Source organism: Alsobacter sp. P4_H11 (assembly GCF_056400925.1).
Genome location: NZ_JBFUKI010000016.1, coordinates 1 through 55901, shown reverse-complemented (window position 1 = coordinate 55901; position 55901 = coordinate 1). Strand labels below are relative to the sequence as shown.

The window sequence follows — 55901 nt, the reverse complement described above, 5'->3', positions numbered from 1 at the left end:
CCCCGCACCACGCTGTCGAAGCGCTCGGGCGTGATGCCGACCTTCTGGGCCAGCGTGAGAGCTTCCGAGAACAGCGCCGCGTAGCCCATCGCGATGAAGTTGTTGAGCAGCTTCATGCGGTGGCCGTCGGCCGTGCCGCCGATGTGGATCACCCGGCCCGCCCAGGTGTCGAGCACCGGCTTCAGGCGAGCAAAGATCTCCGGAGTGGCGCCCACCATGGTGTCGAGCGTGCCCTCCCAGGCCTCCTTGGGGGTGCGCGACAGCGGCGCGTCCACCAGCGTGATCCCGTTGGCGGCGAGCTCGGCCGCGAGCGCTGCCGTGGAGGTCGGGTCCGACGTGGAGCAGTCCACCACCACCGAGCCGGCCTTCAGCCCGGCCGCGAGGCCATCCGGACCGCGGATCAGCCCCTCCACCTCGCGCGACCCCGTCACGCACAGGAAAACGATGTCCGACGCCGCGCCGATCTCGCGCGGGCTCTTCGCCTCCCGGGCGCCGCGCCCGATGAGGTCTTCCACAGGCTTGCGGTTGCGATGGCCCATCACGGTCAGGGGGTAGCCCTTCTCGACGATGTTCTTGGCCATGCCGTGGCCCATCAGCCCGACGCCGATGAAGCCGATCCGCTCGCGTTCCGTTGACACTGTGCGCTCTCCCGCGTCTTGTGATGGCCATGCGCCATCCGTTGGTGGCCCGCTCGCCGGGCCGCGATGGACGAGGGCGAACGGGCGGCGGCATCATGCTTGCCCGAGGGGGAAACGGGAAGTCCAAACGCATGAGCATCGACGAGGTCGTCGACCGTGCCGATCGCGGCCGCGTCACCCTCCAGGTGATCGCCGGCAAGCTCGACGTGTCCACCGCGACCGTCTCGCTCGCGCTGCGCGACAGCCCGGTCGTGGCGGACGCCACCAAGGCGCGCGTTCAGGCGCTCGCGCGCGAGCTCGGCTACATCTACAACCGCAGCGCCGCGAGCCTGCGCACCGCGCGCACCAACATGATCGCGGTCGGCTTCCACGACATCACCAACCCGTATTTCGCCGAGATGCTGGTGGCCGTGGAGGAGACTGCCGCCGAGGCCGGCCGCACCATCCTGCTCGGCACCTATGCGGAGAGCCTGGAGCGGCAGGAGCGGGTGCTCGGCACCCTGAAGGAATACCGCCCCGACGGCATGATCCTGTGCCCGGCCGGCGGCGCCACGGCCGAAAGCCTCAACCACCTCACGGCGGCGCGCATCCCGGTGGTGCAGATCTCGCGCGAGATCGACGGCGTCGGCCTCGACTTCGTCGGCTCGGACGACGAGATGGGCGCGGATCTGGCGATCGGCCACCTGGTCGACCTCGGCCACACCCGCATTGCGATGATCGGCGGCAACGACGCCATCTCGACCGGCCGCGCCCGCCATCGCGGCTACCGGGCCGCGCTGGAGCGGCGCGGGCTCCGCTTCGATCCCGCGCTGGTCTACATGGACTACGGCTCGCGCCAGACCGGCCTCGCCGGCATCCAGGCCGTGCTCGACCTCCCCGACCCGCCCACGGCGGCGTTCTGCTTCAACGACCTCACGGCCTTCGGGGCGCTGCTCGGCCTGCGCCACCGCATGCGCGAGGCCGGCGTCGACTTCTCCATCGTGGGTTGCGACGACGTGCAGGAAGCCGCGCAGTGGTACCCGGCCCTCACGACGGTGCGCAATCACCACGCCGAGATGGGCCGCCGCGCCGCCGAGCTGCTGATCGAGCGCATCGAGAATCCCGACCTGCCGCCCCGGCGCGTGCTGATCGCGCCGGAGCTGATCGTCCGCGCTTCCACGGTGAAGCGCTGAGGCGAGCGCCGGCGCTCTCCCGGTGGGTTCAGTGCGCGTGCAGCGCCTTGGCGAGTTCGTCGCGGCTCATGCGCGAGCGACCCGGAATGTCGCGCTTCCTGGCCTGCCCGTAGAGCTGCGCCTTGGTGGGCTCGCCCTTCGGCGCCGCGCGCTTCGCCGGGCCGTCATGGTGGCGATCCTTCGCGGTCTTCTTCGCGATGTCCTTGGGCTGCGCCGAGAACTGCTTGCCCTTGCGGCTGTCGGCGCGCTTCTTGGCCGTGGTGCGCTTGTACTCGGCGGCCGACAGGTGCTCGCGCGCCTTTTCGGGCAGGTAGCGCTCGCCGGTCTCGCCGCTCTTGTGGCCGGACTTGGTGCCCCACTTCTCCTCGGTCCATTCGGTCAGGTGGTTGTCGGCCGTTTTCTTGCCTTTGTAGCCGCCGCCCTCGTGCTTGTATTCCTGCACGGCCATCTGCGCCTTGCGGGCGGACCACTGGCCGGGCTTGCCGCCCTTGTCGCTCTTCTGGACGTGGGTCTTCACCTTCTCCCACAGCTTGGGATCCGACTTTTCGGCTGTCTTGCTCATCGCGCGTCTCCGGTTCGGTTTGCGACCTCAACGCCGATCCCGGTCTTTGTCGCAGCGCCGTGACGGTGTGCCGCATCCTGGGCGATTGAGAACGAAGCACGAACGCACTAGCTTGGAGAGCTGAACGGAAGGATGCCGCATGGACCTGAAGAGCAAGCTCGAGATCCTCGCCGACGCCGCCAAATACGACGCGTCCTGCGCGTCGAGCGGCGGTGCGAAGCGCGACTCGCTCGACCGCAAGGGCATCGGCTCCTCGGGCGGCAGCGGCATCTGCCACAGCTACACGCCGGACGGGCGCTGCGTCTCGCTGCTCAAGATCCTGCTCACCAACGCGTGCATCTACGACTGCCTCTACTGCATCAACCGGTCGTCCAGCCACGTGCGGCGCGCCCGCTTCAGCGTCGAGGAGGTCGTGAAGCTCACGCTTAACTTCTACAAGCGCAACTATATCGAGGGGCTGTTCCTGTCGTCCGGCATCATCAAGTCGCCGGACTACACCATGGAGGAGCTGATCCGCGTCGCCCGCACGCTGCGCGAGGAGCACGCCTTCCGGGGCTACATCCACCTGAAGCTGATCCCCAACGCCGACCCGCGCCTGCTGGAGGAAGCCGGCCGCTGGGCCGACCGCGTCAGCGTCAACATCGAGCTGCCCAAGGCCGACAGCCTCGAGAAGCTCGCGCCCCGCAAGGAGATCGGCGACATCCGCCGCTCCATGGGCCATCTCCGCGGCGTGATCGACGAACAGCCGCGCCACAAGGGGCGCACCTTTGCGCCCGCCGGCCAGTCGACCCAGATGATCGTGGGGGCGGACGACGCGAACGACGGCCATATCCTCACCACCAGCGCGGCGCTGTATGGCGGCTACAAGCTGAAGCGCGTCTACTACTCGGCCTTCAGCCCCATTCCGGACGCCAGCAAGGCCCTGCCGCTCAAGGCCGCGCCGCTGATCCGCGAGAACCGCCTCTACCAGGCGGACTGGCTGATGCGCTTCTACGGCTTCGACGTCGCCGAGATCGTGAGCGGCGGCGAGGCCGGCATGTTGTCGCTCGACATGGACCCCAAGCTCGCCTGGGCGCTGAAGCACCGCGAGCGCTTTCCGCTGGACGTGAACCTGGCGAGCCGCGAGGAGCTGCTGCGGGTGCCGGGCCTCGGCGTGCGCACGGTGGATCGCATCCTCTCGTCCCGCCGCGTCCGCTCGTTGCGCGGCGACGACCTGGCGCGGCTCAAGGTGCCGCTCCGCAAGGTCTCGCCCTTCATCGTGCTGCCGGACCACCGGCCGACCAAGCTGCTCGACCGCACCGACCTGCAGGCCTGGCTGAAGCCACCGACCGCGCAGCAGCTCGACCTGTTCGCCGCGTGATGAGCCTCACATTCATGAACTTAGTCTCTCGGTGCTCCGTCATCCCCGGCGGCGCGAAGCGCCGGGAAGGGGATCCAGGGCAGCCGCGCCTTTGCCCCTAGATCCCCTTCCCGACCTGCTCCGCAGGTCGCCGGGGATGACGGCTGGAGCTTCGGCGTTCGCTCGCCATCATTGCGGGCGGAGCGGAGCAACGCAGCTGACGCCGGGCGCCTGGATTGCTTCGTCGCTCCGCTCCTCGCAATGACGGCCAAGGCAGTTTCGAACCCCATGCCCCAGCCAAACCCCGACATCCACCGCGTCCAGCTTGCCGGCGATATCGATTTCGCCGGCTTCCGCGAGGCGGCTCGCCGCTTTCTGCGCGCCGGGATCCCGCCGACGCGCGTGGTGTGGGAGCCCGGCGAGCCCGGCCAGGACCTCTTTGGCGAGGTTGCTGCGCCGCCATTGCCCGAGGGGGAGCTGCGCGCCCCGCCGCGGGTGTCGCGGGCGTTTCTGGACACGGCGCAATCGGTCGCGCTGCATCGCGAGCCGGGGCGCTTCCGGCTGATCTACCAGCTGCTCTGGCGCCTGTGCGACGAGCCGCGCCTGATGTCGGTGGCGTCCGACCAGGACGTGATGCGCTTCCACGACCTCGCCAAGGCGGTGCGGCGCGACATCCACAAGATGCACGCCTTCCTGCGGTTCAGGGACATCTACAGCCCGGACGGCGAGGCCTACGTCGCCTGGTACGAGCCCGACAACCACATCGTCGAGGCGGCTTCGCCGTTTTTCGTGAAGCGCTTCGCCAGCCTGCGCTGGACCATCCTGACGCCGGAACGCTCCGCCCACTGGACCGGCGACGAGCTGCTGTTCGGCCCCGGCGCGAACCGGCGGCAGTCGCCGCAGGGCGACCCGCTCGAGGAGCTCTGGCGCTCCTACTACGCCAACATCTTCAACCCGGCCCGGCTGAACACCGAGGCGATGCGGGCCGAGATGCCCAAGCGCTTCTGGAAGAACCTGCCCGAGGCGGCGCTGATCCCCGACCTCGTGGCCGGCGCCGCGGCCCGCACCGCCGCGATGATCGAGGCGGCCCCCACCTTCCCGGTGCATCGGCGCGGCGCGGAGGTCCCGGAGCCCGCCGAGGCGGCGGCCGCGGACGCGCACGGGTTGCCCGCGATCGCGGCGGCCGCGAAAGCCTGCCGGGCCTGCCCGCTCTGGGAGCAGGCCACCCAGACGGTGCCGGGCGAAGGCCCCGAAACCGCGCGCCTGATGGTGGTCGGCGAGCAGCCGGGCGACCTGGAGGACATCGCAGGCCGGCCCTTCGTCGGCCCGGCGGGCCGCATCTTCGACCAGGCGCTCGCGCAGGCCGGCGTCGGCCGCGACGGCGCCTACGTCACCAATGCGGTGAAGCATTTCAAATTCGAGCCGCGCGGCAAGCGGCGCATCCACAAGCGTCCGGCCGCGGCCGAGATCCACGCCTGCCTGCCCTGGCTGGAGCGCGAGGTCGAGACCGTGGACCCGGAAGTGATCGTGATGCTGGGCGCCTCGGCCGCGCAGGCCGTGCTCGGCCGCGCCGTCGCGGTGACGCGCGAGCGCGGCCAGCCCTTCCGGCTGCCGGACGGGCGCTGGGGCGTCATCGCCACGCACCCGTCCTACATTCTGCGGCTGCAGACCGACCCCGAGAAGGAGGCCGCCTTCGCGGCCCTGGTCAGCGACCTGAAGACGGCCGCCGACCTGATCGGCCCGGCGCCGGGACCTGCCTGAAGGACGAAGCCTAAACCAGCTCCACCACGACGCGCCCGATGCGGTCGAGCTCGGCCTCGATCCGCGTCGGCGCGGTGAAGCGCTTGGGCGGCGAGATGCTGCCCGTGGTGACGAGCTGGCCGGCCTTGAGGCCGCCGAGCGTGTCCTCCTGGGCGTTGGCCCAGTTCACCAGCCAGCCGATCGGATCGCCGGCCGGGTGCCCGCCCGTCTTCTCGTGCTGCAGCTCGCCATTGGCCCAGTAGCGGCACACCAGCGTGGCGGGGTCGCCGATGGCGCTGAGCGGCTTGGCGTCGCCCGAGATGTAGGCGCCGTTGCCCATGTTGTCCGCGAGCCAGCGGTTGGGCTCCGCCTCCGGCGGCATTTCGCGGTAGCGGCTGGCCACCATCTCGACCCCCACCAGCGCGTCGCCGATTGCCGCGCCGATCTCCTCGCGGGTGTAGGGCTGCCCGGGGCGGGGTGGCAGGTCCTTGGTGAGGATGACTCCGAGCTCGATCTCCACCACGGCCCCGCCGGGCGGCAGCGCGTAGCGCGCGCCGTTGCCGAGAAGCACGTCCGAGAACATCGGGGCCGCCGTGGACACGGCGTCCGGCATCGCGACCTTCCAGCCGCCGACCTGGACGCCGAGCCCCTGCGCGACGGCGGCTTGCGTCGCGAACGCATCCTGGCGGCTGATCGACGGCAGCGAGCCGCTCACGATCGGGGCCTTGGTCCGGTACGAATCCAGCAGCGCGCCGGCAATGTCCTTGGTCATCGTCCACCCTCGACTTAATCGTTTGAACCTGCGAGAGATGGCACGAATTGCAGGCAGCGCCAAGCCGCCCGGCAAGCTGCCCCCCTCGCCTCGCGGCCATTGACGCGCGCCCGCGGCGAGCGAAATCTGAGCTCATCCCAGCCGCCCGCAGGAGGACCCGTCGTGACCGAAGCCCGCCAATCGGCTCTTCTCGCCATTCTGCGCCGCGCGCCCGTGGTGCCGGTCCTCACCATCGACGATCCGCACACGGCGGTTCCTTTGGCCCATGCATTGGTTGCCGGCGGCCTGCCCGCGCTGGAGATCACGCTGCGGACCGACGCCGCGCTGGAAGCCATGGAGCTGATCGCCCGCCATGTGCCGGACGCGGTCGTGGGCGCCGGCACGGTGCTGACGCCCTCGCAGGTGCGCGAGGCCGAGTCGGCCGGCGCAAGGTTCCTTGTCAGCCCCGGCTGTTCGCCGAAGCTGGCCGAAGCCGCCGCGCACGGCACGGCGCCGCTGCTGCCCGGCGCCTCCACGGCGAGCGAGGCCATGACGCTGGCCGAGATGGGCCACACCGTCATGAAGTTCTTTCCCGCCGAGCCGGCCGGGGGCGCGGCCTTCCTGAAGGCGCTCGGCGCGCCGCTGCCGCACATCCTGTTCTGCCCCACCGGCGGCATCGACGCCGAGAAGGCCAGGACCTATCTGGCGCTCCCCAACGTGGTATGCGTCGGCGGTTCCTGGATCGCCCCGGCCGCCGCCGTGAAGGCGGGCGACTGGGCCACGGTGACCCGCCTGTCGCGCGCCGCCGCCGAGTTGCGGGGCTGACGCGGAGCCGGCCGGAGGCTTCGCATGCTGTTCAACACCGTCGCGACCGGCCTCGACTGGCTGGGCATCATCGTGTTCGCGATCTCGGGCGCGCTGGTCGCGTCCCGCAAGCAGATGGACATTGTCGGCTTCGCGCTGCTGGGCGTCGCGACCGGCATCGGCGGCGGCTCCCTGCGCGACATGCTGCTCGGGTTGACGCCCGTGTTCTGGGTGCGCCAGCCCGAATATCTCCTCACCTGCGTGGCCGTGTCCTCGGTGGTGTTCTTCACCGCCCATCTCGCCCACTCGCGCTACCGCCTGCTGCTCTGGTTCGATGCGCTCGGCCTGGCGCTGTTCGCCGTCGCCGGGGCCGAGCGGGCGCTCGGGGCGGGCGTGGCCCCCACGGTCGCGGTCGCGATGGGGGTCGTCACCGCCACGTTCGGGGGCGTGATCCGCGACGTGCTCGGCGGCGAGATGCCGGTGGTGCTCAGCCGCGAGGTCTATGTGACGGCCGCGCTGGTGGGCGCGGGCGCTTTCGTGGCGAGCACGCATCTGGGCGTCAGCCGCGAAGTTGCGGTGGCGGTCGGTTTCACCGCCGGGTTCCTGGTGCGCGGCGCAGCGCTGCTGCGGGGTTGGACGCTGCCCCGCTACCGCGGCCGCGCCGGTCGGACGCTGGACGAGATCAAGCGCCTCGACTAAATACAGCATCGATATGTATTTTAAGATGAATTGACGTTATCGACTGTGGAACCTAGATATGGGTCGAGGCCATTGGCCGATCCCCGTTCCAGGACATCCCAAATGTCGAGCATCAGCTCCTTTGCACCTGCCCCGGCCGGGCCTGCGCCTGCCCGGCAGACATCCGCCGCGCCCGCCAATGTCGGCGCGGCCTGGGGCGCCGCCTTCGCGATCGTGGCGGGCGCGGCCACGATCGGCGCGGTGGTGAACCCCAAGCAGGCCGCGCTCTACGGCCTCGGCGCCCTCATGGGCCTGGTGCTCTACCACGCCGCGTTCGGCTTTACGTCCGCCTGGCGGGTGTTCATCTCCGACCGGCGCGGCGCGGGCTTGCGCGCCCAGATGATCATGCTGGCGGTCGCCACCACGCTGTTCTTCCCCGTGCTGGCGTCCGGCAGCCTGTTCGGCCAGCCCGTGCAGGGGCTCGTGTCGCCCGTGGGCGTGTCGGTGGTGTTCGGGGCGTTCCTGTTCGGCATCGGCATGCAAATGGGCGGCGGCTGCGCGTCCGGCACGCTCTACACGGTCGGCGGAGGCTCCACCCGCATGCTGATCACGCTGGCGGCTTTCATTGTCGGCTCCACGGTCGGGGCCGCGCACCTGCATTGGTGGGCCGCGCAGCCGAGCTTCGCGCCGGTCTCCCTCGTGAAGCTCTGGGGCCCGTGGGCGGCCCTGGCCGTGAACCTCGCGGTGTTCGCCGCCATCGCGGCGGCGACGATCTATTTCGAGCGCAAGCGTCATGGCGCGCTCGAGGCCGAGAAGCCCTCGCCCCGCCATGGCCTCGCCCGCCTGCTGCGCGGCCCCTGGCCGCTGGTCGCGGGCGGCGTCGCGCTGGCGCTGCTGAACTTCGCCACGCTGGCGCTGGCCGGCAAGCCGTGGGGCATCACCTCCGCATTCGCGCTGTGGGGCTCCAAGATCACGGCCTCGCTCGGCGTCGCCGACGTCGCGAGCTGGCCCTATTGGTCGAGCCCGGCCAACAAGGCCGCGCTGCAGAACAGCATCCTGAACGATGTCACGTCCGTGATGGACATCGGCATCGTGGTGGGCGCGCTGCTCGCCGCCGCGCTGGCCGGCCGCTATGCGCCGACCTGGCGCGTGCCGCTCCGCTCGGCCCTGGCCGCGATCCTGGGCGGCTTGCTGCTCGGCTACGGCGCGCGCCTGGCCTATGGGTGCAACATCGGCGCGTATTTCTCCGGCATCGCGTCCGGCAGCCTGCATGGCTGGGTGTGGATGGTCGCGGCCTTCGCCGGCAACGTCATCGGCACGCGCCTGCGGCCGTTGTTCGACCTTGAGGTCGAGCGCACGCCGCGCCTCACGGCCTGCTGAACCGCAAGCGGCGGCGCTGTTTCCCAGCGCCGCTGGACTGGAACATCGCGGCCGGTTCTTCACATTCGGCAAGCGCGTCCCCACTTGGATCGCAGATCACGAGAGGGGATGCAGCCATGTTCGACGCCAAGAAACTGCTGGACGCCATGATGTCCGCCAGCCAGTCCCCCGCGCAGGGCGGCTCCGGCCAGGGCGGGCTGGGAGGCCTGCTCGGCAATGTGCTCGGGCAGTTGCAGCAGGGTGGCGGGGGCCAAGGCCAGGGTGGCGGGGGAGCCGCGCAGGGCGGCATCGGCGGCCTCATCGGCTCGGTGCTCGGGCAGGCCACGCAGGGCCTCCAGGGCGCCGGCCAGCGAACCGGCGTGTCGCCCGCCATCAACGACATTCTCGGCCGCCTTTCGGGCGGACAGGCCGGCGCCGGCGCGGGCGGTGGCGACCTTCTCGGGCGCGCCAAGGACATGCTGGGCCAGAACCAGCTCGCCGGCGGCGCCGCCCTCGGCAGCCTCGCGGGCCTGTTCCTCGGCAGCAAGGCCGGGCGCGGGCTCGCGGTGGACGCCGCCAAGCTGGGCGGCCTTGCGCTGGTGGGCGGCCTCGCCTACCAGGCCTGGCAGAACTACCAGCAGGGCAAGCCGCTGGTGTCCCTGCCCCAGCAGGGCGGCCAGCCGCAGATCGCCGAGGCGCCGGCCGAGAGCGCCTTCGGAACCACGGGCGACGCCGGGCAGGACAACGCCACCGCGCTACTGCTGATCCGCGCCATGATCGCGGCCGCGTCCGCCGACGGCGTGGTCGACGACGCCGAGCGCGCGCACATCACCGGCAATCTCCAGCAGCTCGGGGCCGAGCCGGACGCCGCGCAGTTCCTGGACGCCGAGTTCGCCAGCCCGGCCACGGCCCTGAACCTCGCCGCCCAGGCCGGCAGCCCCGAAGTCGCCGCGCAGGTCTACGCGGCCGCGCGCCTCACCATCGATCCGGACCACGAGGCCGAGACGGCCTTCCTGCGAGACCTGGCCGGAGCGTTGGGGCTCGACACCCAGCTCGTCGCCAACATCGACGCGGCGGCCGAGAGCGCGAAGGTGCAGCCGACCGCGTGAAGCGCCGGAGCTTCCGAGCGCGTCCCCTCTCCCCCTCAAGGGGAGAGGGACAGGGTGAGGGCTGGTCGTGCAGGGCTCCTGAGCCACTGCGCGCGGCCCCGAGACCCTCACCCCGGCCCTCTCCCTGTTCCAGGGAGAGGGGGACCATCGCGCGGTGATTGATCGCCATCGCGAGCTCAGCTAACCAATCGGGATGCTCACCCTCCCCCGCACCGCCGTGCTGCTGCCGATCGACATGCAGCAGGCGTTCGACGACCCGGCGTTTCCGCCGCGCAGCAACCCGGATTGCGACCGCAACGGGTTGGCGCTGCTCGCCGCCTGGCGCGCGCGCGGGATGCCGATCATTCACGTGCGGCACGACTCCGTGGAAGCCGGCTCGAAGCTGCGCCCCGATGCGCCCGGCAACGCCTTTCGGCCCGGCTTCGGCCCGCAGGGCGACGAGGCGCTTGTGACCAAGAGCGTCAACGCCAGCTTCATCGGTACCGATCTCGACCTGCGCCTGCGCCGGCTCGGAGCGACGCATGTGGTCGCGTTCGGCATCACGACGGACCAGTGCGTCTCCACCACCGTGCGGGTGGGCGCCAACATGGGCTGGCGCATGATCGTGGCCGCCGACGGCTGCGCGTGCTTCGACATGCCGGGCCTCGACGGGGCCGTGATCCCGGCCGATACGGTGCAAGCGGTCCACCTCGCCACCCTGGCGGCGGAGTTTGCCACGGTTCACCGCACAAACGAGATCGTGGCCGTTCTCCCCTGAGTAGTCATCCCCGGCGACCTGCGCAGCAGGTCGGGATGGGGATTCAGGGGCAAAGGCGCGGCTGCCCTGGATCCCCTTCCCGGCGCTTCGCGCCGCCGGGGATGACGGAGAGATTGGGGCTCATCCCCACCTGCGTTGATGGCCCTACTGGCTCGGCCTAGTTCACCTTCTTGAGGAAGCTCGTCTTCAGCATCAGGCCCTTGATGTTGTCCACCCGGCACTCGATGTGCTCCGGGTCGTCGGTGAGGCGGATGCCCTTCACCTTGGTGCCCTGCTTGATGGTGGAGGACGTGCCCTTCACCTTCAGGTCCTTGATGACGTGCACGGTGTCGCCGTTCTGGAGCCGGGCGCCGTTGCAGTCCTTCACGATTATTTCGTCGTCGCTCATTGTTGCCCCCGCAAGCCTGAGTTGAGCCGCTATTCCGGCTGGAAATCGAACAGCGCCGTGTCCGGCGCGCTGGTGTTGTGCTTGGACGTGACGCCTCGGCCAAGCCAGAAGTCGTGCGCCCGGCCGGAGCGGAACTCCATCACGGGCTTTTGCCGCCAGCCCTTGTCGGAGGGCGCGCGCCACGCGACTTGCGACGAGTCCGCGTTCACGTCCGTCACATACATCGACCGCACCGCCGCGAAGGGCTTTCGCCTGACCGGGTTCTCGAGCGTCACCTCGACGGCGGTCGCCTGCTCGGTCAAGCTGGCGACGCGCACGCTCGCCTGGCCGCCCGCCGGGAAGGTGAGATCGAAGGTCTTGGACTTCGGCGTGAAGCGGATCGACTGGATCGCCACGAAGGGGCGTTCCTTCTCGTCGATCTGGCCGATCAGCACCGAGGTGCCATACGCCACCTCGTCCAGCCGCGCCGGCGGCAGCGGGCGCAGGCGCCAGTAGCCGTCCAGCGGATAGAGCACGAGGTGCTCGTACGGGCCGCGCGGCGTCTTGCTGAAGAGCTGCAGGAGATAGATCGCCTTCTCCTCGCGCTCCCCGACCCGCACCGGCACGTCGCCCTTGCGCCAGAACTCCGAGTGCCGGTAGCCGACGAGCTGCATCGCGTCGTCCTCGAACAGGACGATGCGCTCCACCTTGTCCTCAGGCCCGGGCGGCTGGTCCTTGATGGTGCAGTTCGTGAAGTCCGGCGCCCGGCTGTCCTGAACGATGGAACCGATGACAGCCGGCGCGCGGGCCTCGACGCGGAAGTGGCGCACCTTCGGGTTCTGGAAGGTGAGATAGACGTTGTCGTCCTCGGCGCAGAGCGTCGGGACGGACTTGTTGCGCACGTTCACGCTCAGCGGTTGCTGGGCCATCGCGGGAGCGGCGGTGAGCAGCGCGAGAGCGGCGAGAAGGACTGAGGCGGAAAGGCGCATGGCGGTCCGGAAAGCGGAGGTGAACGCGGGATGGCGGGGCCGGAACCCTCTCCCGCGAAGCGGGGGAGGGCAGGGAGGAGTGGTCGAGCGCCGCTGGTTTGGGAGCGCTTCACCGGCGCCCCCTCTGTCGGCTGGGCCGACATCTCCCGCGCTACGCGGGAGAGAGTTGCGCGCGCCTAGATCGGCTTGTTCTGCTCCAGAAACTCGCCCATCCGCACCAGCGCGCGCTGGATGTTCTCCGTCGAGTTGGCGTAGCTGAGCCGGATATAGCCCTCGCCATGCACGCCGAAGTCCGGGCCTCCAATGGTGGCGACGCCAGCCTTCTCGAGCAGCGCCGAGGCGAGCGGCTTGGCCTTCCAGCCCGTCTGGGCGATGTTCGGGAACGCGTAAAACGCGCCTTTCGGCGTCACGGCCGAGACGCCCGGCAAGGCGTTGAGCCCTTCCACCACCACGCGCCGGCGGCGGTCGAACTCGGCCACCATGTCGCGCACCGCGTCCTGCGGCCCGGTGAGCGCCGCCAGCCCGGCATACTGCGCCGAAGCGTTGACGCAGGAATAGGAGTTCACCGCGAGCTTGCGGGCCGCCTCGTAGAGCGGCTTCGGCCACACCGAGTAGCCCATGCGCCAGCCCGTCATCGCGTAGGTCTTGGACCAGCCGTCGAGCAGGATCAGCCGGTCGCGGATCTCCGGATAGGCGAGCAGCGTCTGGTGCTCCAGCCCGTCATAGGTCATCTGGGCGTAGATCTCGTCCGACATGATCGCGACGTCCGGGAACCGGGCGAGGCCGGCCACGAGCTTGTCGATCTCGGCCTTGGGGGTGACGCCGCCGGTCGGGTTGGCGGGCGAATTCAGGATCAGCAGGCGCGTACGCGGCGTGATCAACCCCAGCGTCTCCTCGGCCGAGAACGCGAAGCCGTTGCTCTCACGCATCGGCACCGGAACGGGCTTGGCGCCCGTGAACTCGATCATCGAGCGGTAGATCGGGAAGCCGGGGTCCGGATACAGGATCTCGGCGCCGGGCTCGCCGAACATCAGGATGGCCATGAACATCGTGACCTTGCCGCCCGGCACGATCAGCACCGAGTCCGGCGAGACATCGACGCCGAAGCGCTTGTGCAGGTCGGCCGACACGGCCTCGCGTAGCGGCTTGATGCCGGTCGCGGGCGTGTAGCCGTGATGCCCGTCGCGCAGCGCCTTGATGGCGGCCTCGACGATGTGCTCCGGGGTGCGGAAGTCCGGCTGGCCAATGCCGAGGTTGATGATGTCGCGCCCTTGCGCGGCGAGGTCGGTGGCCCGCGCCAGAACCGCGAAGGCGTTCTCCTCGCCGATGCGGCCAAAGGAGTCGGTGATGTGAAGGGTCATCGGCGTTGTCTCCCCCGGTGCGCATCTAGGCTGAGGCTTGCGCGTGCATGCATCACCGCGAGGCCAAGCGCAACAGTGCGCACACAGCCCCCCCGCTTCCGCCGCATGCATCGGGCGTTGATTTCCGTGCGCATTTGGGGCGATGCTGCCGCCGAAATCAAATCGGTTCGATCGGCGTCTGCAGTCGGTCAAACACGCGAAGTCATGGGAGAAGACGCGATGGCGGGCGACAATGGCCACAAGGGCAACGGCACGGGCGGCGCGCCGCTTTCGCAGGAGCCGCGCAACGGCGCGCATGCGCCCGCCAAGCACGACCAGTCCGTCACCACTGACGACGTGCCGGCCGAATCCGTGATGGAAGGCGCCAAGCGCCGCCTGCGCTCGCAGCTCTGGTTCGACAACCCCGAGAACCCGGGCATGACGGCGCTCTATCTCGAGCGCTACCTGAATTTCGGCCTGACTCGCGAAGAGCTGATGTCGGGCAAGCCGATCATCGGCATCGCGCAGACGGGCTCCGACCTATCGCCCTGCAATCGCCACCACCTCGATCTCGCCAAGCGCGTCCGCGAGGGCATCACGGCCGCGGGCGGCGTCGCCTTCGAGTTCCCGGTGCACCCGATCCAGGAAACCGGCAAGCGCCCAACCGCGTCGCTGGACCGCAACCTCGCCTATCTGGGCCTCGTCGAGATCCTCTACGGCTACCCGCTGGACGGCGTCGTGCTGACCACCGGCTGCGACAAGACCACCCCGGCCTGCATCATGGCGGCCGCCACCGTGAACATCCCGTCGATCGTATTGTCGGGCGGCCCGATGCTGAACGGCTGGTGGAAGGGGGAGCGCTCCGGCTCCGGCACCATCGTGTGGCAGTCGCGCGAGCGCCTCGCCACCGGCGAGATCGGCTACGAGGAGTTCATGGATATCGTGGCTTCGTCCGCCCCGTCGGTCGGCCACTGCAACACCATGGGCACCGCCTCCACGATGAACTCGCTGGCCGAGTCGCTCGGCATGAGCCTGCCGGGCTGCGCCGCCATCCCGGCGCCCTACCGCGAGCGCGGGCAGATTTCCTATGAGACCGGCAAGCGCATCGTCGACATGGTGTGGGAGGACCTGAAGCCCTCCGACATCCTCACCCGCGAGGCGTTCGAGAACACCATCGTGGTGAACTCGGCCATCGGCGGCTCCACCAATGCGCCCATCCACATCAACGCCATCGCGCGCCACATCGGCGTCGAACTCGACGTGTTCGACTGGCAGAAATACGGCCTGGAAGTGCCGCTGCTCGTGAACCTGCAGCCGGCCGGCTACTACCTGGGCGAGGAATACCACCGCGCCGGCGGCGTGCCGGCGGTCGTGAACGAGCTCATGAAGAAGGGCCTCATCCACGAAGGCGCCCTGACGGTGAACGGCAAGAGCATCGGCGACAATTGCCGCAACACCACCGTGCAGGACACGGACGTGATCTACCCGATCGAGAAGCCCATGCGGGTCAACGCCGGCTTCGTGGTGCTGAAGGGCAACCTCTTCGACAACGCCGTGATGAAGACCAGCGTGATCTCCGAGGAGTTCCGCAACCGCTACCTGTCCAACCCGAACGATCCCGAGGCCTTCGAGGGCCGCGCGATCGTGTTCGACGGGCCGGAGGACTATCATCACCGCATCGAGGACCCCTCGCTCGAGATCGACGAGAACTGCATGCTGTTCATGCGCGGCGCCGGCGCCATCGGTTATCCGGGCGCGGCCGAGGTCGTGAACATGCAGCCGCCGGCGGCGCTGATCAAAAAGGGCGTCCACGCCCTGCCGTGCATCGGCGATGGCCGGCAGTCCGGCACGTCGGGCTCGCCGTCTATCCTGAACGCCTCGCCCGAGGCGGCGGCGGGCGGCGGGCTCGCGATCCTGAAGACCGGCGACCGCGTCCGCATCGACCTGCGCAAGGGCACGGCCGACATCCTCATCTCGGCCGAGGAGCTGAACCAGCGCCGCGCCGAACTGCAGGCGCATGGCGGCTACAAGTCGCCGGCCAGCCAGACGCCCTGGCAGGAGATCCAGCGCGGCATGGTGGACCAGCTCGGCTCCGGCATGGTGCTGAAGCCGGCCGTGAAATACCAGAAGGTCGCCCAGAGCATGGGCGTCCCGCGGGATAACCACTAAGGCGTCATTGATCGCGTTCCCTCTCCCGCCTCGCGGGAGAGGGGCAGGGGTGAGGGTGTTTCCGCATCTGCGAATTCACCCAGACGCTTCCGCCGATGACGCATCCAGGCTCCCTGCCGCCCTCACCCCTGCCCCTCTCCCGCCTGCGGGAGAGGGAGAGATTGAGTCCATGCACCAGCCAGACTCCGTTCCAGCACCCGCCTCCGGCCTCCCGATCGGCCCCGAGGTGGACACCCATCCGGCGCCCCGCCCGGAGCGGCGCACGCTCGCGGGGCGCTTCGTCGATCTCGTCCCGCTCGATCCTGCGGCGCACACGCATTCGCTCTGGGCCGAGTCCCACGGCGCCGGCAAGGACGCCATCTGGCGGTACCTGTTCGAGCCGCCCTTCCCGGATTTCGACAGCTTCAAGGCGCACATCGAGCGCAAGGCCGCGTCCGAGGACCCGCTGTTCTTCGCCATCGTCGACAAGGCGACCGGCAAGGCGGTCGGCTACGAGACCCTGATGCGCATAGACACGGCCCACCGGGTGATCGAGGTCGGCAACATCATGTACGGGGCCAGCCTGCAAAGGACGCCCGGCGGCACCGAGGCGCAGTATTTGCTGGCCCGCTACGTCTTCGACGATCTCGGTTACCGCCGCTTCGAGTGGAAGTGCAACGCCCTGAACGCGCCGTCCCGCCGCGCCGCCGAGCGCTTCGGGTTCACTTTCGAGGGCGTGTTCCGGCAGCACATGATCGTGCAGGGCCGCAGCCGCGACACGGCGTGGTTCTCGATGCTCGACAGCGAGTGGCCCTCCCGCAAGGCGACTTTCGAGCGCTGGCTGGCGCCGGAAAACTTCGATGCCGACGGCCGGCAGCGCCAAAGCCTCGCTGCGCTGCGGGGAAGCGGCGCGTGAACGATCTCGTCGGCATGCGGCGCGGGACGCCGGACGATCTCGATGCGCTCGTCGCGCTGCAGCACGCCGCCTATGCGCCGAACCGGGCCTTGCTCGGCGTCGAGCCGATCCCGTTGCAGGCCGACTACGCGGCCGTGCTGCGCGACTGGGAAGTCTGGCTGGTCGACGGTCCGGATGGCCTCGCCGGCGCGCTCATCGTCGAGCCCCGCGCGGACGACCTGCTGATCTGGAGCGTGGCGGCCGACCCGAGCGCCCAACGCGGCGGAACCGGCGCCCGGATGCTCGCGGCCGCCGAGGAGCGCGCGCGCCAGCTCGGCCGCAAGACGATCCGCCTCTATACCGGCCAGGCGCTCACCCACAACGTGGCCTGGTACAGCCGCAAGGGCTACCGGGTCGAAGCCGTCGAGCAGATGCCCGACCGCGCCATCGTCCACATGGTCAAGACCGACTTCTGGAACTGAGGGAGAGAACGCAATGGCCAAGAGGCTGCAAGGCAAGGTCGCGGTCGTCACCGCCGCCGGACAGGGCATCGGGCGCGCGATCGCGGAGGCCTATGTGGCCGAAGGCGCCACCGTGTGGGCGACCGACCTCGACGTCGCCAAGCTGGACGGGCTCGCCCGCGCCAAACGCCGCAAGCTGGACGTGCTGTCGGACAAGCAGGTCGCCAACTTCGCCGAGAAGGTGGGCCCCATCGACATCCTGTGCAACGCCGCCGGCTACGTGCACCACGGCACCATCCTGGAATGCGACGACAAGGCCTGGGACTTCTCGTTCGACCTCAATGTCCGGTCCATGCACCGCCTGATCAAGGCCTTCCTCCCCGGCATGCTCGAGAAGGGCGCGGGCTCCATCGTCAACATCGCGTCCGGCGCCGGCTCGGTGCGCGGCATCCCGAACCGCTATGTCTACGGAACCACCAAGGCTGCCGTGATCGGCCTAACCAAGGCGGTCGCGGCGGACTTCATCCGCAAAGGTGTCCGCGCCAACGCGATCTGCCCGGGCACCATCGAAAGCCCCTCGCTCGACCAGCGCATCGAGACGCTCGCGAAGGAGACCAAGCAGCCGGTCGAGAAGGTCCGGCAGGCCTTCGTCGACCGCCAGCCGATCGGCCGGCTCGGCAAGCCCGAGGAGATCGCCGCCATGGCGGTTTATCTCGCGGGCGACGAGAGCTCCTACACGACGGGCCAGATCTTCCTGGTCGACGGCGGCTTCGCGCTTTAGCCGCCCTGCCGTCATTGCGAGCGGAGCGAAGCAGTGACGGGATAACTGGCGGCGATCTCTCCGCCGTCATCCCCGGCGGCGCGCAGCGCCGGGAAGGGGATCCAGGGGTGAGCGCGGCGGCTCTGGATCCCCTTCCCCTTCGCGGCTGCGCCGCTCCGGCCGGGGATGACGGCGAGATCGCGGATTTGATGATGACGGCCAGATGGCCGCGCAAAAGCACACGAACACGGGAGGAACCCCCATGCACATCCTCATCATCGGCGCGGCCGGCATGGTCGGGCGCAAGCTCACCGAGCGGCTGGTGCGCGACGGCAAGCTGGCCGGCAAACCCATCACCAAGGCGACCCTGCACGACGTGATCGAGCCCACGGCTCCGGCGAATGCGCCGTTCGCCGTGACCACGCTGGCGTCGGACTTCTCGATGCCGGGCGAGGCCGAGAAGCTGGTGGCCGGCAAGCCCGACATCGTGTTCCACCTCGCCGCCATCGTGTCCGGCGAGGCCGAGCAGGAGTTCGACAAGGGCTACCGCATCAACCTCACGGGCAGCTGGAACCTGTTCGAGGCCATCCGCCAGCTCAACATGGGCAGCGGCGGCGCCTACAAGCCGCGCGTGGTGTTCACCTCGTCGATCGCGGTGTTTGGCGCGCCGTTCCCGGACAAGATCACGGACGAGTTCTTCACCACGCCGCTCACCTCCTACGGGACGCAGAAGGCCGTCGGCGAATTGCTGCTGGCCGACTACACCCGCAAGGGGTTCCTGGACGGCGTCGGCATCCGCCTGCCCACCATCTGCGTGCGGCCCGGCAAGCCCAACAAGGCCGCGTCCGGCTTCTTCTCCAACATCATCCGCGAGCCGCTGGCCGGCCAGGAGGCGGTGCTGCCGGTCTCCGAGGACGTGCGCCACTGGCACGCCTCGCCGCGCTCGGCCGTGGGCTTCCTGGTGCACGCGGCCGAGATCGACGGCGAAAAGATCGGCCCGCGCCGCAACCTCAGCATGCCGGGCCTCTCCTGCACGGTCGGCGAGCAGATCGAGGCGCTGCGCCGCGTGGCGGGCGACAAGGTCGTGGCCAGGATCAAGCGCGAGCCCGACGCCGCCATCAACAAGATCGTGTCCGGCTGGGCGCGGGAGCTCGACCCGAGCCGGGCCGTGGCGCTCGGCTTCAAGGCCGAAAGCAGCTTCGACGAGATCATCCGCGTGCACATTGAGGATGAGCTGGGCGGCAAGATCGCCTGACATCAAGACGCTGGCGCGGCCCCCTCTCCCTGGAACAGGGAGAGGGCTGGGGTGAGGGCGGCGTCGCCAGGCTGCAGGGTGACGGTCGTGAGCTCCAGGCCGAAGGCCCTCACCCTGTCCCTCTCCCCGTGCCGGGGAGAGGGGACGCTCACGGCCTTACTGCTTCTTCAAGAACAGCTGCGCGCCGCTGGGTGGGTCTTTCTGCCAGCCGCCGTCCGGCATCACCGAGAAACCCTGCTCGTGGCCTTTCTTGGCGACGAGGTAGAGGCGGCCATTGCCGGTGTGCCACGCGATGGGCTCGAAGATCTTCAGGCCCGAGTCGATGCAGCCGCCCGAGAGTTGCGCGCCGTAGAGACCGGCCTTGCGGGCCGGCTTCATCGTGAGATCGATTGAGCAGAGCGGCTTGTTCTTTTCGCGCGCGACCCCGTAGAGGCCCGCGAGGCTCTGCGGCGTCACGTTGGGGGACACGGAGGCGGGCGGCGGAGGGGGCGGCGGCACGCCGGCGCCGGCCTTGGGCGCGGGCGTGGCGGCCGGGCCCGTGGCGGCGCGCGCCGGCTCGGCCGCGGGCGCACGCGCATTGCCGACCGGCTTCAGCGTCAGGCCGTCCGTCGACGCCACGTAGCCGGGGCCAGCGGCCTCACGCTCGAACGTCACCAGCACCTTCCCGGCCGAATCCACGATGGTGACGATGGAGCCGCTCAGGTTCCAGCCGGCCGCTTGCGCGAGCAGCGGCAGCGCCACCCGGCACGCCGGCGGCGAGCCGAGCTGGTAGCCATGGAGGCCGCTCTCGGACCCCAGATGCACCCGGCAGTTGCGCGCGGTCTTGGGATTGGACAATTCCCAGGTCCCGGACATCACCGCGACGCCGTTCGCCTGCGCGCTGGCGGTCGCCGGCAGCAAGAGCGACCCGCACGCCCCGAAGACTGCAAGCGCTAACGCCAGCAGCGCCCGGCGCTTCGCCGTCCCGTTCACAACCGCCGTCATCCGCATCCGCATCACTCCCAGCCGCGCCTCAGCCTCTCCCTGCCATGTACCCGTTAAACGGGTCGCGCTCAATCCGACAAGGATCGAGCGCGACAGGATCAGGCGTAAAACGGAGGCTGCGAGGCCTCAGCCCTTGGGCGGCCAGGGCGTCTCGGCCACGGGCGTGAGCGGGCCCTTGCCGGACAGGAACGACGTGATGTTGTCGACCACCAGCTGGCCCATGAGGCCGCGCGTGTGGTGCGAGGCGGAGCCGACATGCGGCAGCAGCACCACGTGGTCCATGGCGATCAGCTCGGCCGGGACGTGCGGCTCCTTCTCGAACACGTCGAGCCCGGCGCTGGCGATCACCTTGTTCTGCAGGGCGCTGATCAACGCGCCCTCGTCCACCACCGAGCCGCGGCCGATATTGATCAGCACGCCCTTCGGACCCAGGGCGCGCAGCACCTCGGCGTCGATGATGTGGAACGTGCTGTCGCCGCCCGGCGCCACGCTGATCAGGATGTCGCAGGCCTCCGCCATGCCGACCAGGGTCGGATAATAGGGGTAGGCCACGTCCTTCTGCTGCGAGCGGCCGTGATACACGATCTTCAGCCCGAACGCCTCGCAGCGCTTGGCGATGGCCTTGCCGATGCGCCCGAGCGCCAGGATGCCAACGGTCTTGCCCGCCAGCGTGTTGTGGGTGAGCGGATAGGCGCCCTGCTTCTCCCAATGCCCGGCGCGCAGGTAGCGCTCGGAGGCAGAGAGCTCGCGCACCGTCATCAGCAGCAGGCCGAGGCACGTGTCGGCCACTTCCTCGGTGAGCACGTCAGGCGTGTTGGTGACCACGATGCCGTGCTGGCCCGCCCAGGCGGCGTCCACCGAATCGTAGCCGACGCCGAAATTCGCCACGAGTTCGAGCTTGGGCAGCTTGGCCATCAGGCTCGCGTCGGTCTTGACGTGGCCGCCCGTCGCGACGGCCCGGATACGGGGTCCGACCTCGGCCAGCAAGGCGTCCCGGTCGGCCGCCTCGTGCAGCTTGTGGAGCGTGAAGCGGCTTTCCAGCTGCTCCATCACGAGCGGCATCATGCGGCCGGTGACCAGTACCTCGTTGCTCTTCACGACATCCTCCCGCGCCCCCTGCGGGGCGTTCTTCCCGGCCGATCCGCCGGGCTTGACCAAAGAAACGGCAGTTCACACCGGGCGTGAGATAAATTCAATCGATTGATGTGCAGTAAACAGCCCGTCCTTGATTTCCGTGCACCGCATGCAATGATGCCGCCGCGCGCGTTGCGGGGCAAGCCTCTACGGCTGCCCGCGGCGCAAACGAAGAAACGCTCGCCGACACGTTGGCTCAGTCCCGTGGCGAGACAGGGAGGACTATATGGCGTCCGTGGAAATCCGCGACGTGCGGAAGGCGTTCGGCTCGACCCAGGTCATTCATGGGGTAAACATCGAGATCGAGGACGGCGAGTTCGTGATTCTCGTTGGGCCGTCCGGCTGCGGCAAGTCGACCTTGCTGCGCATGATTGCCGGCCTCGAGAACATCAGCGGCGGCGAAGTTCGCATCGGCGACCGCGTCGTCAACGACGTCCCGCCGAAAGAGCGCGACATCGCGATGGTGTTCCAGAACTACGCGCTCTACCCGCACATGACGGTAGCCGACAACATGGCCTTCTCGATGAAGCTGCGGAATGCGCCCAAGCCCGAGATCGAGCAGCGCGTCAGCAAGGCGGCCGGCATTCTCGGCCTCGAGAAGCTGCTGGACCGCTATCCCCGGCAGCTCTCCGGCGGCCAGCGCCAGCGCGTCGCCATGGGCCGCGCCATCGTGCGCGACCCGCAGGTGTTCCTGTTCGACGAGCCGCTCTCCAACCTCGACGCCAAGCTGCGCGTGCAGATGCGCACCGAGATCAAGGAGCTGCACCAGCGGCTCAAGACCACCACCGTCTACGTGACGCATGACCAGATCGAAGCCATGACGATGGCCGACAAGATCGTCGTGATGCATGACGGCATCGTCGAGCAGATGGGCGCCCCGCTGGAGCTCTATGACCGCCCGGCCAACCTGTTCGTCGCCGGCTTCATCGGCTCGCCCTCCATGAACTTCGTAAAGGGCAAGATCCGCGCGGGCTCGCAGCCGAGCTTCGAGGCGGACACCGGCGGCGTCTACCCGCTGAACACGGCTCCGGCCGGCTCGGACGGCATGCCGGTCGTCTACGGCATCCGCCCCGAGCACTTCCAGCTCGCCGACAACGGCCTGCCGGCCGAGGTGGTCGTTGTGGAGCCGACCGGGTCCGAGACCCAGGTCGTCGCCAAGATCGGCACGCAGGAGCTGGTCTGCATCTTCCGCGAGCGCATCACCGCCAAGCCGGGCGAGACGATCCGGATCGCGCCGGATCCGAACCTCGTCCACGTGTTCGACGCCCAATCGGGCGCCCGGATCAGCTGATTTTCCGCCGCGCGCGCCGAGAGGTTCGCGCGGCGTTTTGCTTGAGGGCGACGGCGGAAAATCTCGCGCCGAGCCCAAAGACGCCGGGTCGCCGGCCAAACGGAAGACCGCACGAAGCGGCTCAAAAAAATCGCCAAAGGGAAGGAAAACCAATGTCCGCATTCAATCGCCGTTCGCTGATCAAGGGGGGCGCCGCGCTCGGCGCCATGGGGGCCGCCGGCCTCCTGGATTTCGCCAAGGCCTGGGCTCAGACCAACCAGTGGAAGCCGGAAGCCGGCGCCTCGCTGAACATGCTGCGCTGGAAGCGCTTCGTGGAGGCCGAGGACAAGCAGTTCATGGCCATGATCGAAGCCTTCACCAAGGCGACGGGCGTCAAGGTCAATATCTCCAACGAGAGCTTTGACGATATCCAGCCGAAGGCCTCCGTGGCGGCCAACACCGGCCAGGGCCCGGATCTCGTCTGGGGCCTCTTCTCGCTGCCGCAGCTCTTCCCGGCCAAGTGCCTGCCGGTCGAGGACGTCGCGGACTATCTCGGCAAGAAATACGGCGGCTGGGTGCCGGCCGCGCAGGCCTACGGCCAGTTCCAGGGCAAGTGGGTCGCCATCCCGGTGGCGTTCAACGGCGGCTACATCAACTACCGCATTTCGTCGATGAACAAGTCCGGCTTCAAGGAATTCCCCAAGGACACGGGCGGCTTCCTCGAGCTCTGCAAGGCCATGAAGGCCAACAACTTCCCGGTCGGCTTCGCCCTCGGCCACGCCACCGGAGACGGCAACTCCTGGTGCCATTGGGCGCTCTGGTCGCATGGCGGCTACCTGGTCGACAAGGACGACAAGGTCATCCTGAACTCGCCCGAGACCGCCAAGGCGCTCGAATACGTGAAGGCGCTCTACGACACCTTCACGCCCGGCACGGCCTCCTGGAACGACTCGTCCAACAACAAGGCCTTCCTTTCGGGGGACGTGCACCTCACCGGCAACGGCATCTCGATCTACGCCGCCGCCAACGCGCAGGGCATGAAGGCCATCGCGGAAGACATGAACCACGCGCAGTGGCCGATCGGGCCGGTCGGCAAGCCGACCGAGTTCCAGCTCGCCTTCCCGCTGCTGGCGTTCAACTTCACCAAGTACCCGCAGGCCTGCAAGGCCCTGATGGCCTACATGCTGGAGGCCGAGAACTACAATCCGTGGCTCGAGGCGGCGGCCGGCTACCTCACCCACCCGCTCAACGCCTATGACAACAACCCGGTCTGGACCAAGGACCCGAAGAACACCGTGTTCCGTGACGCCGCCAAGCGCACGCTCACGGCCGGCGGCGTCGGCTCCATCGGCGAAAAGGCCGCGGCCGCGCTAGCGGACTTCATCGTGGTCGACATGTTCGCCAACTACTGCACGGGCCGCGAGGACCTGAAGGGTTCCATCCGCGTGGCCGAGCGGCAGGCGCAGCGGCTGTTCCGCTGAGGCGCTCGCGCGCCGGCCTGACGCCATGCGCGGCATGATCCTGGCGGCGGGCGGAATGCGGCGGGTCGGAGGACCCGGCGCGTTCCGGCCCGCCGTGCGGGACGATCGAGCGTCCGTACCCGAGGCGACCAGCCCAGAAGCGGCTTGCCGACCCCACGGAGAACACAAGTATGAGCGACAGCGTGGCTGGCCGCGTTCCGGCCCCGGCCGTCCGTCACCCGACATGGTGGGACAGGCTTCGCATCAACCGCAATTGGCTGGGTTTCTGGTTCATGGCGCCCGCCGCCGCGATCCTGATCCTGTTTCTGGCCTTCCCGCTGGCGAAAGGCGTGTGGCTGTCCTTCACGGACGCCAAGATCGGCCGTTCCGGCGTCTTTATCGGCCTGGAGAACTACGAGTGGCTCGGCCTGCCCTGGTGGCGGGACTCGGACGGCGTGTTCTGGCTCTCGGTGTTCAACACGCTCGTCTACACGATCGTGGCCTCGCTGGTGAAATTCGTGGTCGGCCTCTATTTGGCGATCCTGCTCAACCAGAACCTGCCCTTCAAGGCGGCCATCCGCTCCATCGTGCTGATCCCTTTCGTGGTGCCGACGGTGCTCTCCGCCATCGCGTTCTGGTGGATCTTCGACTCGCAGTTCTCGATCATTTCCTGGTCGCTGCGACACCTCGGGATCATCGACTACAACATCAACTTCCTTGGCGACCCCAACAACGCCCGCGCGTCGCTGATCTTCGCCAATATCTGGCGCGGCGTGCCCTTTATCGCGATCACGCTGCTGGCCGGGCTGCAGACCGTGTCTCCCTCGCTCTACGAGGCGGCGACGCTGGATGGCGCGAGCAAGTGGCAGAACTTCCGCTTCGTCACCTTCCCGCTGCTCACGCCCATCATCGCGGTGGTGATGACCTTCTCGGTGCTGTTCACCTTCACGGACTTCCAGCTCATCTGGGCGATGACGCGCGGCGGCCCGGTGAACTCCACCCACCTCATGGCGACGCTCTCCTACCAGCGCGCGATCCTGGCCGGAAACCTCGGCGAAGGCGCCGCCATCGCGACCGCCATGGTGCCGTTCCTGCTCTTCGCCATCATGGTCTCGTGGTTCGGCCTGCAGAGCCGCAAATGGCAACAGGGAGGCGAGGACTCATGAGCGCCGCCCCCATGCCTTTCATCCATTTCCCCGAGCTCCGAGGCGGCCATGACTGAAACAGCCGTGAACGTCGCCACCCGCGCCCCCCTGACGGACGACCGGGAGGGCATGACTTACCTGGACTCCACCAAGCGCAAGCTGGTGACCGTCTACCTGCCGCTCGCGCTCATCATGATCGTGCTGATCTTCCCGTTCTACTGGATGGTGATCACCGCCATCAAACCGGACGAGCAGCTGATCGACATGGAGAGATTCAACCCCTTCTTCGTCGTCAAGCCGACGCTCAAGCACATCAACAAGCTGCTGTTCGAGAGCAACTACCCGACCTGGCTCTGGAACACGATGTACGTGTCCGTGCTGGCGACCTTCCTGTCGCTGATCGCCAGCGTGATGGCCGCCTACGCGATCGTGCGCATCCGCTACCGCTACGCCCAGTGGGTCGGCGCGGCGATCTTCCTCGCCTATCTGGTGCCGCCCTCGATCCTCTTCATCCCGCTGGCGACCATCATCCAGGCCTATGGGCTTTTCGACAGCCCGATGGCGCTGGTGCTGTGCTACCCGACCATCCTGATCCCGTTCAGCACCTGGCTGCTGATGGGCTACTTCAAGACGATCCCGTACGAGCTCGAGGAATGCGCCCTGATCGACGGCGCGACGCGCATGCAGATCCTCACCAAGATCATCCTGCCGCTGGCCGTGCCGGGGCTTATCTCGGCCGGCATCTTCTCGCTGACGCTGTGCTGGAACGAGTTCATCTACGCGCTCACCTTCCTGTCCTCGACCTCCAACAAGACCGTGCCGGTCGCGATCGTGAGCGAGTTCGTGGATGGCGACATCTATCGCTGGGGCTCGCTGATGGCGGGCGCCCTGGTCGGCTCGCTGCCGCTGGTGATCCTGTACTCGTTCTTCGTCGAGCACTACGTCTCGGCCATGACGGGCGCGGTGAAGGAGTAAACGGATGATCGTCGGATTCGTCGGCCTCGGCGCCATGGGGCTTCCCATGGCGCAAAACCTCGTGAAGCGGCAGTTCCGCGTGCGCGGCTTTGACATGCGGCGCGAGGCCGTTGAGGCGCTGGAAGGCGCCGGCGGCATGCCGGCCGGCTCCGCCCGCGAGGCGGCCCAAGGCGCGGACGCGCTCGTCCTCATGGTGGTGAACGCCGCCCAGGCCGAGAGCGTGCTGTTCGACGCCGGCGCGCTGGAGGCGCTCGCCCCGGGCGCCACCGTGATCCTGATGGCGACCTGCCCGCCGGCCGCCGCCAAGGCGGTTGCCGACCGGGTGGCGGCCACCGGCCGCTCCTTCGTGGACGCGCCGGTCTCAGGCGGCGTGGTCGGAGCTACGGCCGGGACGCTCACCATCATGGCGGCGGCGCAGCAGGCCGTGTTCGACGGCGCGAAGCCGCTGCTCTCCGCCCTGGGGGACAAGCTGTTCCATGTCGGCCAGGAGCCCGGGCAGGGCTCCGCGGTGAAGACCGTGAACCAGCTCATGTGCGGCGTCCACATCGCGGCCGCCGCCGAGGCGCTGGCGCTCGCCGAGAAGGCCGGCATCGACGGCAAGATCTTTCTGGAGATCCTGGGCGGCTCGGCCGCCTCGAGCTGGATGCTGAAGGACCGCGGCCCGCGCATGCTGGAAGACGAGCCGCGCGTCACCAGCGCGGTGGACATCTTCGTCAAGGACCTCGGCATCGTGCTGGACGCCGGCCGCGCCTCCAAGAGCGCCACCCCGCTCGCCGCGCTGGCGCACCAGCTCTTTCTGTCCGCCTCCGCGCAGGGGCTGGGCGGGCAAGACGACAGTCAGGTGGTCGAGGTTTATCGGGCGATGGCGGGGCTGAAGTAGCCGCAGCCTCAACAACCTGGTTGGGGGAGGCTCACTCTCTCCGTCATCCCCGGCGGCGCGTAGCGCCGGGAAGGGGATCCAGGGGTGAGCGCCTTTGCCCCTGGATCCCCTTCCCGACCTGCTTCGCAGGTCACCGGGGATGACGGTTGAGAGACTGTGTGACGCCGGCGACCGTTGCTGGGGCTTTTGCACCCGCGTGCTGACTTCCACCGCTGCGCGGGAGAGGGTTCCGGCTGCGGCTCCTCACCCCAGCTCGAACGTTGTCACCCCGAAGATGCGCCCGACCGGCAGCGCCGGCGCGGGGCCTCGATACATACGCGCAGTCTCGAACACGGGCGACAGCTCGAAGCGCTCGGCGAGGTCCAGCGCCTCGCCGTTCGGCTCGGGCGGATCGACCGCAATCGCCTCGCCCTTCACCTCGGAGGCGAGCGCCCGGAAGATGAGCTCGGCCGTCTCGGCGTCGTCCGCGAACAGCGGCCCGATCTTGTGCCCGTCGCGGCCCGGCCGGATTGCGCCGTAGCCGCGCAACTCGCCCTCGTCGATCAGCGCGTAGCCCGTCCGGCCCTCGCCCCTCACCCAGCGCGCTGCGAAATCCGGGCGCGGCGCGCCGAAGCAGGGTTCGTCATAGGCGAGGACCGATGGCAGGATGCCCTGCCCGATCCGCTGCAGCCGCGGGTCCAACGGCATGTCGCACCGCGACAGCCCCTCATAGCGCACGTTGCGCCACGCCAGTTCGAACCCGCTCTTACGGTAGTTCGCCTGCTGCGCCACGACGCCGTCGAGCCCGACGGTCCGGCCCTCCAGATGCGCCATGCCGGCCTGCCACAGACGCCAGCCGATCCCCTGCCCACGAAAGGCCGGCGCGGCAATATAGAGGCCCAGGAAGCCGAAACTCTCGCCGTAGCGCACCACCGCTATGGATGCCGCCGGCGCCTCTCCCACCAAGGCCATCAGGAAGCCCTCGGGATCGGCCGCCCGAAACACGCCGGCGTCCGCCAGCCCGGGATTCCACCCCTCGGCGGCGGCCCAATCGAGCGCCAGCGCGAGGTCGTCATGCGTCATGGTGCGGATGGTGAGGTCGGTCATTGAGCAGAATTTCCGCATCGTTAGCCGTCATCCCCGGCGGCGCGCAGCGCCGGGAAGGGGATCCAGGGGTGAGCGCGGCGGCTCTGGATTTCCTTCCCATCCGCGGCTTGGCCGCTCCGGCCGGGAATGACGGTCGCGAGAGTTAAGAGCGCCCCGGCGCTCCCTCGGGCGCACCGCCCGCGAAGCCCTTGGGGAGCGGCGGAGCGTAGCCGCCGATCTTGGAGGTGCGCAAGCCGAGCGCGGCGAGCGCTTCGGCGAGCTTCACGGCGGCGGCGACGCCGTCAACCACCGGCAGGCCATGCTTGGCGGACAACCGCGCCGCGAGGTCCGCCATGCCGGCGCAGCCGAGCACGATGGCTTCGGCGTGATCCTCCAGCTTGGCGCGCTCGATCTCGGCTGAGATCTTGCTCGCCGCGTCCGACGCCGGGTTTTCGAGCTCCAGCACGGGCACCTCGGAAGCGCGCACGCGGGCGCAGCGCCGGTCAAGGCCGTATTTCATCAGGTTGGTCTCGATTGCCGGGATCGAGCGCGACAGCGTGGTGACCACCGAGAAGCGATGCCCGAGCAGGCTCGCCAGGTGAAACGCCGCCTCGCCGATGCCGATCACGGGCGCGGCGGCGGCGCAGCGCGCGGCCTCCAGCCCGGTGTCGTCGAAGCAGGCGATGATGTGCGCGTCCACGCCCGCCCGCTCGGCCCGCGCGATCTCGACCAGGAGGCCGGGGACCGAATAGGCCTCGTCCCAATAGCCCTCGATGGAGGCAGGGCCGGTTTCCGGGTTCACGGCCAGGATCTCGGTGCCGGGCGACGCCGCCGCGCGGGCGGCCGCGCCGATCGTGGCCGTCATGCTGGCGGTGGTGTTGGGATTGATGACTGCGATGCGCATGGCTTGCTTAAACCATGCCCTTGCCGGCGTCGGAACCCTGTTTCGCCTGCCGGGCGCGCAGCAGCAGGATGGAGCCGAGCGCAAGCCCGATCACCAGGAACGACACGCCCGTCGTCACCGTCCCGAGCGCGTAGATCTCGGGCGTCGTCACCGTGGTGGTGAGCGCCTGCAACTCCAGCGGCAGCGTGTTCTTCTCGCCGATGGTCTGCGACGAACGGGCGATCTCGTCCCACGACAGCGTGAAGCCGAACAGCCCCACGCCCACCAGCGACGGCAGGGTGATGGGCAGCACCACATGCCGAAACGTCTGCCACGGCGTCGCGCCGAGGTCGCGCGCGGCTTCCTCGAAGCGCCCGTCGAAGCGGTTGAAGATCGCGAACATGATCAAGAGGCCGAAGGGCAGCGTCCAGGTGAGGTGCGCGCCCAGCGCTGACGAGAACAGCCCCATGCCGGTGGTCCACTCGTCCGAGATGAAGGCGGGCGCATAGGCCTTGATGGCGTCGTCGAGGATGCGGAACTGCAGCGCGATGCCGAGCGAGGTGACGATGGACGGCACGATCAGGCTCGCGACCGTGACGTAGAACAGCAGGTTCTGGCCGAAGAACTTCTTGCGGAAGGCGAGTCCCGCCAGCGTCGACAGCACCATCGTGAGCGCCATCACGACGAGCCCGAGCTTCAGCGAGCGCGAGAAGGCGGACTTGATGTCCACGATGCCGCCGCCGCTCCACAGCTTGCCGAACCAGTGCAGCGAGACGCCGTTCATCGGGAACGTCATGCCGCCGGTCGGGCCCTGGAAGCTCAGCAGCACGATCGCGATCATCGGGCCATACAGAAACAGCACGAAGGCGACGAAGAACGCAGCCAGCCAATAGAACGATGCGGACCGGCCCTCGCGCATCACAGTTCCTTCCGGATGTCGACGAAGCGGTTCAGCGCCGTGATGATCAGCAGCGTGATCGCCAGCAGGATCACCGCGTTGGCGGCCGCGGGCGGGAATTGCAGGGCGTTGAGGCGGGTCTCGATGATCTTGCCCGCGGAGGCGATCTGCTGGCCGCCCATGACGCCGACCGTTACGAAGTCGCCCATCACGATGGTGATCACGAAGATGGAGCCGATCACGATGCCGGGCTTGGCCAGCGGGATCACGACGTTCCACAATGTCTTCCACCCGGTCGCGCCAGCGTCATAGGCGGCCTCCAGCAGGCGCTTGTCGATGCGCGCCATGCTGTTGAAGATCGGGATCACCATGAAGAACGTGAACAGGTGCACGAAGGCCAGCACCACGGCAAAATCCGAGTAGAGCAGCCATTCCAGCGGCTCCTTGATGAGTCCGAGCTTGATCAGCCCCTGGTTCACCAGCCCGTTGCGGCCGAGCAGCGGGATCCACGAGATCATCCGGATCACGTTGGAGGTCCAGAACGGGATCGTGCAGATGATCGCGAGCGTCATCTGCGTGGTGACGCTCTGGACGTGGAAGGCCAGGAAATACGCGATCGTGAAGCCGATCACGAGGGTGAAGAGCCAGACCAGGAAGCAGAACTTCACCGTCGACACATAGGTCTTCAGGATCGTGCAAAGCTCCGGCAGCTGGTCGTAGCAGCCCTCGAAGGTTTCCACATAGCTGCGCACCGTGAAGCCCGGCAGGATCGCGTAGTCGTTGTAGTCCCAGAAGCTCACCATCACCACGAAGGCGAGCGGGATGATGAAGAACAACGCGAACACGACGCCGAACGGCGCCGCCTGCGCCCAGGCCGGGAGGGCGAAGGGTTTGTCCTTTGTCGCCATGAAGCGAGCAGACTCCGGGTTGATCCCTTCGCCCCGGGACGGGGAGAAGGTGGCGCGAAGCGCCGGATGAGGGGCCGGGCGAGACGTACACGGTCCCCTCACCCCAGCCCTCTCCCGTTGCCGGGGAGAGGGGCGCGCGGTCAGGGTCGGTCGGCGGTCAAGCGGCGATGAACTCGTTCCACTTGCGGACCATGTAGTCGTTCTCGTCCATCACGGCGTTCCAGCAGGCGACGTTGCCCATGCGGTCGTCGTAGGAGCCGCCGTCACGCTTGGAGCCGGCCTTCTCGAGCAGGGAGCCGTCCGGCGCCTTGATGTCGGCCTTGGCGGCCTTGCCTTCCATCCAGTAGCCCCACTCGTCCTCGGACATGAACTTCTTGGCGGTGGGAAGCACGGCCGAGTAGTAGCCCTGACGGTTGAGATAGGCGCCGGCCCAGCCCGACAGGAACCAGTTCACGAACTCGTAAGCCCATTCCTGCTTCTTGCCGGTGACGCCCTTCGACACGCAGAAGCCCGACGCCCAGGAGCGGTAGCCTTCCTTTAGCGGCTGGAACACGCACGGGATGCCCTTGGAGCGCACGGCCGTGACGGCCGGGGACCACATGGACTGGATCACGGTCTCGCCCGAGGCCATCAGGTTCACGGACTCGTTGAAGTCCTTCCAGAACGCGCGGAACTGACCGGCCTTCTTGGCCTCCGTCAGCACCTTCATGGTCAGGTCGATCTCCTGCTTCGTCATGTTCCCCTTGTCGGGGTACTTGTAGAGGCCGGAGGCTTCCACAACCATGGCGGCGTCCATGATGCCGATGGACGGGATGTTGAGGATCGAGGCCTTGCCCTTGAACTCGGGGTTCAGCAGCTCCTTCCAGCTCTCGATCGGGCGCTTGATCAGGTCGGGGCGGATGCCCAGCGTGTCGGCGTTGTAGACGGTCGGGATCAGCGTGACCCACTCGGTGACGCCCTTCGCGAAGGCGGTCGAGTCCTTGCCTTCCAGGAACATCACCTTCTTGGGCGCGGTGCCCTGGTCGCCGATCTTCTTGCCGTTGGGCAGCTCGCCCTTGGTGAAGATCGGGGTGATGTTGTTGAATTCCTTGATCTTCTTGGCGTCGAGCGCCAGGATGTTCTTGGACGGGATCAGCTTCTTCAGGCTGAAATACTCGGTGTCCAGGATGTCGTAGGAGTTCGGCTGCGTGATCACGCGCTTGGTCACGTCATCGGTGGTCGCCGAGATGTATTCCAGCGTGATGCCGGTGTCCTTGAACAGCTGCTTGTTGATATCGTCGGACTGGTTCACGGCGGTGCCGAGATAGCGCAGCACCTTCTTTTCCTGCGACCAGACGGCCGGGAAGCCCGTGATCGCGCCCGAACCGGCGGCCGCGCCCGCTGCCGCGCCGGCGCCCTTCAGCACCGACCGGCGGGAGAGGCCCTGGGCCCCGTCCTTTATTTCTTGCGTCATACGCCCCTCTCCTGTGTGATCCCTGGCCATTCAGGCCACGGTTGAAAGCCTGTGTGCGTCGGCCTCGACCCAGCTCACCGCCACCCGGTCGCCGGGCTGGAGAGGCATGGCGTCGAACGCCGCTTCACTGATTTGGGCCGCGAGTTCGTTCGCTTGGCCGGCCTCGAGGCCGACCTGCACGAAGCTGCCCTGATATTCGACATCGCGCACCACGGCCGGCATGGCCGAGCCCACCAGGGCGGTCGCGCCCTCCAGCGGGGTCAGCGACAGCCGGTCGGCCCGCACCGCGATCTGGCCCTGCGGCACGTCGATCACGTTGTGGCCGCCCATGAAGCGGGCCACGAAGGCGGTGCGCGGCGCGTTGAAGACCTCGCGTGGGGTCCCCGCCTGCTCGATGATCCCCTGGTTCATCACCACCACGAGGTCGGCGAGCGCCATGGCCTCGTCCTGCCCGTGGGTGACGTGCACGAAGGTGATGCCGAGCTCCTTCTGAAGGCGCTTCAGCTCGGCCCGCATCTTGATGCGCAGGAACGGGTCAAGCGCCGAGAGCGGCTCGTCGAGCAGCAGGATCTGCGGCTCCGTGATCAGCGCCCGCGCGAGCGCCACGCGCTGCTGCTGGCCGCCCGAGAGCTGCGCCGGCAGGCGCTCCGCATAGGGGGTCATGGCGACGAGATCGAGCAACTCCATCGCCTTGGCGCGGCGGGTCTCCTTGTCGATCCCGCGCATCTTCAGCGAGAACGCGACATTGTCCACGCAGGTGAGGTGCGGAAAGAGCGCGTAGCTCTGGAACATCATCGCGGTGCCGCGCTGGGCGGGCGGCAGGTCGGTGACGTTGTGCGGACCGAGCAGCACGTCCCCGCCCGTCACGGCCTCATGGCCGGCGATCATGCGCAACGTCGTGGACTTGCCGCAGCCGGACGGCCCGAGCAGGCAGCAATAGGCGCCGCCCTCGACCTTGAGGTCGATCGCGTCCACGGCCGTGGTCTGGCCGTAGCGCTTGGTCACCTTCACGAGTTCGAGCGTCGAGCCCTTCACGCACTTCTCCCTGCTGCCGGCTCACTTACAAGCCGCGTGCCAAGCCGGGGCGGCCTGACCGGCTGGGCCGGATCTGGCCCGGGAGCGCCGTGTGGGGGAGAGCTCCAGCCGGATAAGCTGAAGCTTGACATTATAGGCGCCTAGAATCCAGGCGAATTGCCTCTTTTCAAAGCGCGACCACGTCGATTGGCGGGAGGCTGCTTGCGCTGGCGATCATGAACAAGCCAGGCGTTGCGGATGCAATGTTCCAATGCGTTGATCCCCGGGCCAGGCCCGGGGATGTCGGCGGAGAGGTCGACCGGATGGGGTAAGACGCTGGACGCCGCTCAGCCGCCCAGCTCGCCGCTGATCACCGGCCCGAACAGCTGCCACTTCTCGCCGTCGAACTTCTGCATCTGCATCTGCTCGATGGGGAAAAAGTCGGTCGGGCTCGTATTCATGGTGATGCCGGGGATCAGCACGTTCAGCGACACGTTCTTCAGGTTCGCGGCCTGTTTCATGACGTTGTCGCGCGTCAGGTCGTCGCCGGCCTGCTTCAGCACCTGCACGAGCGTCTGCGCCGACGCGTAGCCGTAGACCGTGAAGCTCGACGTGCGGTCGCCGTCCGGGAAATACTTGTCCATGAAGGCCGTCCACTCCTTCATGCCGGCGTCGTCCTTCCAGGTCGGGTCGGTGGCGTCCTTCAGGTAGGCGGTGGAAAGGACGCCCTTGGCGTTGTCCAGCCCGGCGGGCTTCATCACCGAGCCGGCCGAGTTCGACACGTTGTTGACGATGTGCAGCGGCTTCCAGCCGAGATCGCCCGCCTTGCGGATCGCCTGCGCGGCGAATTTCGGCGTCGCGACGTTCACGAACACGTCCGCGCCGGAGGACTGCAGCTTCACCATCTGGGAGTCGACGGTGGGCTCCGACACCTCGTAGCCCGCTTCGGCCACGATCATCGACGCCTTGGCCCCGAGCCCGTCCTTCAGGCCCTTCAGCAGGTCCTTGCCGTAGTCGTCGTTCTGGAAAAGAACCGCGATCTTGCCGTCCGGCTTGTTGTCCAGGATGTACTTGGCGTAGATGCGCCCCTCCGACTGGTAGTTCGGCTGCCAGCCCATCGTAAAGGGCGAGGTTTTCGGGTTGTCGCCGAAGCGCGTCGCCCCGGTGGCGACGAAGAGCTGCGGCACCTTCTTGGCGTTCATGTATTTCTGGATGGCCGCGTTGGAGGCGGTGCCGAGCGGCTGGAAGATGAAGAGCACTTCGTCGCTCTCCACCAGCTTGCGGGCCTGCTCCACAGTCTTGGGCGGCGAATAGCCGTCGTCATACGAGATGAAGTTGACCTTGCGGCCGTTGATGCCGCCCTCGGCGTTGACCTTGTCGAAATAGGCCTTCTGTGTCTTGGCGATCAGCGCGTAGGCGGAAGCCGGCCCGCTATACGGCATGATGTTGCCGATCTTGATCTCCGTGTCGGTCGCGCCGGCGTCGTATTTTTTCTGCGCCCACGCGGGGGCGGCCGCGAGCGCCGCGATCCCGAGCGTCGCCGCTAGGAAGCCAAGTCGTTGAGCTGTTCTGGCCATGGTCGAAATCCTCCCGGTGAGTGTTCGGATCAGGGTCTGCGCCCTGGTTGCGAGAAACGCGCGCCGAGCGAGCGGGCGAGACCGCCCACGCCGCCCGGCGCCGCATAGATGATGAGGATCAGCAGCACGCCGTAGACCGCGCCCGAGAGGCCCTTGGAGACGTGCTCGGCGAGGTTGGGGATGAACATCACGAAGGCGCCGCCCGCCAGCGCGCCCGGCAGCCAGCCGACGCCGCCGACCACGAGTCCGACGAACAGCGACACCGACAGCGCGAAGGTGAAGCTGTCCGGCGCGACGAACTGCACCACGATGGCGCCCAGCGCTCCGGCGACGCCCGTGTAGGCGGCGCTCACCCCGAAGGCGAGCGACTTGTAGAGCGCCGTGTTCACCCCCATCGAGCGCGCCGCGATGGGGTTGTCGCGGATGGCGAGCAGCGCCCGGCCGCTGCGGCTGTGGACGAGGTTGCGGGCCGCCCAGTAGAGCAGCAGCCCGACCGCGAGCGTGAAGTAGAACAGCCACTGGTCCTGGCTTATCGGCAGGCCGAAGGGCGGGTCCGGCTTGGTGACGATCACGCCCTGCACGCCGCCGGTCCAGTGCTCCAGAGGTCCGAGCTTCAGGAATTGCGGCGTCGCCACCGCGAGCGCGAAGGTGGCGAGCGCGAGGTAGACGCCCTCCAGCCGCAGGGCCGGCAGGCCGAACAGGAAGCCGGCTGCGAAGCACACCACGCCGGCGACCGGCAGCGTCCACGCATAGCCGAGCCCCACGCTCTCCATCAGGATCGCGGCCGTGTAGGCGCCCACCGCGTAGAACGCGCCATGGCCGAGCGAGAACTGGCCGCTGATCCCCGTGAGCAGGTTCAGCCCCAGGATCGCGATGGCGTAGACCAGCGCCATGGTGAGCTGGAAGGTGACGAAGTTCTTCAGGAACAGCGGCGCGATCGCGAGCGCGACCACCACCGCGATCCCGAACCAAGCTGAGCTCGCGATCCCGCCGGCGCGGGGCTGCGCCTCACGGCCAGGAGCCGCCTCGCGAGTGGAAACCGCCTCGCGGCCGGGCAGGATGTCGGCGCTGTGCTCGATCGTCATCCTAGACCCTCTGCACGCTGACGCGGCCGAACAGGCCGTTGGGCTTCACGACCAGCACGCCGACGATCAGGAACAGCGCGATGGGGAGCTTCAGCTCGCCGCCGATCACCGGGATGTAGGTGCCGGCGAGGTTCTCGACGACGCCCACCGCGAAGCCGCCCAGCACCGCCCCGGCGGGACTGTTGAGGCCGCCCAGCACCGCTCCGGCGAAGCCGTACAGCAGAATCGAGAGCATCATGTTCGGCTCCAGGAACACCACCGGGGCGATCAGCATCCCGGCGATGGCCCCAATGGCCGACGCCATGCCCCAGCCGAGCGCGATCATCCAGCCGACCCGCACGCCGACCAGCCGCGCCGACTCGGGGTTGGCCGCCGCGGCCCGCATCGCGAGCCCGATGCGGGTGAAGCGGAAGAAGCCGTACAGGAAGGCGAGGATCACCAGCGTGGCCCCGATCATTCCCGCCTGATGCGCGCCGATGAGGCGCGAGCCGAGGAACGGCCCGGACCCGAACGGGCTCGGGAAGGGCTTCACGGTGAAGTCCCACAGGAAGCCCGCGACGCTGTTCAGGATGGCGAACAACGCGATGAACACCACCACGTGGCTCAGCACCGGCGCGTCCTTCAGCGGCTTGAACACCACGCGCTCGATCGCCACGCCGCCCACGAACGAGATCGCGAGCGTGAGCGCGAAAGCGACCCAATAGGGCGCGCCCCACTGCATGAGCTGCCAGGCGATAAAGGTCGAGAACATCGCCATCTCGCCCTGGGCGAAGTTCAGGTGGTCGATGGCCTGGTAGATCATCACCACGGCCAGCGCCATGCAGGCGTAGATCGCGCCGCTCGCCACTCCGGCCAGGATCTGCTGCAGGAGAAGATCCATCCGTCAGTACCCCAGATAGGCTTTGCGGACGCCCTCGTCCTGCCGCAGCGCCGCCGATGGGCCCGACAGCACGATGCGGCCGGTCTCGATCAGGTAGGCCTGATCGGCCAGGTCGAGCGCGAGATCGGCGTTCTGCTCCACGATCAGCATGCTGACCTTCTGCTCGCGGTTCACGCGCCCCAGCGTCTCGAAGAGCTCGCGCACCACCAGCGGGGCGAGCCCGAAGGACGGTTCGTCGAGCAGCATGAGGCGCGGCCGCAGCATCAGGGCGCGCGCCACCGCCAGCATCTGCTGCTCGCCGCCCGACAGGGTGCCGGCCTGCTGCGTACGGCGCTTCTCGAGGATCGGAAAGGTCGCGAACATCCGGTCCATGTCGTCCCGGATCCCGGCCTTGTCGCGCCGGGTCATGGCCCCGAGCTCAAGGTTCTCCTCCACGGAGAAGCGCGCGAAGGTGCCGCGCCCCTGCGGCACATGCGCGATGCCGCGCCGGACCACGTCCTCGGTGGAGCGCCCCGCGATCGACCGCCCCTCGAACAGGATGTCGCCGCTGGTCCGGATCATTGCGCAGAGCGCTCGCAGCGTCGTGGTCTTGCCCGCCCCGTTGGCGCCCAGCAGCGTCGTGACCCCGCCTTCGTCGAGGGTGAAGTCGAGCCCATGCAGCGCCTGGACGGCGCCATAGGACGCCTTCAGGTTCTTCACCTCCAGCAAGGCCGTCATGCCGCCTTGTCCCCCAGATAGGCGCGGATGACGTCCGGGTCCCGCTGCACCTCGGCGGGCGTGCCTTCGGCGAGCTTGCGGCCGAAATTCAGCGCCACCACCCGGTCGGCGATCGACATCACGAGGCCCATGTGGTGCTCCACCAGCAGCACCGACACGCCGCGCTCGTCGCGAATGCGGCGGATCAGCCGGCCAAGCTCGTGCACCTCGTCGTGGTTGAGGCCGCCGGCCGGCTCGTCCAGCAGCAGAAGCTTCGGCTGCGTGGCCAACGCGCGCGCCAGCTCCACGCGCTTCTGCGTGCCGAACGGCAAGCCGCCCACCGGCACGTCCGCCACGAACTCCAGGCCGAGCCACGCCAGGATCTCATCAACGCTCTCCAGCAGCGCACGCTCGGTGCGCCGGGCGGCGGGCAACCGCAGGGCGTCGCCGAACATGCTCGACCGGCTGCGCGCATGGCCGCCCACCAGCGCGTTGTCGCGCACGGACAGGCGCGGAAACAGCGCGACGTTCTGGAAGGTCCGCCCGATGCCGATCTCGGCGATCCGGTGCGCGGCCCGGCCGAGAATGCTCACGCCCTCCAGCCGGATGTCGCCCGAGGTGGGGTGGTAGAGCCGGCTCAGGCAGTTGAACAGCGTGGTCTTGCCCGCGCCGTTGGGCCCGATCAGCCCGAGAACGTGCCCGGCGCGCTGGTCGAAGCTGACGCCGTCCAGCGCCGTGATGCCGCCGAACGTGACACGAATGTCGGCCACCCGCAGAAGCGGCTCGGCGCCGCTCATGCGCGCCCCGTCAGCAGGGTCGTGGCGCCGGCCGATGCTGCGTCAGCCGGCCTCCTCGGGGACGATTGCATGAGGGTTCCCTCCCGTTTGGGCGCGGGCCGCTTGGCGGCCTCGTTGTTCTGGTTGAGATGGGCGGGGCGAGGCCCCGTTGAGCGTCGCCTCGACGGTTCGCACCAGGGCGACGAGGCGCGGCCCGATGTCGTTTTCGAGCCTGTCGCGCGTGAAGCGGAACGCCGGCGCGCCGCAGTTGAACGCCATGGGCCGGCTGCCGTCATGCGGGATGAAGGGCGCGCCCACCGAATGGACGTCGTCCTGCCACTCGCCGACCGATATCGTGAAGCCCCGCCGGGCATGAAACTCCAGCGCCCGCTCCACGCCGTCGCGCACCTGCGGCCAGCGCGCGCCGTAGCGCGGCGCCATCTGCAGCAATTGCTGCTCGCGCTCATGGGCGGGCAACGCCGCCAGATAGGCGCGTCCCATCGCGGTGGTCGCCATGGGGATGCGCGAGCCGATATCGAGCCGCACCGTGAAGGCGGATTCGCCGCGCGCCTGGCTCACATAGATCATGCTGTTGCGGTCCGGCCCGCCCAGCGCCACCGCGCCGCCCGCGTGGTCGGCGAGCTCCTGCATCGGGATCTGCGCCACGTGCCGGACGCCCAGATTGGCCAGCGCCGCATAGCCGAGGGCCAGCGCGGCCGGGGCCAGCTCGTACTTGCCAAAGCGCGGCACGGCCGTGAGGTAGCCGAGACGCGTGAGCGTGTAGGTGAGGCGCGTCACGGTGGGCTTGGGCAGGCCCGTGCGGGCCGCGATCTCGTGATTGCCCAGGAGGCCGTCGCCCGGCTTGAACGCCCGCAGCACGTCGAGGCCACGCGCCAGCGCGACCACGAACTTGCGGTCGCTCTCCCCTTCGGCGCTGGCGTCCCTCTCCGGCATCCATGCTCCTTCTGGCCGTGGCCGTGAGCCGTTGACAGGGAGTGCGCCACACTTCTAGCCTGTCCGTCAAGATGCGAAACTTGATTTCGCAGTGCGGAACATCGGCCTGGGAGGGCGCATGAGGACGGGAGAGCGCGCGTGACGGCCGGCCGTCCCTTCGCCTGGGAAAAGTCCTACGCGCCCGGCGCGCGCTGGGACGCGCCCATTGCGCGCACCACCCTTCCGGCCCTGCTCGAACGTGCTGTCGCGGCCTACCGCGACCGCCCCGCCATTGCGTTTCGCGGGCACGACATCAGCTTCACGGATCTCGGACGGCACGTGCGCGAAGCCGCGGCCGGCTTCCACGAGGCCGGGCTCGGCCCCGGCGCGACGGTCGCGCTCTACCTTCCGAACACGCCCTGGCACCCCGTCGCATTCTTCGGCGCGGCGCGGGCCGGCGCGCGCATCGCGCATCTCAGCCCGCTCGACGCCGAGCGCACGCTCGCGCACAAGCTCACGGACAGCGGCGCCCGCACGCTGGTGACCACCAATCTCGGCCCGCTCCTGCCGATGGCTCTGCGGCTGCTGGACGCCGGCGCGGTGGACCGCGTCATCGTGGGCGAGGACGCCCGATGGGGCGAGAGCGCCGGAACCGAGATCCCGGACCGCCCGGGCGTCGTCCGCTTCTCGGCCTTCACGGCGGAAGCCGTCCCGCCCGCCTCCTGGCCGGAGCCCGGCGTCGAGGACGTCGCGCTGCTGCAATACACGGGCGGCACCACCGGCGTGCCCAAGGGCGCGATGCTCACGCACGGCAATCTCACGGCCGCGGTGTCGATGTACAACGCCTGGCTGGAGGGCCAGGGCCTCTCCCGCCCCGGGCAGGACCGCGTCATCGGCGTGCTGCCGCTGTTCCACATCTACGCGCTCACGACGATCCTCCTGCGCCAGATCGACCGGGGCAACACCATCCTGCTGCGCAGCCGCTTCGACGTGGAGCAGACCATCCGCGACATCGAGCAGGAGCGCGCCACGTCGTTTCCGGGCGTCCCCACCATGTGGATCGCGCTCGCCAACCACCCGGGCATCGACAAGGTCGACTTCTCGGGCATGACGCACTGCGCCTCGGGCGGCGCGCCCCTGCCGGTGGAGGTCGCGCGCCGGTTCGAGCGGCTCACCGGCCACAAGCTGGTGGGCGGCTGGGGCATGACCGAGACGTCCCCGGCCGGCACCAACCTGCCCGAGAACGGCCCTTCCAAGCCCGGCACGATCGGCATCCCGCTGCCCGGCGTCGAGCTCGACATCGTCGCGCTCGACGACCCCACGCGCGCGCTGCCGGCCGGCGAAGTCGGCGAATTGCGGGTGCGCGGCCTCAACGTCACCAAGGGCTACTGGAACTGCCCGGACGAGACCGCGGCGGCCTTCGTGGGCGACCGCTTCCTCACCGGCGATGTCGGCTACATGGACGAGGACGGCTTCTTCTTTATCGTCGATCGCAAGAAGGACATGATCATCTCGGGCGGCTTCAACGTCTATCCGCAGATGATCGAGCAGGCGATCTACGAGCACCCGGGCGTGGCCGAATGCCTGGTGGTTGGCGTCCCGGACGACTACCGGGGCGAGGCCGCAAAGGCCTATGTCACGCTGCGCGACAACGCCGAACCGTTCTCGCTGGATGACCTGCGGCTGTTTCTCGCCGACAAGCTCGGCAAGCACGAGATGCCGGCCGCGCTGGAGTTCCGCGCCACCCTGCCGCGAACGCCGGTGGGAAAGCTCTCGCGGGCCGAACTCCGCAAGGAAGCCGCGCCCTGACGGGGCTTTCGCCTGAATGGTTTACGTGTAAACTAAATCCAACGTGGCCGAACGGCCTCATAGGGGAACCGCCATGGACCTGCGCTTCACCGCCAAGGAACTCGCCTTCCGGGACGAGGTGCGCGCCTTCTTCAAGGAGGCGCTGCCCCCGCAGATCCGCGAGCGCATCACCTCCGGCCATCATCCCACCAAGGACGATCTCGTCACCTGGCAGCGCATCCTCAACGCCAGGGGCTGGGCCGTGYCGCACTGGCCGCGCGAGTGGGGCGGCACGGACTGGACGCCCGTGGAGCAGTACATCTTTCAGGAGGAGATGCAGCTCGCCCCCGCGCCGCAGCCGCTGCCTTTCGGCGTCAACATGGTCGCGCCCGTGATCTACACCTTCGGCAGCGACGCGCAGAAGAAGCGCTTCCTGCCCCGCATCGCCAACATCGACGACTGGTGGTGCCAGGGATTTTCCGAGCCCGGCGCCGGCTCCGACCTCGCATCGCTCAAAACAAAGGCCGAGCGACAGGGCGACCACTACGTCGTCAACGGCCAGAAGACCTGGACCACGCTGGCCCAGCACGCCGACTGGATCTTCTGCCTCGTGCGCACCGACCCGGCCGCCAAGAAGCAGATGGGCATCTCGTTCCTGCTCATCGACATGAAGACGCCCGGCGTCACCGTGCGGCCGATCCAGACCATCGACGGCGGGCACGAGGTCAACGAGGTTTTCTTCGACGACGTGCGCGTGCCTCTCGAGAACCTCGTCGGCGAGGAAAACAAAGGTTGGGACTACGCCAAGTTCCTGCTTGGCAACGAGCGCGTCGGCATCGCGCGCGTCGGCGTCTCCAAGGAGCGCATCCGCCGCATCAAGCAGCTCGCGGCCGTGGAGGTGTCGGGCGGGCGTCCGCTGATGGAGGACAGGCGCTTTCGCGAGAAGCTCGCGGCCGTCGAGATCGAGCTGAAGGCGCTGGAGATCACCCAGATGCGCGTGGTCGCGGCCGAGGGCCGGCGCGAGCGCGGCAAGCCGGACCCGGCTTCCTCGGTGCTGAAGATCAAGGGCTCGGAGCTGCAACAGGCCACCACCGAGCTCCTGCTGGACGTGATCGGCCCCTACGCGATGCCTTATGATCCGCATTCGGAGGAGGGGTCCAACGAGCCGCCGGTCGGCCCCGACTGGGCCGCCATGATCGCCCCCAACTACTTCAACACCCGCAAGGTCTCGATCTACGGCGGCTCGAACGAGATCCAGAAGAACATCATCGCCAAGGCAGTGCTGGGGCTCTGACATGGATTTCGATCTCACCGAAGAGCAGCGCCTCCTGAAGGACAGCGTCGATCGCCTGCTGGCGGACGCCTACGGCTTCGATGCCCGCAAGCAGATCGTCGCGTCCGACGAGGGCGTGAGCCGGGCCGTGTGGGCGCAGTTTGCCGAGCTGGGCCTGCTCGGGCTGCCTTTTTCCGAGGAGCAGGGCGGCTTTGGCGGCGGCCCGGTCGAGACCATGATCGTCATGGAGGCGTTCGGCCGCGCGCTGGTGGTCGAGCCCTACCTCGCCACCGTGATCCTGGGCGGCGGCCTCATCCGCCACGCCGGCTCGGCCGCCCAGCAGGCCGCCATCCTGCCGGCCGTGGCGGCCGGCGAACGCCGCCTCGCCTTCGCGCATGCGGAACGGCAGGCCCGCTACGACCTCTTCGACGTGGCCACGACCGCGAGGCAGGACGGCGACGGCTGGGTGCTGGACGGCCAAAAGGGCCTCGTGCTGCACGGCGACGCCGCCGACACGCTGATCGTCTCGGCCCGCACGGGCGGCGCATCGCGTGACCATTCCGGCATTGGCCTCTTCCTGGTGGACGCTTCCGCGCCCGGCGTCAGCCGCCGTGGGTACCCGACGCAGGACGGCCAGCGCGCCGCCGAGATTGCGCTCACGGGCGTGCGGGTCGGCCTGGACGCCGTGCTGGGCGACCCGACCGGCGCGTTGCCAGTGATCGAGAAGGTCGTGGACGAAGCCATCGCGGCGCTCTGCGCCGAGGCGGTGGGCGCCATGGAGGCCTCGCTGCAATCCACCGTCGAGTACCTCAAGACTCGCCAGCAGTTTGGGACGCCCATCGGCAGCTTCCAGGTGCTGCAGCACCGCGCCGCCGAAATGGTGGTGGCGCTGGAGCAGGCCCGCAGCATGGCGATGCTCGCCGCCATGATGGCCGGCTCCTCCGACCCGCGCGAACGCCGCGCCGCCATCTCGGGCGCCAAGGCGCAGATCGGCCGCTCGGCCCGCTTCATCGGCCAGCAATCCGTGCAGCTGCATGGCGGCGTCGGCGTCACGATGGAGTACCAGATCGGCCACTACTTCAAGCGGCTGACTATGATCGACACGCTGTTTGGCGACGCCGACCACCATCTCGGGCTCACGGCGGACGCCGGCGGCCTCATCAACACCTGACCATCACGCCGAAGCCGGCGCCGGAGCACCCTCACCCATGCCGATCCCGTCGCTCCTGCAGGGCCGCCTGACGCTGCCCGTGATCGCGTCGCCTATGTTCATCGTCTCGAACCCGAGCCTCGTGATCGCCCAGTGCCTCGCCGGCGTGGTAGGCTCCTTCCCGGCTCTCAACGCCCGCCCCAAGGAGGAGCTGGAAGGCTGGATCCTGCGCATCAAGGCCGCGCTCGCGGAGGCGCAAGCCGATGACCCGGCCCGCAAGGTCGCGCCTTTCGCCGTGAACCAGATCGTCCACGCCTCCAATGACCGGCTCGATCACGACGTCGACCTCTGCGTGAAGCACGAGGTGCCGATCATCATCACCAGCCTGCGCGCGCCGGGCCGCGTGGTGGAACGTGTGCATTCGTATGGCGGCCTCGTGTTCCACGACGTGATCTCGATCCGCCATGCCGAGAAGGCGCTGGCCGAGGGCGTCGACGGATTGATCCTGGTCTGCGCCGGCGCTGGCGGCCATGCGGGGCCGCTCAGCCCCTTCGCGCTCGTGGGCGAGATCCGCAAATTCTATGACGGCCCGATCATCCTCTCGGGCTCCATCGCCAATGGCCGCTCGATCCTGGCCGCGCAGGCGATAGGGGCCGACCTCGCCTATATGGGCACGCGCTTCATCGCCACCCGCGAGGCCAACGCGGACGAACGCTACAAGGCAATGATCGTCGACTCCTCGGCGGCCGACATCGTCTACACGCCGCTCTTCACCGGCGTGCACGGCAACTACCTCAAGCCCAGCGTCGCCGCGCAGGGCCTCGACCCCGACAATTTGCCCACCGCCGGCAAGGACGCGATGAACTTTGCGTCGGGGACCGGCAAGGCGTGGCGCGACATCTGGGGCGCGGGCCAGGGCGTCGGCCTCATCGACGACGTGCCGTCAACGGCCGACCTCGTCGCCCGCCTGCGCGAGGAATATGCTGAGGCCAAGCAGCGCCTCGCCGCCGCCGCGTTCTGATCAAGGGGCCCACAATGACCGACACGATCCGCCGTTCCACCCCCGCGCCCGGCCTCCTGCAGCTCGAGATCAACCGGCCCAAGCGCCGCAACGCGCTCAACGACGAAGCCTATCGGGGCCTGATCGACGGCCTCGCGGCCGCGGCGGCCGACGACGCCGTCCGGGTCGTGGTGATCACCGGGGCGCAGATGTGCTTCACGTCCGGCAACGACATTGCGGATTTCATGACCCGCCAGGAAGGATCGGCCGACCACGCCGCCATCCGCTTCCTGCGCGCCATCGCGAGCTTCGAAAAGCCCGTGGTCGCCGCCGTGGAGGGCTTCGCGATCGGCATCGGCACCACCATGCTGCTGCATTGCGACCTCGCCTATGCGGGACGCTCGGCGCGCTTCAAGCTGCCCTTCGTGCCGCTCGGCATCTGCGCCGAGGGCGCGTCGACGCTGCTGCTCCCGCAGGCCGCCGGCGCCAAGCGCGCCTCCGAGCTCTTGCTGTTCGGCGAGGAGTTCTCGGGCGTGGGCGCCGCCCGCGACGGGCTGGTGAACGAGGCCGTGGAGGATGGGCAGGCCCTCCCGCGCGCCCTCGCGCGCGCCACCGTCCTCGCCGCCCTGCCGGCCGCCTCCGTGCTGGCCACCAAGGCGCTGCTGCGCAAGGCGCGCGGCCCGCTCGTGCTCGACACCATTGCGGCGGAGGCGGCCGAGTTCGACCGCCTGCGCCGGCTGCCCGAGACGCAGGCCCGCTTCATGGCCTTCATGCAGAAGCGGTGAGCAGGCTCACCGCTCCAGCGGCTTCGCCCGCAGGAAGTTGAAGTCGCAGCCGTGCTCGGCCTGGAGCACTTCGTCGAAGTAGAGCTTGGCGTAGCCGCGCTCCGGCGTGGCCGCCATTGGCCGCCACTGCGCCCGCCGGCGGCCGAGCTCCACCTCGTCGACCAGCAGGTCGATGCGCCCGCCCGCGACGTCAAGCCGGATCCGGTCGCCGTCCCGCACCAGCGCGAGCGGCCCGCCCTCGGCCGCCTCGGGGCTGATATGGAGCACAATCGTCCCGAAGGCCGTGCCGCTCATGCGGGCGTCCGAGATCCGCACCATGTCCTTCACGCCCGCCGCCGCGAGCTTGCGCGGGATCGGGATGTAGCCCGCCTCCGGCATGCCGGGCGCGCCCTTCGGCCCGGCGTTCTGCAGCACCAGCACGTCGTCGGCCGCGACGTCGAGCGCGTCGGAATCCAGCCGCTCGGCCATGTCCTCCAGCGAGGTGAACACCACCGCCCGCCCCTCGTGCTGCAGCAATTCCGGCGTGGCGGCGGCCTGCTTGATCAAGGCCCCGTTCGGCGCAAGGCTCCCGGTCAGCACCCGCAAACCGCCGCCCGCATGGATGGGGTCGGCCGCAGTCCGCACCACGGCCTGGTCCCACGCGGCTGGCGCACGCTCCAACTCGTCGCCGAGTGACCGGCCCGACACCGTGATGCAGTCGAGATCCACCTGGTCGCGGATCTCCCGCAGCACCGTCGCGAGCCCGCCGGCGCGATGCAGGTCCTCCATGTAGTGCTGGCCCGACGGCTTCAGGTCCACCAGCACGGGCGTTTCCTGCCCCATGCGGTCGAAGCCCGCCATGTCGAGCTCGATGCCGAGCCGCCCCGCCATCGCGACGAGGTGGATCACCGCATTGGTGGAGCCGCCGATCGCCTGCAGCACCCGCAGCGCGTTCTCGAAAGCCGCCGGCGTCATGATGTCGGCCGGCCGCAGCTTCTCGGCCGCAAGCGCGACGGCCCGCGCGCCGGTGGCCTCCGCGTGCCGCAGCCGGTCCGCGTCCACGGCCGGGATCGCGGCGCCGCCCGGCAGCATCATGCCGAGCGCCTCGGCGCACAGCGCCATGGTGCTGGCCGTCCCCATCACCATGCAGGTGCCCGGCCCCGGCGCCAGCTTGCCGCTGATCACCTCGATCTCGTCGCCGTCGATCGCGCCCGCCCGGTGCTGGCCCCACAGGCGCCGGCAATCCGTGCAGGCGCCCAGCCGCTCGCCTTTGTGCGAGCCCGTGATCATCGGCCCCGTCACGGTCAGGATGGCCGGCACGTCGGCGCTCGCCGCGCCCATCAGCAACGCCGGAACTGTCTTGTCGCAGCCGCCGATCAGCACCACGGCGTCCATCGGCTGCGCGCGGATCATCTCCTCGGCGTCGATCGACATCAGGTTTCGCAGGAACATGCTGGTCGGATGCGAGAAGCTCTCGTGCATCGAGATGATCGGGAATTCCAGCGGCATGCCGCCCGCCAGCATCACGCCGCGCTTGATCGCGTCGATCAGGTCCGGAACGTTGCGATGGCAGGCGTTGTAGGCCGAGTAGGTGTTCGTGATGCCGATGATCGGCCGCGACAGCGCATCGTCCGAGTAGCCCATCGCCTTGATGAAGGCCTTGCGGAGAAACAGCGAGAACGCCGCGTCGCCATACTGCGCAAGCCCCTTGCGCATGCCGGTTTTCTGGTCGGACATCGTCGCCTCTCCGGTTCGGCGTCTTCGCGCGCCCGGTCCGAGGAATAGCGCGGGTGCGGCGACGCGGACAGGGAAAACACCGTCGAATGAAGCGCTTTTCGGCCCGGCGCAGGTATGGCCCGGGTCTGAACTGTCATCTTAGGGAGTTTCGGACGAAGTAAGTTGCAGCGCTCGTTCACGTCGGTACTATCGCGGCTCCAGGCAGCGGAACCGCCCGAAACCGTCGGTCAATCCGGTTCTTGATTTCCGTTGCATGAAATTGGGACGTGCTCCAAAAGAGGGGCGATGGCCGAAAAGGCCATGACAAGAACGTTGGGAGAAATGCATGAAGGGCGTTCAGTCGATTTTCGGCGTCGTTGCTCTTGGCGCGGCGCTGTTTGCGTCCGGCGCGATGGCGCAGGACAAGGGCACCGTTGGGGTGTCGATGCCGACCAAGTCCTCCGCGCGCTGGATCGCGGACGGCGACAACATGGCCAAGGTGCTCACCGCCAAGGGCTACAAGGTCGATCTGCAATACGCGGATAACGACATTCCGAACCAGCTCGCCCAGATCGAGAACATGATCACGAAGAAGGAGAAAGTCCTGGTGATCGCCGCGATCGATGGCACCACGCTGTCGGGCGCGCTGCAGAAGGCCGCCGACGCCGGCATCAAGGTCATCTCGTATGACCGCCTGATCCGCGGCTCGGCGAATGTCGACTATTACGCGACCTTCGACAACTTCCAGGTCGGCGTGCTGCAGGCCCAGAGCATCGAGAAGGCGCTCGGCCTCAAGGACGGCAAGGGCCCGTTCAACATCGAGCTCTTCGGCGGCTCGGCCGACGACAACAACGCCTTCTTCTTCTACGACGGCGCGATGTCGGTGCTGAAGCCCTACATCGACAGCGGCAAGCTGGTCGTCCAGTCCAAGCAGATGGGCATGGACAAGGTGTCCACCCTGCGTTGGGAGGCCTCCGTCGCCCAGTCGCGCATGGATAACCTGCTGAGCGCCTTCTACACGCAGAAGAAGGTCGACGCGGTTCTGTCGCCCTACGACGGCCTCTCGATCGGCATCATCGCCTCGCTGAAGGGCGTCGGTTACGGCTCCAAGGACATGCCGATGCCGGTGATCTCCGGCCAGGACGCCGAAGTCCCCTCCGTGAAGTCCATCATCGCGGGCGAGCAGACCTCGACGATCTTCAAGGACACGCGCGAACTCGCCAAGGTCTCGGCCGGCATGGTGGACGCGGTGCTGTCGGGCTCCAAGCCCGAGATCAACGACACCAAGACCTACAACAACGGCGTCAAGGTGATCCCGTCCTACCTGCTGAAGCCCGTCGCGGTCGACAAGTCGAACTGGAAAGAGACCCTGATCGACAGCGGCTACTACAAGGCCGAGCAGTTCAAGTAAGCCCTGATCCCGGGCCGCTCACGCGAGCGGCCCGACACTTTGCCGGCCCGGGCCTCCCCTGGGCCGGATGCTTCATCCCCTCCGGTCGGGCGCGAGACATGGAAGACCCAATTCTCGAGATGCGGGGCATCTCCAAGAGCTTCCCCGGCGTCAAGGCGCTCAAGAACGTCAACCTCGTGGTCAGGGCCGGCGAGATCCATGCGATCTGCGGCGAGAACGGCGCCGGCAAGTCGACCCTCATGAAGGTCCTGAGCGGCGTCTACCCCTATGGCTCCTACGAGGGCGACATCGTCTACCAGGGCGAGGAACGCCGCTTTTCGTCCATCTCGGACAGCGAGCACCTGGGCGTCATCATCATCCACCAGGAACTCGCGCTGGTTCCGCTGCTCTCGATCGCCGAGAACATCTTCCTCGGCAACGAGCCGTCCCGCATGGGCGTGATCGACTGGTCCGAAGCCTTCAGCCGCACGCGCGATCTCCTGAAGAAGGTCGGCCTGAAAGAATCCCCCAACGCGCTGATCACCAATATCGGCGTTGGCAAGCAGCAGCTGGTCGAGATCGCCAAGGCGTTGGCCAAGCGCGTCAAGCTGCTGATCCTGGACGAGCCGACCGCCAGCCTGAACGAGACCGACAGCGCCGCGCTGCTCGACCTGCTGCTCGAGTTCAAGCGCCAGGGCCTCACCTGCATCATCATCTCGCACAAGCTCAACGAGATCGCCCGCGTCGCCGACAGCATCACGATCCTTCGGGACGGCAGCACGGTGGAGACCATCGACTGCCGCACCGAGGAGATCAGCGAAGGCCGCATCATCAAGAGCATGGTCGGGCGCGAGATGTCGGACCGCTACCCGCCACGCGAGCCCAAGATCGGGGACACGCTGTTCGAGATCCGCGACTGGCAGGTCGAACACCCGCAGCACGCCGGCCGCAAGGTCATCAAGGGCGTCGACCTGAAGGTGCGCGCCGGCGAGGTCGTCGGCATCGCGGGCCTGATGGGCTCCGGCCGCACCGAGCTCGCAATGAGCATCTTCGGCGGAGCCTATGGCCACAACATCACCGGCCAGGCCACCATGCGCGGCCAGCCGATCGACGTCAGCTCCATCCAGAAGGCCGTGGCTGCCGGCCTCGCCTATGTGACGGAGGATCGCAAGGCGCTCGGCCTGATCCTCAACGACGACATCAAGCACAACATCTCGCTCGTGAACCTGCCCGGCGTCGCCAAGGCGGGCGTGATCGACGACGCGACCGAGACGCATGTCGCGAATCGCTATCGCAAGCAGCTCAACATCCGCTCCTCGTCGATCCTGCAGAAGACGCTGAACCTCTCGGGCGGCAACCAGCAGAAGGTCGTGCTGAGCAAATGGCTCTTCGCCGACCCGCAGGTGCTGATGCTCGACGAGCCCACGCGCGGCATCGACGTCGGCGCGAAATACGAGATCTACACCATCATAAACGAGCTCGCGGCGAGCGGCCGCGGCGTCATCGTGATCTCGTCCGAGATGCCCGAGCTGCTCGGCATCTGCGACCGGATCTACGTCATGAACGAAGGCCGCTTCGTGGACGAAATGCCGGCCAGCGAAGCCAGCCAGGAAAAGATCATGGCCGCCATCATGCGCCAATACAGGGTGACAGCATGACCGAAGCGACGAGCGCCCAGGGCGCGGCCCCCGCCGGGGCCGGAACCGGGACATCCTGGAAGAGCCACATCCGTGAATACGGCCTGCTCGGCTCCCTTCTGGTGATCATGGTCTTCTTCCAGGTCATGACCGACGGCGTGCTGCTGCAGCCCGTCAACATCACCAACCTCATCCAGCAGAACAGCTACATCGTCATCATGGCGCTCGGCATGCTGTTCGTGATCGTAGGCGGCAACATCGACCTGTCGGTCGGCTCCATCGTGGGCTTCGTCGGCGCGATCGCGGCCCTGCTGATGGTCGGCTTCACGCTGCCGGGCACCGAGATCTTCATTAAGGTGCACTGGTTCCCGGTGATCCTGCTGTCGCTCGCGCTGGGTGGACTCATCGGCGCCGCGCAGGGATGGTTCGTCGCCTATGCGGCGATCCCGGCCTTCATCGTCACGCTCGGCGGCATGCTGATCTTCCGCGGCCTCACCGGCAACATGCTGGCCGGCCAGTTCGTCGGCCCCTTCGCCAACGACTTCCAGAACATCAGCAAGGGCTTCATCCCGGAGTTCATCACCGCCACGGCCCAGGGCTTCAAGTGGACCTCGATGTTGCTCGGCGCCGCCATTGCGGCCGCGCTGTTCGCCTTCGACTTCCGCAAATGGAGCCGCGCCGGCGCGCAGGAGATTGACCGCGAGCCCGCGCCGCTGTTCATCGGCAAGAACCTCGTATTCGCCGCCCTGATCCTCGGCGTCACCTACCTGCTCGCCTCCTACCGCGGCCTGCCGGTGGTGCTCGTCATCATGGGCGCGCTGATCCTGTTCTATAACTTCGTAACCACCCGCACGGTGATCGGCCGGCGCATCTACGCGCTTGGCGGCAACGCGCAGGCGGCGCGCCTGTCCGGCATCAAGACGCAGCGCCTCGCCTTCCTGACCTTCGTGAACATGGGCGTGCTCGCCGGCCTCGCCGGCCTCATCGTGGCGGCGCGGCTCAATTCGGCGACGCCCAGCGCCGGCAACTCCTTCGAGCTCGACGTCATCGCGGCCTGCTTCATTGGCGGCGTCTCGGCGTCGGGCGGCGCCGGCCGCGTCATGGGCGTCGTGATCGGCGCGTTCTTCATGGGCATCATGAACAACGGCATGTCGATCCTGGGCATCGGCATCTTCTGGCAGCAGGTCGTGAAGGGCTTCGTCCTGCTCGCCGCCGTCTACCTGGACGTCTACAACAAGAGCAAGTGAGCTCCCTCGCGATGGCCCTGTCCGCCGAAGCCGCCGCCTTTACGCCGCGTCCTTGAACCGGTCGTCGGGCCCACGCGGCAGCGCCTGCAGCCGCGTCAACGCGGCGGAGAGCCGGGCCGCCTCGTCGTAGCGCGTTTCCGCATGCGGGAATCCGGCGTCATCACCCGCCGCCAGCGCCTCCGCGAAGCCCGAGAGCCGCCGCATCGGCGTCGCGAGCCACCCGGCGAACAGGCACAGCAACAGGAACGAGATCACGAAGCCGGTTCCGAGGATCTTCCAGAACCCGGCCGTGAGATCGCCGATCACCTGCGTGGCGGACGCCAGGTCCTGCCGGGCCACGAGGCTCCAGCCGAAGCTCGGCAGGTCCGCGTAGCCCACGGTCGGCACCACGGTGGTGATGTAGTCGCGCCCATCGGGCCAGCGCTCGATGCGGGTGAGGGTTCCGCCACGCTGCGCGCTCGCGAGCGCGGTGGCGTCGAGCTGCTTGTCCTGCAGATCGGCCGGCCCGTACAGCACGCGGTTGTCCCGCGACACCAGCAGCAGCTCGATGCCGGGCGACCGCAGCCGCGCCAGCGTGTCCTTCACCCAGTTCCAGTCCACATGCGCGCCGATGACCCCCACGGTCTGCCCGGCCGGGCCGCGCAGCGGCGCGGTGAGATCCACGAAGCGGAAGGGTTCGCCGGTGGGATTGGGCAGGAGCTTCGCCAGCAACTGCGCCTCGTGCACGTCCACGGCGGACGGCCCCTCGAGGCCCTGCCGGAACCACGGCCGCTGAGCCACGCTCTGCCCTTCAAGCATGCCCTGCGAGGCTGCGAAGACCTTGCCCTCCACGTCCGCCACGCCGATCCAGCTGAACCGGGCGCCGAGCCTGCCCACCAGGGTCAGGTCGGCCCGAAGCCGCTCCTGCTCGTCCAGCCGCACGCCGCTGAGGCCGCTCACGTCGAGCCACAGCTCGTGCAGGCGCTCGCCGAGCTGGCTCGCGGCCGCGTTCGCACGGTTGCTGAGCCGGTTGGCGATCTGTTGCTGGCCCTGCTGCGAGAGCTCCCGCGAGTACAGCCCAGCCGACACCAGGAACGGCACGAAGATCAGGATCGCGCCCGCATACACGATGTAGGTTCGAAGGCTTGCCCGCCCGGTGTTGGACATCGCTGTCTCCTATCCCTGCCGCACGTGGCGGACGTAAAGCTCGCGCGCGAACTGGCGCAGCATGATGGGGAGGCTCCCCCGCGTCGTGCTCGGGGTGTTCTTGGCCGCATGCAGCCGCACGAGCAGCGGCCCGATCTGCTCGGGGCTCGCCTCCAGCGCGAGGCTGGTCCGATCCGCCGTCGCGCCCTGCCCGGCGACCGTGGCGTTCACCACGCCCACGTCGGCGATGTCGATCGCGAGGCGCGTTCCGACCGGGGCGGGCGGCAGCCCGCGCAACTCGGCCGTGCCGAGCCCGAGGCTGACCAACCAGGGCCGGTAGTCCCGGCCATCGAGGCGCACGCGGGCGGGCTCGGCCTTGAACGCATCCGGGGCGTCGCCGCGGGGCGCCTCAATGCAGGCGCAACTCGCCACGATGAGAACGAGCAGATTGTAGAAGGTCCAGAACAGCACGACATACATGCCGTCGCCCGCCATCTGGTCGTAGTTGATCTCGCGCCAGGACGACGACACGAGGCCGACCAGCGTCAGCCCCATCAGGATCAGGAACGGCTTCATGATCGGCCATTGCACGACCGGGCGCGACCGGTCCCCGCCCTTCGCCGTGACTTTGAACTTGTGCGGCCCCGGCTGCGTCAGCCCCATCCAGATCGCCTTGGTGATCGGCCAGGCTGCGAGGAGCTGGCTGACGTCGTTCAGGATCGGCACCACGAGGCCGCCCGAGATCCAGTTCAGCGCCAGCAGGGTAACGACGTTGAACGGGACGTAGAAGGCGATCACGTCCTCCACGGTGGCGTTCACGACCGTCACGCCGAAATACCAGTAGAGCAGCGGGCAGAGCATGCTGGCCAGCCGGAACGGAAAGGTGCTGATCCAGAACAGCGCGCTGTCGCCGACGCTCCAGCGCTGCCGCCAGCTAATGCTTCGGCGCGTCCACGGCGTGTAGCCGCCGCGCACGATTTCCATCATGCCCAGGCACCAGCGGCCGCGCTGCACGATGTATTCCTGCAGTCCCTCGGGGGCGAGGCCCTCCGTGAGAGCCTCGTTCAGGTACACGGTGTCCCAGCCCGCTTCCGCCAGCTTGATGGTCAGGAGGAAATCCTCCGTCACGCTCTCGGTCGGGAAGCCGCCGATGGCCGCGAGCGCATCCGCGCGCACCATCGAGGACGTGCCGCAGCACACCGCGATGCCCCAGGCGTCGCGCGAGGCCTCCAGATGATCGAAGAAGAACCGCTGCTCGTCGGGGTAGCCCCGGCCGATATGCAGATTATGCTGCAGCGGATCCTCGTTGAAGAAGTGCTGCGGCGTCTGCACGAGGCCGGTCCGGGCCTGCCCGAACAGCGCGACGCAGCGGCTGACGAAGTCGCGATGCGGCACGAAGTCGGCATCCAGCACGGCGATCAGCTCCGGGGCGTCCGGGTCCGTCCGCCGCCGCCAGAACGCGTGATTCAAATTGCCGGCCTTCGCGTGGGCGTTGTCCGGCCGGGTGACGTAGTCCACGCCGTAATGCGCGCACAGGGCCGCGAGCCAGGGCCGCCTTGCGTCGTCGAGAACGAAGATGCGCGCGGCCGGGTAGGCGCTCGCGACCGCGCCCGCGATCGTGCGCTCCAGCACGGAGGCTTCCTCGTTGTAGGTCGCGATATAGATGTCGACGCGCGGCGGCTGGCTCCCCCACCATCGGAGGTTCCGGTCGACCTCGGCGCTGCGTCGCCGCGTCCGCGACAGGATCAGGAATGCGCTCGTCGAGGACACGATCGTGAGCCCCTCGAGCAGCGCGAAAGCCCAGGCCAGCACCACGGTGGGCTCGAACGCGAAGGCCGGGATGGTCGCCGTGAACCTCCACACCAGATAGCGCCAGGCCAGCACGACCGACAGGCCCAGCAGCACGCTGCGGGCCCGCCAATCCTCGCGATCGAGCATCGGCAACACGACGAGCGCCAGCCCGAGCAGCGTGAGCGTGAGACCGAGGCTCGAGACGAGGGACGGGGCCGAGAACATCAGATGCCGAGCCCGGCCAGGAACGACCTCACCTCCTCGATCGGCCCATCCGAGAAGATCACGCGTCCCGTGCGGCCGACCGCGCAGCCCAGCTCGGGGTCGCGGGCCAGCGTCGGCGCCAGCAAGGTGACGTCATAGTGCTTCAGGTGCTCGGCGCTGGGCGCGACCGCCATGTTGCCGTAGAGCCCCGCCGCCCCGGCGCCCGCGAGCCGCACCACGCTGGCGTTGAACACGCGTCCGTCATTGTAGAGCCGGAAGCGCGCCGGGGCGCCGATCTGCAGGGTGTTGTAGAGCGACTCGGTGACGCTGGCTGTCACCACGATGGTGGAGCAGTCGACGAGGCGCACCAGATCCTGCCCGCGGCGGACGTGTTCGCCATCGTCCACGAGATAGTCCCAGGTCACGCCCGCGCCGGGAGCGTTCAACCGCGCCTGCGACATCCGGTTGACGCGCACGCGTTCGGCCGCCACGGCCTCGTCGGCCTGCCGCAGGCGCGTGTCGAGCCGGACGCGTTCGGCGGTGAGTTCGGCGGTCTTGAAGTCCAGTTCGCGCAGGCGTTGCACCGAGAACGGCTCGTCGTTGTAGCTGTCGCCAATGAAGACGCCGTTGCGGGCCGAGGCGAGCTCGGCCTCCAGATAGGTGCGGCGCTGGCGCGAGCTCTCGATCTCCTGCAGGGCGACGTCAGACGCGGCCCGAGCCTTGTCGAGCGCCGAGGCGGTCTGGACTCCGCGGTCGTTGAGATCGTTGGCGCGCTTCAGCGTCGCGTCGGCCTCGCGTTGGCGCGCCACGGCGGCGTCGCCGATCGCGCGCGCTTCCGCCACCTTGGCTTCGAGCTGCCGTATCCGGCCTTCCCGATAGAGCCGGGCCTGTTCGAGCAGGCCGGCCTTGGCGTTGTCCGTCGTCTGGCGCTGGCTGGCGTTGCGGTCGATCTCAGCCGCGGTGGCGAGCCGGTCTCGTTCGAGATCCACCAGCCGGGTTGCGTCGAACCTGCCATCCTGAATCTCGATCAGCGTCTCGCCTTCGGCCACCCGGGATCCGACAGCCTTGACCTTCAGCTGCAGCATGCCGTCCAGCGGCGCGCGGATGGTGGTCAACCGGGCGTTCAACGCCGCGTCGGCGCTTTTTCCGGCAAGATGTTCGCCGACGGTGAGGTACCCGCCGGCCGCCGCCAGAACGAGACCCAGGCTAAAGCTGAACACGCGCATGATGCTTCTTCAGGTTGTTGCATGATCAACCTGCCCGCGCCTCGGTTAAAGCGATGTAATGTTTGACCAGTAATATTTGTTAGAATGAACGGATAGTTTCTCGGTTTTCAGCCAAAAACGAAGTTTAGCAAAGAACAGACGACAACAGCAGAACATAGACGCAAAAACCATCAAGCTTGACCTAGCTTGGGCTTTGCCGCTGTTGCATCGCTTGTTCGAGACATCCACCTGGCCTACGAGACGGATTGGCGATCCGCAACGCAAAACGCCGCCCATTGTTGGGCGGCGTTTTTGCATTTGGGTATGAGGGGCTTTGGTTGCGGGGACAGGATTTGAACCTGTGACCTTCAGGTTATGAGCCTGACGAGCTACCGGGCTGCTCCACCCCGCGCCAGGGTGTTGGTCGTTGGAGGCTTTCGCCTGTTTGGACCGAACCGGAGTGTGCTGACG

At 68.3% G+C, this 55901-nt stretch carries 49 protein-coding genes, 1 tRNA gene and 1 pseudogene (1 of these 51 running past the window's edge); 26 read left to right on the top strand and 25 right to left on the bottom strand.

The features are described 5' to 3' along the window. Positions 1–665: pseudogene (locus AC1DSZ_RS22625) on the bottom strand (NAD(P)-dependent oxidoreductase); its annotated part reaches 274 nt to the left of the window's first position; the annotation flags it as partial. 104 nt (positions 666–769) lie between these two features. On the opposite strand from AC1DSZ_RS22625, the gene AC1DSZ_RS22620 reads away from it, so the two are divergent. After that, positions 770–1810: a LacI family DNA-binding transcriptional regulator gene (locus tag AC1DSZ_RS22620; protein ID WP_476840573.1), complete on the top strand. Its 1041-nt coding sequence runs from the start codon at positions 770–772 to the stop codon at positions 1808–1810. A gap of 28 nt (positions 1811–1838) precedes the next feature. Here the strand turns inward: AC1DSZ_RS22620 and AC1DSZ_RS22615 are convergent, their stop codons facing one another. Then, positions 1839–2372, bottom strand: a complete 534-nt coding sequence (locus AC1DSZ_RS22615; protein ID WP_476840572.1) for a hypothetical protein — start codon at positions 2370–2372, stop codon at positions 1839–1841. A 139-nt stretch (positions 2373–2511) separates the two neighbouring features. Here AC1DSZ_RS22615 and AC1DSZ_RS22610 point away from each other — a divergent pair, with 139 nt between their 5' ends. Both AC1DSZ_RS22610 and AC1DSZ_RS22605 read left to right on the top strand, forming a co-directional pair. Next, complete coding sequence (locus tag AC1DSZ_RS22610) at positions 2512–3732, top strand: putative DNA modification/repair radical SAM protein (RefSeq protein ID WP_476840571.1); 1221 nt, start codon at positions 2512–2514, stop codon at positions 3730–3732. Positions 3733–3999: 267 nt separating this feature from the next. Beyond that, on the top strand, positions 4000–5472 hold the full coding sequence (locus AC1DSZ_RS22605) for a UdgX family uracil-DNA binding protein (protein ID WP_476840570.1): 1473 nt from the start codon (positions 4000–4002) through the stop codon (positions 5470–5472). Positions 5473–5482: 10 nt separating this feature from the next. On the opposite strand, the gene AC1DSZ_RS22600 is transcribed toward AC1DSZ_RS22605, so the two are convergent. Then, positions 5483–6223 carry a fumarylacetoacetate hydrolase family protein gene (locus AC1DSZ_RS22600; RefSeq protein ID WP_476840569.1) on the bottom strand — a complete coding sequence of 247 codons (741 nt, stop codon included), beginning with the start codon at positions 6221–6223 and terminating at the stop codon, positions 5483–5485. A 162-nt stretch (positions 6224–6385) separates the two neighbouring features. Here AC1DSZ_RS22600 and AC1DSZ_RS22595 point away from each other — a divergent pair, with 162 nt between their 5' ends. From AC1DSZ_RS22595 to AC1DSZ_RS22575, 5 genes are all read left to right on the top strand, one after another. Next, entirely contained in the window at positions 6386–7027 is a 642-nt protein-coding gene (locus AC1DSZ_RS22595) for a bifunctional 4-hydroxy-2-oxoglutarate aldolase/2-dehydro-3-deoxy-phosphogluconate aldolase (protein ID WP_476840568.1), read from the top strand. A gap of 24 nt (positions 7028–7051) precedes the next feature. Further along, on the top strand, positions 7052–7705 hold the full coding sequence (locus AC1DSZ_RS22590; protein ID WP_476840567.1) for a trimeric intracellular cation channel family protein: 654 nt from the start codon (positions 7052–7054) through the stop codon (positions 7703–7705). A gap of 102 nt (positions 7706–7807) precedes the next feature. Continuing rightward, positions 7808–9064 (top strand): YeeE/YedE family protein, encoded by a 1257-nt coding sequence (locus AC1DSZ_RS22585; RefSeq protein WP_476840566.1) that lies wholly within the window; start codon positions 7808–7810, stop codon positions 9062–9064. 116 nt (positions 9065–9180) lie between these two features. Continuing rightward, positions 9181–10152 (top strand): tellurite resistance TerB family protein, encoded by a 972-nt coding sequence (locus AC1DSZ_RS22580; RefSeq protein ID WP_476840565.1) that lies wholly within the window; start codon positions 9181–9183, stop codon positions 10150–10152. 193 nt (positions 10153–10345) lie between these two features. Then, positions 10346–10909 (top strand): cysteine hydrolase family protein, encoded by a 564-nt coding sequence (locus AC1DSZ_RS22575; protein ID WP_476840564.1) that lies wholly within the window; start codon positions 10346–10348, stop codon positions 10907–10909. A gap of 157 nt (positions 10910–11066) precedes the next feature. Here AC1DSZ_RS22575 and AC1DSZ_RS22570 read toward each other — a convergent pair whose 3' ends face one another. From AC1DSZ_RS22570 to AC1DSZ_RS22560, 3 genes are all read right to left on the bottom strand, one after another. Then, positions 11067–11297, bottom strand: coding sequence for an alkylphosphonate utilization protein (locus tag AC1DSZ_RS22570; protein WP_476840563.1), 231 nt, complete (start codon positions 11295–11297; stop codon positions 11067–11069). Positions 11298–11326: 29 nt separating this feature from the next. Then, on the bottom strand, positions 11327–12265 hold the full coding sequence (locus AC1DSZ_RS22565) for a hypothetical protein (protein WP_476840562.1): 939 nt from the start codon (positions 12263–12265) through the stop codon (positions 11327–11329). Between the two features lie 176 nt (positions 12266–12441). Next, positions 12442–13626, bottom strand: coding sequence for a pyridoxal phosphate-dependent aminotransferase (locus tag AC1DSZ_RS22560; protein ID WP_476840561.1), 1185 nt, complete (start codon positions 13624–13626; stop codon positions 12442–12444). Between the two features lie 219 nt (positions 13627–13845). On the opposite strand from AC1DSZ_RS22560, the gene AC1DSZ_RS22555 reads away from it, so the two are divergent. The 5 genes from AC1DSZ_RS22555 (at position 13846) to denD (ending at position 19124) form a co-directional block, all read left to right on the top strand. Next, positions 13846–15774, top strand: coding sequence for an IlvD/Edd family dehydratase (locus tag AC1DSZ_RS22555; RefSeq protein ID WP_476840560.1), 1929 nt, complete (start codon positions 13846–13848; stop codon positions 15772–15774). Between the two features lie 169 nt (positions 15775–15943). Then, positions 15944–16669, top strand: coding sequence for a GNAT family N-acetyltransferase (locus tag AC1DSZ_RS22550; protein ID WP_476840559.1), 726 nt, complete (start codon positions 15944–15946; stop codon positions 16667–16669). Next, positions 16666–17130, top strand: coding sequence for a GNAT family N-acetyltransferase (locus AC1DSZ_RS22545; RefSeq protein ID WP_476840558.1), 465 nt, complete (start codon positions 16666–16668; stop codon positions 17128–17130). Before AC1DSZ_RS22550 ends, AC1DSZ_RS22545 begins: the two co-directional genes overlap by 4 nt. Positions 17131–17143: 13 nt before the next feature. Further along, a complete protein-coding gene (locus AC1DSZ_RS22540) occupies positions 17144–17890 on the top strand; it encodes an SDR family oxidoreductase (protein ID WP_476840557.1) in 747 nt (248 codons plus the stop codon). Positions 17891–18131: 241 nt separating this feature from the next. Then, a complete protein-coding gene (denD, locus tag AC1DSZ_RS22535) occupies positions 18132–19124 on the top strand; it encodes a D-erythronate dehydrogenase (RefSeq protein ID WP_476840556.1) in 993 nt (330 codons plus the stop codon). A 156-nt stretch (positions 19125–19280) separates the two neighbouring features. On the opposite strand, the gene AC1DSZ_RS22530 is transcribed toward denD, so the two are convergent. Beyond that, positions 19281–20114, bottom strand: coding sequence for an AprI/Inh family metalloprotease inhibitor (locus AC1DSZ_RS22530; protein ID WP_476840555.1), 834 nt, complete (start codon positions 20112–20114; stop codon positions 19281–19283). 120 nt (positions 20115–20234) lie between these two features. Then, positions 20235–21206 (bottom strand): 2-hydroxyacid dehydrogenase, encoded by a 972-nt coding sequence (locus AC1DSZ_RS22525; RefSeq protein WP_476840554.1) that lies wholly within the window; start codon positions 21204–21206, stop codon positions 20235–20237. A gap of 262 nt (positions 21207–21468) precedes the next feature. Here AC1DSZ_RS22525 and AC1DSZ_RS22520 point away from each other — a divergent pair, with 262 nt between their 5' ends. From AC1DSZ_RS22520 to AC1DSZ_RS22500, 5 genes are all read left to right on the top strand, one after another. Then, a complete protein-coding gene (locus AC1DSZ_RS22520) occupies positions 21469–22533 on the top strand; it encodes an ABC transporter ATP-binding protein (RefSeq protein ID WP_476840553.1) in 1065 nt (354 codons plus the stop codon). Between the two features lie 152 nt (positions 22534–22685). Further along, the gene (locus AC1DSZ_RS22515) at positions 22686–23993 is read left to right on the top strand and encodes an ABC transporter substrate-binding protein (RefSeq protein ID WP_476840552.1); all 1308 of its coding nucleotides are present in this window, start codon (positions 22686–22688) and stop codon (positions 23991–23993) included. A 170-nt stretch (positions 23994–24163) separates the two neighbouring features. Next, the gene (locus tag AC1DSZ_RS22510) at positions 24164–25138 is read left to right on the top strand and encodes a carbohydrate ABC transporter permease (protein ID WP_476840551.1); all 975 of its coding nucleotides are present in this window, start codon (positions 24164–24166) and stop codon (positions 25136–25138) included. Positions 25139–25186: 48 nt separating this feature from the next. Further along, the gene (locus AC1DSZ_RS22505) at positions 25187–26092 is read left to right on the top strand and encodes a carbohydrate ABC transporter permease (protein WP_476840550.1); all 906 of its coding nucleotides are present in this window, start codon (positions 25187–25189) and stop codon (positions 26090–26092) included. Between the two features lie 4 nt (positions 26093–26096). Next, entirely contained in the window at positions 26097–26972 is an 876-nt protein-coding gene (locus AC1DSZ_RS22500) for an NAD(P)-dependent oxidoreductase (protein WP_476840549.1), read from the top strand. 243 nt (positions 26973–27215) lie between these two features. Here the strand turns inward: AC1DSZ_RS22500 and AC1DSZ_RS22495 are convergent, their stop codons facing one another. From AC1DSZ_RS22495 to AC1DSZ_RS22440, 12 genes are all read right to left on the bottom strand, one after another. Beyond that, positions 27216–28058 carry a GNAT family N-acetyltransferase gene (locus AC1DSZ_RS22495; protein ID WP_476840548.1) on the bottom strand — a complete coding sequence of 281 codons (843 nt, stop codon included), beginning with the start codon at positions 28056–28058 and terminating at the stop codon, positions 27216–27218. A 142-nt stretch (positions 28059–28200) separates the two neighbouring features. Next, positions 28201–28941 carry an aspartate/glutamate racemase family protein gene (locus AC1DSZ_RS22490; RefSeq protein ID WP_476840547.1) on the bottom strand — a complete coding sequence of 247 codons (741 nt, stop codon included), beginning with the start codon at positions 28939–28941 and terminating at the stop codon, positions 28201–28203. A gap of 7 nt (positions 28942–28948) precedes the next feature. After that, a complete protein-coding gene (locus tag AC1DSZ_RS22485) occupies positions 28949–29839 on the bottom strand; it encodes an ABC transporter permease (RefSeq protein ID WP_476840546.1) in 891 nt (296 codons plus the stop codon). After that, positions 29839–30726 carry an ABC transporter permease gene (locus tag AC1DSZ_RS22480; protein WP_476840545.1) on the bottom strand — a complete coding sequence of 296 codons (888 nt, stop codon included), beginning with the start codon at positions 30724–30726 and terminating at the stop codon, positions 29839–29841. The genes AC1DSZ_RS22485 and AC1DSZ_RS22480 overlap by 1 nt, the downstream gene beginning before the upstream one ends. A 157-nt stretch (positions 30727–30883) precedes the next feature. Then, positions 30884–32179, bottom strand: coding sequence for an ABC transporter substrate-binding protein (locus AC1DSZ_RS22475; protein WP_476840544.1), 1296 nt, complete (start codon positions 32177–32179; stop codon positions 30884–30886). 30 nt (positions 32180–32209) lie between these two features. Further along, on the bottom strand, positions 32210–33214 hold the full coding sequence (locus AC1DSZ_RS22470; protein WP_476840543.1) for an ABC transporter ATP-binding protein: 1005 nt from the start codon (positions 33212–33214) through the stop codon (positions 32210–32212). Between the two features lie 326 nt (positions 33215–33540). Then, the gene (locus tag AC1DSZ_RS22465; RefSeq protein WP_476840542.1) at positions 33541–34770 is read right to left on the bottom strand and encodes an ABC transporter substrate-binding protein; all 1230 of its coding nucleotides are present in this window, start codon (positions 34768–34770) and stop codon (positions 33541–33543) included. 29 nt (positions 34771–34799) lie between these two features. After that, positions 34800–35855 (bottom strand): branched-chain amino acid ABC transporter permease, encoded by a 1056-nt coding sequence (locus AC1DSZ_RS22460; protein WP_476840541.1) that lies wholly within the window; start codon positions 35853–35855, stop codon positions 34800–34802. A 1-nt stretch (position 35856) separates the two neighbouring features. Further along, positions 35857–36735: a branched-chain amino acid ABC transporter permease gene (locus AC1DSZ_RS22455; protein WP_476840540.1), complete on the bottom strand. Its 879-nt coding sequence runs from the start codon at positions 36733–36735 to the stop codon at positions 35857–35859. A gap of 3 nt (positions 36736–36738) precedes the next feature. Then, complete coding sequence (locus tag AC1DSZ_RS22450; RefSeq protein ID WP_476840539.1) at positions 36739–37452, bottom strand: ABC transporter ATP-binding protein; 714 nt, start codon at positions 37450–37452, stop codon at positions 36739–36741. Beyond that, positions 37449–38228, bottom strand: coding sequence for an ABC transporter ATP-binding protein (locus AC1DSZ_RS22445; protein ID WP_476840538.1), 780 nt, complete (start codon positions 38226–38228; stop codon positions 37449–37451). Before AC1DSZ_RS22445 ends, AC1DSZ_RS22450 begins: the two co-directional genes overlap by 4 nt. Positions 38229–38270: 42 nt before the next feature. After that, positions 38271–39161, bottom strand: coding sequence for an IclR family transcriptional regulator (locus AC1DSZ_RS22440; RefSeq protein WP_476840537.1), 891 nt, complete (start codon positions 39159–39161; stop codon positions 38271–38273). Between the two features lie 138 nt (positions 39162–39299). Here AC1DSZ_RS22440 and pimA point away from each other — a divergent pair, with 138 nt between their 5' ends. The 5 genes from pimA to AC1DSZ_RS22415 all read left to right on the top strand — a co-directional run bounded on the left by pimA (position 39300) and on the right by AC1DSZ_RS22415 (position 45136). Beyond that, entirely contained in the window at positions 39300–40949 is a 1650-nt protein-coding gene (pimA, locus tag AC1DSZ_RS22435) for a dicarboxylate--CoA ligase PimA (protein ID WP_476840536.1), read from the top strand. A 73-nt stretch (positions 40950–41022) separates the two neighbouring features. Further along, complete coding sequence (gene pimC, locus AC1DSZ_RS22430) at positions 41023–42222, top strand: pimeloyl-CoA dehydrogenase large subunit (RefSeq protein ID WP_476840535.1); 1200 nt, start codon at positions 41023–41025, stop codon at positions 42220–42222. Between the two features lies 1 nt (position 42223). After that, complete coding sequence (locus AC1DSZ_RS22425) at positions 42224–43372, top strand: acyl-CoA dehydrogenase family protein (RefSeq protein WP_476840534.1); 1149 nt, start codon at positions 42224–42226, stop codon at positions 43370–43372. 37 nt (positions 43373–43409) lie between these two features. Next, positions 43410–44372, top strand: a complete 963-nt coding sequence (locus tag AC1DSZ_RS22420) for an NAD(P)H-dependent flavin oxidoreductase (protein ID WP_476840533.1) — start codon at positions 43410–43412, stop codon at positions 44370–44372. 14 nt (positions 44373–44386) lie between these two features. Continuing rightward, positions 44387–45136 (top strand): enoyl-CoA hydratase-related protein, encoded by a 750-nt coding sequence (locus AC1DSZ_RS22415; RefSeq protein ID WP_476840532.1) that lies wholly within the window; start codon positions 44387–44389, stop codon positions 45134–45136. Between the two features lie 6 nt (positions 45137–45142). Here AC1DSZ_RS22415 and AC1DSZ_RS22410 read toward each other — a convergent pair whose 3' ends face one another. After that, the gene (locus AC1DSZ_RS22410) at positions 45143–46852 is read right to left on the bottom strand and encodes an IlvD/Edd family dehydratase (protein ID WP_476840531.1); all 1710 of its coding nucleotides are present in this window, start codon (positions 46850–46852) and stop codon (positions 45143–45145) included. 325 nt (positions 46853–47177) lie between these two features. Here AC1DSZ_RS22410 and chvE point away from each other — a divergent pair, with 325 nt between their 5' ends. The 3 genes from chvE to mmsB all read left to right on the top strand — a co-directional run bounded on the left by chvE (position 47178) and on the right by mmsB (position 51105). After that, positions 47178–48242, top strand: coding sequence for a multiple monosaccharide ABC transporter substrate-binding protein (gene chvE / locus AC1DSZ_RS22405; RefSeq protein ID WP_476840530.1), 1065 nt, complete (start codon positions 47178–47180; stop codon positions 48240–48242). Between the two features lie 98 nt (positions 48243–48340). Further along, the gene (gene mmsA, locus AC1DSZ_RS22400; RefSeq protein ID WP_476840529.1) at positions 48341–49879 is read left to right on the top strand and encodes a multiple monosaccharide ABC transporter ATP-binding protein; all 1539 of its coding nucleotides are present in this window, start codon (positions 48341–48343) and stop codon (positions 49877–49879) included. Continuing rightward, positions 49876–51105, top strand: a complete 1230-nt coding sequence (gene mmsB, locus AC1DSZ_RS22395) for a multiple monosaccharide ABC transporter permease (protein ID WP_476840528.1) — start codon at positions 49876–49878, stop codon at positions 51103–51105. The genes mmsA and mmsB overlap by 4 nt, the downstream gene beginning before the upstream one ends. Before the next feature lie 39 nt (positions 51106–51144). Here the strand turns inward: mmsB and AC1DSZ_RS22390 are convergent, their stop codons facing one another. The 4 genes from AC1DSZ_RS22390 to AC1DSZ_RS22375 all read right to left on the bottom strand — a co-directional run bounded on the left by AC1DSZ_RS22390 (position 51145) and on the right by AC1DSZ_RS22375 (position 55842). Continuing rightward, a complete protein-coding gene (locus AC1DSZ_RS22390; RefSeq protein ID WP_476840527.1) occupies positions 51145–52251 on the bottom strand; it encodes a cache domain-containing protein in 1107 nt (368 codons plus the stop codon). A 9-nt stretch (positions 52252–52260) separates the two neighbouring features. Next, on the bottom strand, positions 52261–54246 hold the full coding sequence (locus tag AC1DSZ_RS22385) for a glycosyltransferase family 2 protein (protein WP_476840526.1): 1986 nt from the start codon (positions 54244–54246) through the stop codon (positions 52261–52263). Next, positions 54246–55445: an efflux RND transporter periplasmic adaptor subunit gene (locus AC1DSZ_RS22380; RefSeq protein WP_476840525.1), complete on the bottom strand. Its 1200-nt coding sequence runs from the start codon at positions 55443–55445 to the stop codon at positions 54246–54248. The genes AC1DSZ_RS22385 and AC1DSZ_RS22380 overlap by 1 nt, the downstream gene beginning before the upstream one ends. 320 nt (positions 55446–55765) lie before the next feature. After that, positions 55766–55842 (bottom strand) — tRNA-Met (locus AC1DSZ_RS22375). Between the last annotated feature and the right edge of the window lie 59 nt (positions 55843–55901).

What these genes read in the sequence shown, in the direction of transcription:
- denD (WP_476840556.1), top strand. Translation starts at nt 18,132, where the DNA reads ATGCACATCCTCATCATCGGCGCGGCCGGCATGGTCGGGCGCAAGCTC.
- AC1DSZ_RS22410 (WP_476840531.1), bottom strand. Translation starts at nt 46,852, where the DNA reads ATGTCCGACCAGAAAACCGGCATGCGCAAGGGGCTTGCGCAGTATGGC.
- AC1DSZ_RS22610 (WP_476840571.1), top strand. Translation starts at nt 2,512, where the DNA reads ATGGACCTGAAGAGCAAGCTCGAGATCCTCGCCGACGCCGCCAAATAC.
- AC1DSZ_RS22490 (WP_476840547.1), bottom strand. Translation starts at nt 28,941, where the DNA reads ATGCGCATCGCAGTCATCAATCCCAACACCACCGCCAGCATGACGGCC.
- AC1DSZ_RS22425 (WP_476840534.1), top strand. Translation starts at nt 42,224, where the DNA reads ATGGATTTCGATCTCACCGAAGAGCAGCGCCTCCTGAAGGACAGCGTC.
- AC1DSZ_RS22495 (WP_476840548.1), bottom strand. Translation starts at nt 28,058, where the DNA reads ATGACCGACCTCACCATCCGCACCATGACGCATGACGACCTCGCGCTG.
- AC1DSZ_RS22615 (WP_476840572.1), bottom strand. Translation starts at nt 2,372, where the DNA reads ATGAGCAAGACAGCCGAAAAGTCGGATCCCAAGCTGTGGGAGAAGGTG.
- chvE (WP_476840530.1), top strand. Translation starts at nt 47,178, where the DNA reads ATGAAGGGCGTTCAGTCGATTTTCGGCGTCGTTGCTCTTGGCGCGGCG.
- AC1DSZ_RS22450 (WP_476840539.1), bottom strand. Translation starts at nt 37,452, where the DNA reads ATGACGGCCTTGCTGGAGGTGAAGAACCTGAAGGCGTCCTATGGCGCC.
- AC1DSZ_RS22455 (WP_476840540.1), bottom strand. Translation starts at nt 36,735, where the DNA reads ATGGATCTTCTCCTGCAGCAGATCCTGGCCGGAGTGGCGAGCGGCGCG.
- AC1DSZ_RS22520 (WP_476840553.1), top strand. Translation starts at nt 21,469, where the DNA reads ATGGCGTCCGTGGAAATCCGCGACGTGCGGAAGGCGTTCGGCTCGACC.
- AC1DSZ_RS22440 (WP_476840537.1), bottom strand. Translation starts at nt 39,161, where the DNA reads ATGCCGGAGAGGGACGCCAGCGCCGAAGGGGAGAGCGACCGCAAGTTC.
- AC1DSZ_RS22590 (WP_476840567.1), top strand. Translation starts at nt 7,052, where the DNA reads ATGCTGTTCAACACCGTCGCGACCGGCCTCGACTGGCTGGGCATCATC.
- AC1DSZ_RS22600 (WP_476840569.1), bottom strand. Translation starts at nt 6,223, where the DNA reads ATGACCAAGGACATTGCCGGCGCGCTGCTGGATTCGTACCGGACCAAG.
- AC1DSZ_RS22475 (WP_476840544.1), bottom strand. Translation starts at nt 32,179, where the DNA reads ATGACGCAAGAAATAAAGGACGGGGCCCAGGGCCTCTCCCGCCGGTCG.
- AC1DSZ_RS22485 (WP_476840546.1), bottom strand. Translation starts at nt 29,839, where the DNA reads ATGCGCGAGGGCCGGTCCGCATCGTTCTATTGGCTGGCTGCGTTCTTC.
- AC1DSZ_RS22585 (WP_476840566.1), top strand. Translation starts at nt 7,808, where the DNA reads ATGTCGAGCATCAGCTCCTTTGCACCTGCCCCGGCCGGGCCTGCGCCT.
- AC1DSZ_RS22500 (WP_476840549.1), top strand. Translation starts at nt 26,097, where the DNA reads ATGATCGTCGGATTCGTCGGCCTCGGCGCCATGGGGCTTCCCATGGCG.
- AC1DSZ_RS22510 (WP_476840551.1), top strand. Translation starts at nt 24,164, where the DNA reads ATGAGCGACAGCGTGGCTGGCCGCGTTCCGGCCCCGGCCGTCCGTCAC.
- AC1DSZ_RS22385 (WP_476840526.1), bottom strand. Translation starts at nt 54,246, where the DNA reads ATGTTCTCGGCCCCGTCCCTCGTCTCGAGCCTCGGTCTCACGCTCACG.
- AC1DSZ_RS22560 (WP_476840561.1), bottom strand. Translation starts at nt 13,626, where the DNA reads ATGACCCTTCACATCACCGACTCCTTTGGCCGCATCGGCGAGGAGAAC.
- AC1DSZ_RS22415 (WP_476840532.1), top strand. Translation starts at nt 44,387, where the DNA reads ATGACCGACACGATCCGCCGTTCCACCCCCGCGCCCGGCCTCCTGCAG.
- AC1DSZ_RS22445 (WP_476840538.1), bottom strand. Translation starts at nt 38,228, where the DNA reads ATGAGCGGCGCCGAGCCGCTTCTGCGGGTGGCCGACATTCGTGTCACG.
- AC1DSZ_RS22465 (WP_476840542.1), bottom strand. Translation starts at nt 34,770, where the DNA reads ATGGCCAGAACAGCTCAACGACTTGGCTTCCTAGCGGCGACGCTCGGG.
- AC1DSZ_RS22620 (WP_476840573.1), top strand. Translation starts at nt 770, where the DNA reads ATGAGCATCGACGAGGTCGTCGACCGTGCCGATCGCGGCCGCGTCACC.
- AC1DSZ_RS22515 (WP_476840552.1), top strand. Translation starts at nt 22,686, where the DNA reads ATGTCCGCATTCAATCGCCGTTCGCTGATCAAGGGGGGCGCCGCGCTC.
- AC1DSZ_RS22530 (WP_476840555.1), bottom strand. Translation starts at nt 20,114, where the DNA reads ATGCGGATGACGGCGGTTGTGAACGGGACGGCGAAGCGCCGGGCGCTG.
- AC1DSZ_RS22505 (WP_476840550.1), top strand. Translation starts at nt 25,187, where the DNA reads ATGACTGAAACAGCCGTGAACGTCGCCACCCGCGCCCCCCTGACGGAC.
- AC1DSZ_RS22555 (WP_476840560.1), top strand. Translation starts at nt 13,846, where the DNA reads ATGGCGGGCGACAATGGCCACAAGGGCAACGGCACGGGCGGCGCGCCG.
- AC1DSZ_RS22565 (WP_476840562.1), bottom strand. Translation starts at nt 12,265, where the DNA reads ATGCGCCTTTCCGCCTCAGTCCTTCTCGCCGCTCTCGCGCTGCTCACC.
- AC1DSZ_RS22575 (WP_476840564.1), top strand. Translation starts at nt 10,346, where the DNA reads ATGCTCACCCTCCCCCGCACCGCCGTGCTGCTGCCGATCGACATGCAG.
- AC1DSZ_RS22605 (WP_476840570.1), top strand. Translation starts at nt 4,000, where the DNA reads ATGCCCCAGCCAAACCCCGACATCCACCGCGTCCAGCTTGCCGGCGAT.
- AC1DSZ_RS22540 (WP_476840557.1), top strand. Translation starts at nt 17,144, where the DNA reads ATGGCCAAGAGGCTGCAAGGCAAGGTCGCGGTCGTCACCGCCGCCGGA.
- mmsA (WP_476840529.1), top strand. Translation starts at nt 48,341, where the DNA reads ATGGAAGACCCAATTCTCGAGATGCGGGGCATCTCCAAGAGCTTCCCC.
- AC1DSZ_RS22390 (WP_476840527.1), bottom strand. Translation starts at nt 52,251, where the DNA reads ATGTCCAACACCGGGCGGGCAAGCCTTCGAACCTACATCGTGTATGCG.
- AC1DSZ_RS22550 (WP_476840559.1), top strand. Translation starts at nt 15,944, where the DNA reads ATGCACCAGCCAGACTCCGTTCCAGCACCCGCCTCCGGCCTCCCGATC.
- AC1DSZ_RS22420 (WP_476840533.1), top strand. Translation starts at nt 43,410, where the DNA reads ATGCCGATCCCGTCGCTCCTGCAGGGCCGCCTGACGCTGCCCGTGATC.
- AC1DSZ_RS22580 (WP_476840565.1), top strand. Translation starts at nt 9,181, where the DNA reads ATGTTCGACGCCAAGAAACTGCTGGACGCCATGATGTCCGCCAGCCAG.
- AC1DSZ_RS22480 (WP_476840545.1), bottom strand. Translation starts at nt 30,726, where the DNA reads ATGGCGACAAAGGACAAACCCTTCGCCCTCCCGGCCTGGGCGCAGGCG.
- AC1DSZ_RS22460 (WP_476840541.1), bottom strand. Translation starts at nt 35,855, where the DNA reads ATGACGATCGAGCACAGCGCCGACATCCTGCCCGGCCGCGAGGCGGTT.
- AC1DSZ_RS22570 (WP_476840563.1), bottom strand. Translation starts at nt 11,297, where the DNA reads ATGAGCGACGACGAAATAATCGTGAAGGACTGCAACGGCGCCCGGCTC.
- mmsB (WP_476840528.1), top strand. Translation starts at nt 49,876, where the DNA reads ATGACCGAAGCGACGAGCGCCCAGGGCGCGGCCCCCGCCGGGGCCGGA.